Here is a 44,676-nt window from a genome sequence, read left to right on the forward strand (position 1 = left end):
GCGCTCCGGCTCGACGCCGTCGGCCACGTGGTCGGCACGTCGGCCGGCGCCGCCGTCGCCGCCGCCGTGCTGCACTCCGGCGCCGCCGCCGAGTTCGACCGCACGGTCCGCAAGTCCCGCCGCAACGCCGAACTCGCCCCGGCCGTCTCCCTCGCCGAGATCCTGCCGGACGTCCTCGCCGTCCACGGCGCCGACGAGTCCCTGGCCGTCAAGACCGAGCGGCTCGCCGCGCTGTCCCGCGAGCGCTCCGGCACCGACCCGGCCCGCCGCCGCGCGGCCATCGCCGGCCGCCTCCAGCGGGACGCCTGGCCCGAGGCCCGGCTCTCGGTCACCGCCGTGCGCGCCGACGGCGAGCCCGCCGTCTTCACCGCGGACTCGGGCGTCGGCCTGGTGGACGCGCTCACCGCCAGCTGCGCCGTGCCGGGCCTGTGGCCGGTGGCCACGATCGACGGCGCGGACTACGTCGACGGCGGCACCTACTCCCTCACCAACGCCGAACTCGCCGCCCACGCCGACCGCGTGCTCGTCCTGCGCCCGCAGCCCGAGCTGCCCGGCTACGTGACGCCGGAGCGCCGGAAGGTGCTGGACCGGGCCGTCGTCCTGGAGCCGTCCGAGCGCGCGCGGGCCGGCTTCGGCGCCGACCCGTTCGACCCCGACGTGCGCGGCGTGGCCGCCGTGCTCGGGTACGAGGACGGTCTCGCGGCGGTGGCGGCGGTGTCGGCCCTGACCTCCCCGGCCGGGGAATGAGCACGGTGAACAGCGCCGGCAGACTGGCGCCGGCGGCGGTCCCCGCACCCAGCGGGCCGCCGCCGGCGGCGGCCGGGCGGCGCACCCCCCGCCTCGACTCGCTGACCGGACTGCGCTTCTTCGCCGCGCTGTCGGTCTTCGTGTGCCACTCCTCGTACCTGGCGCTGCCGACCTTCGCCGACCACCACACCAACGTCGTCTTCCACGAGGTCTCCAACCAGTTCGGCGGCCTCGGCGTGGCGTTCTTCTTCGTCCTGAGCGGTTTCGTGCTCACCTGGTCGTCCCGCACGGGCGACCGCCTCGGGGCCTTCTACCGCCGCCGGTTCGTCAAGATCCTGCCGCTGTACTACGCGGCCGGCGCGGCGGCGGTGGCGGTGTTCTGGGGCACCGGCACGCAACTCTCCGACGTGCTGCGCTACGCGACGCTCACCCAGGTGTGGGTGCCGAACCCGAAGCACAACTTCACCGTCCTGCCCCCGGGCTGGTCGCTCGCGGTGGAGGCGGTGTTCTACCTGGTGTTCCCGTTCGTGATCGCCCGGTTCCGCACCGTCCGCTCCGGCACCTCCTGGGCCGGGCTGGCCGTGTGCGTGGCCGGCGCCGTCCTGATGCCGGTCCTCGCGTACACGCTGCCGTCGGGGAACATCAAGCTGATCAGCGAGCCGAGCGTGACGGGCTTCCAGCTGTGGTTCGCCTACGTGTTCCCGCTGGGGCGTCTCTTCGACTTCTTCGCGGGCATGTTCGCCGCCCAGCTGGTGGCCTCCGGCCGCTTCCCGCGGATCAGCCTGCCGTGGGTGCTGGTGTCGTTCGTCCCGGCCTACGCCGTCGCCACCTACAGCCCGGTGCTGTTCGGCTGGCGGGCGCCGCTGATCGTCCCGTGCGTGCTGCTCATCGTGGCGGCCGCCCAGCGGGACGTCGCCGGCCGCCCGGGCGTCCTGGCCTCCCGGCCCCTGCTGGCGCTCGGCAACGCGTCGTTCGCGTTCTACCTGTGCCACTACCTGGTGCTCTACACGCTGAACATCAAGGTGCTGCACGGGCCGTTCGGCCCGGGGGCGATGGTCGCCGTCTACCTGGCGTCGGCGCTGGCCGTCTCCCTCGTGATCGCCGGACTGCTGTACCGGTACGTGGAGATGCCGCTCGTGCGGCGGTTCGGCAAGCGGAAGGGAGCGAGGTGACGGACCTCCAGTCGCCGGTGTCGAGCGCGCTGCTCGGCACCGGCCGCACCGAGTACCTGAGCGCCGGGACGGGCGCCGGGCTCGCCCTCGCCCACGGGGCGGGCGGCGACGTCGAGTTGAACTTCGGGCCGCTGATCCGGCGCCTCGCCGGGCGCCGGCACCTCGTCGGCACCCGTTACCCGGGCACCGGCGCGTCGGACCCGTCCGGCGACCTCGACGTGTTCGCGCTGGCGGACTCCCTGGTCGCCGCCCTGGTCCGCGAGGGCCACGAGCGGTTCCCGGTGGTCGGCTCGTCCTTCGGCAGCGCCGTCGCCCTCGCCACCGCGCTGCGCCACCCGGAGAGGGTCACCGGCCTGGTGCTCACGGTCGGCTTCAGCGAGCCGGACGCGCAGCTGCGCACGGTCGCCGCGGTGTGGGAGGCCCTGGCCGCGGCCGGGGACCCGTCCGTGCTGGGCGCCTACCTGATCGGCCTGCTGACGCACCCCCGGCTCCTCGCGGAGCTCGGCGCGGAGGAGCACGGCGCACAGGCCGCCGCCGTCGGGGCGGGGCTGCCCGCGGGCGGGCTGCTCCAGATCACCGCCGCCACCCGGGTCGACCTGACCGGCCGCCTGGGCGAGATCGCCGTGCCCACGCTCGTCGTCGTCGCGGGCGCCGACCGCGTCGTCCTCCCGGCCACCAGCCGGCTGCTGGGGGAGCGGATCCCGGGGGCGACGGTCGTCGAGTACCCGGGCGCGGGCCACGCCTTCACCGAGGACGAGGGCCGGCTGTGGGCGCGGGACGTCGAGCGCTTCCTCGACGAACACGCCGTCTGACCGGCCCGGTCGCCTCGCACCCCCGTTTGCTGTTGGTTGTTCCGGTGCCGCTTCGGTGCTCGCCGAAGCGGCACCGGGAGCCTTTCAGCCGGCTCGCCCGCCGTGCAGGTCAGGGTTCGTTCCGCGGCCCGCGGCCGAGCGTGACCGGCCCGGTCACGGGCCCCTACCGTCTACGCGGCACGAGTCCGGTTTCGAAGGCGATGATCGCCAGGTGGACGCGGTCCCGGGCCACGAGCTTGGCGAACAGACGCGCGACATGGGTCTTCGCGGTCGCCGCGCTGATCACCAGCCGCTCGGCTATCTCGGTGTTCGACAGTCCCTGTCCGACCAGTGCCAGCACCTCGCGCTCCCGGTCGGTGATCCCCGCGATGGGACTCGGGTCCGGGGCGGGCCCGGCGTCCGGTTCGGGGGCCGCGGGGCCGGACGTTGCGGCGAAGTCCGCGATCAGCCGTCGGGTCACGCTCGGCGCGATCAGCGCGTCGCCCGCGGCCACCACGCGGATCGCTTCCAGGATCGCGTCCAGGGCCATGCTCTTGAGCAGGAATCCACTGGCCCCGGCGCGCAGTGCGCCGTAGACGTACTCGTCGTCGTCGAAGGTCGTCAGCACCAGGACCTTGGGCGGGTCCGGCTCGGCGGTCGCCTGCCGGGTCGCCTCGATCCCGTCCATGCCCGGCATCCGGATGTCCATCACCACGACGTCCGGCCGCAGTTCACGCACCAGGCGCACCGCCTCACGGCCGTCGCCGGCCTCGCCGACCACCTCCAGGTCGTCGGTGTCGCCGATCAGGATCCCGAGCCCGACCAGCATCAGCGGCTGGTCGTCGACCAGCAGCACCCGCACGCTCATACCGGGAGCCTCGCCGTCACCCGGAACCCGCCCTCCGGACGCCGGCCGGCGCTGAACTGGCCGGACAGCAACGTCACCCGCTCGCGCATGCCGAGCAGGCCGAAGCCGCTCTCTCCGGCCGCGGAGAGCCTCGGCCGGCCGGGCCCGCCGCGAGCGTCGTCCCCGTCGTCCACCACCTCGATCGTCACCCCTTCCGGCTCGTAACCGACCGCGACCCGGCACGTCCGCGCCCTGGAATGCCGCACCACGTTCGTCACCGACTCCTGGATGATCCGGAACGCCGACAGTTCGATCTCCGGCGGCAGTGGACGCCGCTCGCCCCGCCAGGTCACCTGAACCCGCACCCCGGCGCCGGCCGTGCGTTCGGCGAGCTGCGGGACGTCGGCCAGGCTGCCGGCCGGCGCCAGCGGAGCGGACTGCGGCATGGCGTCGTCGGGCTCGGCGCGGCGGAGCGCCCCGAGCATGCGCTGCAGCTCCAGCAGCGTCTCCCGGCCGGTGGTCTCGATGCCGGCCAGCGCCTGCCGCGTCTGCTCGGGCTTGGTCTCCACGACCCGCGCCGCCGCTCCCGACAGCACCGTGATGATCCCGATGCTGTGCGCGACGCTGTCGTGCAGCTCGCGGGCGATCCGCAGCCGCTCGGCCATGACGACGCGGGCCGCGGTCTGCTCCTGCAGGGCTTCGAGGTACTCACGGCGTTTGCGGTACACCCCGCCGAAGACCCACGCGACCGCGAACCACAACGCGAACCCCCCGGCCCACTGGGACGCGTCGCCGACGGACTGCTCGCGGCCGTGGAGGTCGTTGAAGAACGCGGCCGCGACGCTCGCGACGGAGCCGACGGCGGCAGCCTTCGGTCGCCGGACGGCGAGGTACCCGCCCAGGCCGACGAGCATGACGAACACGATCGAGGGCCGCGCGCCGAAGGCGTCGCCGAGGACCGCTTCGCCCAGGACCGCCGTGAAGACCGCCGCCGGCAGATGGCGCACGAGCAGGACCGGCAGGGCGAGCAGGAGCCAGAGACCGATCTTCTGGAAGCCCCCGAGGTCGGGGAACCGGAACAGGCCGTGCTCAGGGGCCGGCATCGTCAAGGGGAGCATCAGCGCATACAAGCCGGCGGTGGCCAGCACCACGGCCTGTGACATCAGCCAGGTCACGCGCTTCGATGTCGAGAGACGCTGGAGAAGCTCTTCCATACGGAGATCGTATTCAGCCGCGCCGGCCCTGCGCGTCGCCCCGGGGATGTACGCCGGATACGCCCCCGGGCCGATGGCCTGGGAGGAGCTGACATCCGCCGGCCGATGGGCTGCGCTGCTGCTCGACGGCCTCCGGAGCGCCGGCCTGGTTCGCCTCCGGGATCGGGCGACGGAGCGTCACGGCGAGCAGGACGGCCGTGGCGAGGGCCGTCGAGACGGCGGGCAGCCAGGCCGGGGAGCCGTCGAGCAGGGCCGCGCCGAGTGCCGAGCCGCTCGCGATGCCGATCTGGAAGCCGGTGACGTAGATCGAGGACGCGCGGTCGGCGTCGTCGCCCGCCAGGCGCATGATCCCGGTCTGGAACACCGGCCCGGCGGCGGCGAACGCCCCGCCCCACAGGGCGACGGCCACCGTGGCCACCGCGGCGGCGACGGCCCCCGGCAGCGGGGCGGAGCCGAGCAGGAGCAGGCCGACGCCCGCGGTGAAGGCCGTCATCGTCGCGGTGGCCGTCCGGCGCGGGGCGGTGTCGTTGTGGCGGCCGACGAGGAACGTGCCCGCGGCGCCGGCCAGTCCGAAGACCGTCAGCAGGGTGACCACGGACCCGGCCGAGCCGGTGATGCCGGCGACGAGCACGGAGAAGTAGGTGTAGCTGAGGAAGTGCGCGGTGACCAGCACGAGCGCCACCCCGCACAGCGTCAGCACCGCGCGCCGGTCCATGCGGACGCCCTCGCCCGTCCGTGCGGGCGCCTCGGCGGGCCCGACCTCCGGCCGCCGGCGCAGGGCCCACGCCAGGGCGCCCGTCACGGCCGCGGTGGCGAGCGCGAGCAGCAGTGCCGTGGCGCGCCAGCCGATCAGCTGCCCGATCAGGGTGGTCCCGGGGCTGCCCACGATCGACGCCAGGGTGGCGCCGCCGAAGACGGCCGCGGTCGCCGTGCCGACCCGCTCGCGCGGCACCAGTCCGGCCGCCTCCGGGGCGATCAGCGACCACAGCACTCCGTGCGTGAGCGCGGCGGCGACCCTGCTGGCCACCATCGTCGGGTAGTCGTGCGCGAGCGCGGCCATGAGCTCGGCGGCGAGCAGGACGAGCAGGCAGACGAGCAGGGCCGTGCGGCGGGAGACCCGCGCGGCGAGCGCGACGGTCGGAATGGTGACCACGGCCGCGACGACGGCGTAGCCGCTGAGCAGCAGCCCGATCCGCCCGGCCGGGACGCCGAGGTCGTCCGCCATGTCCTGGAGCAGGCCGACGGGGAAGACCTCGAAGGTGACGTAGACGAAGGCGGCGGCGGCCAGGGTGGCCAGCCGCGCCGCCGTGCGCGCGTCGATCCGGGCGGGGCGGTCCGCGCCGGGACGGTCCGCGCCGGGGTCCGTTCCGTTCATCAACTCACCAGCGCCGCTGCGGTTTCGGCCATGCCGCCCGGCTGCTCCGCCCCGATGCGCACCAGGACCTTGGGCCGTCGGCGGTCCGGGGACGCGAGGTGGGCGAACGCGGCGTCCAGGGACTCCACGGATTCCAGCGGGAACACCCGGTCGACGAGCGGGTCCAGGTCGACGGCGCCCGACTCGACGAGCTCCACCAGCCGGTCCCAGTAGCCGACCCCGGACAGCGCGGCGTGCAGCGTGACGTCCTTGATCACCAGTGCGGCGGCGTCGAAGCCGTCGACGGGGTGGTGGGGCGTGCCGAGCTGGGCGATCCGGCCGCCCGGGGCGACCAGGCCGACGGCCGCCCGGACGGCGGCGCCGCTGCCGGAGGCCTCCACCACGGCGTCGTACGCCCCCTGGTCCCGCTCGCCCGGCGCCGCCAGGGCGGGCAGGCCGAGGGCGGCCGCGAGCTCGCGGGCCGCGGGGTGCGGGTCGAGGACGACGGTGTCCGCACCGAGCGCCCGCGTCACCTGGGCCGCGGCGAGTCCGAGGGTGCCGCCGCCGAGCACGGCGACCCGGTCGTGCGGGCCCACCGCGATCCGGTCCACCGCGTGCACGGCCGCCGCGGTGGGCTCCAGCAGTGCGGCGGCGGTGTCGGACAGGGCGTCGGGGATCCGGGTCAGGGTGTCCACCGGGGCGGTCAGCAGCTCGGTCCCGGCGCCGGGTCGGGGCCCCAGCACCCCGATCTCGCTGCGGTCGGGGCAGTAGCGGATCCGGCCCGCCCGGCAGGCCGGGCAGCGCCCGCAGACCCGGAAGTTGTGCCCGGAGACCCGGCGTCCGGCCCAGCCGGCGTCGACGCCGGGGCCGGTCCCGCACACCGTGCCGACCCACTCGTGGCCCGGGACGAACGGGTAGCTCTTGAGGCCGTCCCGCAGGTAGTTGCTGGTGCCGTCGAAGAAGCCGAGGTCGGTGCCGCAGAACCCGAGCAGGCCGACCCGGACGAGCACCTCGCCGGGGCCCGGTACGGGCGGGTCGACCTCGGCGATCGTCACCGTGCGCGGTGCGGTCAGCAGGATGGCTTTCACGGGGCGTTCTCCCTGGGAGCGGTGTGACGGGCGTGCCGGGTGTGACGGGATGCCTCGCGGCACGCGGTGACGTCGGCGCGCAGGCGGCCGGGGGCCCGGCGGTAGTCGTTCTCGACGAGCACCGTGCGGGCGCCGGCGTGCCGCAGCAGGTCCGGCAGCTCGGTGCGGATGCCGCGCCAGGTCGTGGGGCGCGAGGGGTCCTTGACGTGCAGGTCGGGCAGGAGCAGTCCGGCCGTCGCGACGGCGCGGGCGAAGCCGGCGGGCGGGGTGCCGGCGTCGAGCAGGTTGCCGGTGTCCAGGACGAGGCGCAGGGCCGGGTGGCCCACCGCGCGGGCGAGGGCGAGGCTGTCCTCGGCGTCGAGCGGTGACTCGTAGGCGAGCGTCAGCCCGGCCGCGTCGGCTTCGTCGCCCAGGGTTCGCAGCAACTCGGCGGTCCCGGCGCGTAGGTGGGGAGTGACGGGCAGGCTGCGCCGGAAGCCCGGGACGTGCAGGACCCGGGCGCCCAGGCGCAGGGCGCACTCCAGGGCCCGGCGCAGCAGGGCGAGGGCGGCGGGGTTGGCCGTGCCGTCGGGGAGGGCCAGGCCGAGGTCGTTGGCGTGGTTCACCGCCAGGACGGGGACCGGCAGCATCCCGGCGATCCCCCGGGCGGCGGCGAGTTCGGCGGGGTCGTCGAGGAACGGGCCCCGGTGGGCCCCGCCGAAGTCCAGGTGGAGCGCGTCCGCCCCGGCCGCGAGCGCGGCCCGGGCGGCGGCCGTCCGGTCGTCCGCGATCCGCCACTGCGGTGCGGCCACCGCGTGGGCGGCACCCGGGTGGGCGGTCACCGGCCACCTCCGACCCCGTACTGCCGGTCCCGCGGCGGTGCCACCCGGATCGCCGCCTTGAGGACCCGGCGGCCGTCCGCGACGCGCCGCCGCGTGGTCAGGACCGTGTTGACGAGCTCGGCGGCCCCGTCGAGCCCGACCTCGTGGGTGAGGACGTCCCGGCCCAGCGCCTCGCGCGGGGCGGTGAGGTGGGCGACGGCCTCGCGCAGGTGGTCGCCGGACACGCCCCGGTGGCCGTGCAGGAGCAGCGGACCGGCGGGCCGGGCGAGGCTGGTGGCCCGCGGCGGCCACGGCGCGCCGCCGCAGTGCTCGGCGCGCACCGCCGTGACGTCGACCGGGCCGGCGGTCAACTCGACCGGGCCGGCGGGCAGTCCGGCGTGCACGTCCACGACCAGTGTGCCCGGCACGAGGCGGTCCAGCGCCCGCAGGGCGTCCGGGGTGCCGGTGCGCGGGGTGGCGATCACCGCGGCGACCGGTCCGGGCAGGGCGGCCAGCAGACCCGGCAGCGCGGGGTCGTCCGGGTGGACGGCGCCGTCGCCGTGGCCGGCCAACAGGACGCGCAGGCCCGGCAGTTCGCGCGGCCACAGCTCGGTGGCGAGGCGGCCCACGATGCCGTCCCCCCAGACGACCAGCGAGGCCGGGCGCACCAGGTGGAGCGTGGTGCGCAGCCCGTACAGGACGGAGGCGAGCGGCTCGGCCAGCGAGGCGACCCGAGGGCGCACGGCGCTGTCCGGCACCGGGACGACGAGGCCCGCGCGCACCGCCGACGCCGGGATCCGGGCGAGCTCCGCCCACAGGCCGGGCAGGTTGTGCCCGAGCAGGAACGACGGGTCGTCCGGGTGTGTGGGGTTCACGGTGACGGGCGTGCCCGGGGCGAGCCCGGTGTCGCCCGGCTCGACGACGTACGCCACCCCCTCGTGCCCGAGCACCGGGGTGGGGTCGTCGCGCAGGCCGCGCAGGATCTGCCAGTCGGTGCCGCAGATGCCGGCCACGGCGGGGGCGAGCAGCGCGTCGCCTGGCCGCAGCGCGGGGGTGGGCACCTCGGCGACGTCGACGAGGGTGCGGCCGTGGCGGTCCGGGGCACGGCGCACCAGCGCGCGATGCGTGGCCGGGGTCGGGGCGCCGGTCGTGTTCGTGGCGTTGGACGTGCTCGCGGCGCCGGCCGGGCGCACCGGGCTCACGGTGCTCGCCGCGCTCACCGGGCGATCCTCGGCGGCCAGTGGCCGATGCGCTCGGCGCCGCGCAGCGCGTCCACGTCGCCGGGCCCGCACAGCACCAGGCGGTCGTCGAGCCAGGCCCGGCCGTAGCCGCGGGCGGCGTACGAGGTGGAGGCGGCCAGGCGGCGGCGCAGCTCGGTGGCGTAGTGCGCGCCGAGGCCCTCGACGACGCCGCCGCCGAGCCCGAGCAGGTCCAGGTGCGGGTCGAGGCACCACAGGGTGCGGATCAGCTGGGCGACCGGTTCGACGCACAGGCCGAGCAGCCGCCGGGCGGCCGGGTCGCCGGCGTCGAGCGCGCCGGGCAGCCAGTCGGCCACCCGTGCGGCCTCCGGCAGGCCCAGGCGTTCGGCGACCCGGACGAAGCCGGGGCCGGCGGCGAGCGAGGCGAGGTGGTCGGGGCCGCCGCACTCGCACGGCAGCCCGGCCAGGTCCGGCGGGCAGGCGACGGTCAGGTGCCCGACCTCGCCCTGCAGGCCCCACGCGTCGACGGGGATCACCGTCCGCTCCAGGTCGGCGGTGCGCAGCGCGATGCCGCTGCTGACGGTCAGGTAGGCGACGCGCCGGGTGCCGGGGCGGGCGTGGTTGACGGCGAAGTCGGCGAGGGCGGCGGTGACGTCGTTGACGAGGGTCCAGGTGACGTCCGGCCGGTGCTCGCGCAGGGCGGCCATGAGGTCGTACGGCTCGTCCGCCGCGCCCCACAGCGGGGCCGAGCCGTGGACGACGCCGGTGAGGTGGTCGATGGCCGCGCCGAAGGAGACGGCGGCCCTGGCGCCGGGCGGGGCGGCCCCGCCGAGCAGCTCGACCATGTCCCGCCGCAGGTCCGCGACGGCCCGTTCCGGGTGCCGCAGCCGGCTGGGCGCGGGCACCCGCTCGACCGGGCTCCCGGGGCCCCCGGCGCGCCAGCGCACCCAGGTGCCGCCGACGTCGGCGGCGAGGGTGGTCGCGGCCGGGGCCGTTGTCCCGGTCACGGCCGCACCAGCCGGCCGTCGGCGACGGGTTCCGGCACGGTGAGCGTCACGCCGGGGCGGGACGGGTCGGCCGGGGCCACCGCGAAGCCCCGGAAGTCGGGGTGCCGCTCCGCCTCGTGGTCGTGGTCGGCGCAGCCGCCGATGACCACCGTGCGCGCGCCGGAGGCCAGTCCGGCGCGGATGCCGGCGGGGGAGTCCTCGAAGACGACGGTCTCCTGCGGTTCCACGCCCAGCCGCCGGGCGGCGAGCAGGTAGCCCTGTGGGTCGGGCTTGCCGCGGGTGACGTCGTCGGCGCTGACCAGCAGCTCCGGTACGGGCAGTCCGGCCGCGCCGAGCCGCACTTCGGCCAGTCGGCGGCTCGCGGAGGTGACGACCGCCCAGGAGCCGGGCGGCAGCGCGGCGAGGAGCGCGGCGGCGCCGGGCACCGCCGCGATGCCGGCGGTCTCCGACTCCTCGTGCGCGACCAGCCGCCGCGTCTCGGACGCCGCGAGCGGCGCGTCGGCGACGAAGCGGTGCACGGTCTCGCGGGTGGGGCGGCCGTGGGCGTAGGCGAGGACCTCGGCGAGGTCCAGCCCGTGCCGCCCGCTGAAGTCCGCCCAGGTGGACTCGACCAGGGCGGTCGAGTCCACCAGGGTTCCGTCCATGTCGAACAGCAGTGTGTGTGCCTGGAGCTGTGGCACGGGTCCTCCTCGACGTCGTGCTCGGGGAAAGGGAGTCGGGCGCGCTCAGACGCCGGACGGGGGCGATGACACCGCGCCGGACGGGGACGGCGGGCGGGACGGTGACGGCGCGCCGGACTGGGCCGGCGGGCGGGACTGGGACTGCGGGGTCCCTGCGCGGACCGGCGTCCAGCTCCGGTCCTCGTGCACGACCAGCGCCTCGCCCGCGTGCGGCACCCCGCGCGTGCGGGCGAGTTCGGCCGCGAGCGGCCCGAAGTGCGCGGGCGTCATGTAGGCCCCGTAGTCGAAGCCCGCCGGCCGGCGGGCGCGGATGCCGGGGGTGTCCACCATCCCGGCGGGCAGCGCCTGGACGAACGTCACCTCGGCGGGGTCGGTCTCCTGGGCGACGGAGCGGACCAGCGAGTCGGCGGCGGCCTTGGTCGCGGCGTAGCCGGACCGGTTCGGGCCCGCGTTGTAGACCACCTCGGAGGAGATGTGCAGGAACAGGCCGGGGCCGGCCGCGCGCAGGGCGGGCAGCGTCTCCTTCAGGGTCCACGCCAGCCCGTGCACGTTGACCGCGAACTGGTCCAGCCAGTCGGCCTCGTGGACGTCCGTGAAGGGCTCGCGGCGGTCGGTGAAGTACACGGCCGAGTAGCAGACCAGGTCGACCCGGGCCGGGATGCCGGAGCGCAGGGCGGCCCGCGCCGCGTCGCCGTCGCGCAGGTCCAGCGGGTGCCAGGCGAGCAGGTCGGCGCCGGGGCCGGCGGGCCGGGAGCGGCTGAGGACGTGGGTCTCGACGCCCTCGGCGGCCCACGCGTCGGCGACGCCCCGGCCGATGCCGGTGGACCCGCCGATCACGACGGCGGTGACGGGCCGGGCCCCGCCGTGCGGGGCGCTCACGCCCACCTCGCTGCGCTCGCTCACGCGCTCACCCGCGCGTAGCCGGCCGGGGTGTGCCCGGCCACCGCGGCCTTGCGCCGCAACAGCGCGGTGGCGGCCCGGAGTTCGGCCGGGGTGACGTCGTTGACGAAGTGGTGCCGGCCGATCCCGACGGGCAGTGGCAGCCGCTGGTGGCCGTCGCGGTGGCGGACGGTGTCGAGCAGGGCGGCTTCCAGGAGCGCCGGGTCGGCCAGGACGTCGTTCCACACGGGCAGTCCGAGCGCGGTGGCCACGCGGTAGATCCGGTCGGCCTGCTCCTCGGAGAGGTCGCCGCGCAGGGTGGCCAGCGCGGTGGTGAGGGCCATGTCGATCATGACGGCCTCGCCGTGCAGCAGTTCCGGCAGCGCGTGCATCTCGACGGTCGGGCTGAAGGTGTGCCCGTAGTCCACGCACCGCTCCAGGTGGGACTCCCACAGGTTGGGCTGGAGCTCTTCGAGCATCAGGTGGATGGCCTCGGCGACGATCGCGTCCGACGCGGCGGCCAGCTCCCCGGTGGAGCCCTGGAGCCGGTCCGCGTGGACGGCGGCGCCCCAGGACTCCAGCAACGCGAACAGTTCCTCGGAGCGGATGAGGGCCATCTTCATGATCTCGGCGAGGCCGTTGCTGATGTGCCGCGGCGCGAGGCTGCGCAGGAAGGTGCGGTCCAGGAAGGTGGCCGTCGCCGGGGCGTAGGTGCCCAGGCGGTTCTTGCCGAGGCCGTAGTTGACGCCGGTCTTGACGCCGACCCCGGCGTCGACCAGGCCGATCAGCGTGGTGGGGATGCGGATGTACGGGGTTCCGCGCCGGTAGAGGCTGGCGGCGAAGCCGACGATGTCGGTGAGTACGCCGCCGCCGATGGCGAGGACCGGCTCGCGGCGGCGGTCGATGCCGAAGTCGTTCATGGCGTCGACCACGCGCAGGACGGACTCCCACTCCTTCACGGGTTCGTCCGCCCGCAGCGGCAGCATCGTGACCGCGACGCGGTGGTAGGTGAAGTAGTCGCGGATCCGGCCGCCGTAGAGCTTGTCGACGTTCTCGTCGATGACGACGAGGCGGCGGTCGCCGGCGCGCATGGGCGCGTCCGGGCAGCCGTCGAGGAGGGCCGTGTTGTCGAGCGCGAACAGGTGGTCGGAGCTGACGACGTGGTAGCGCACCTGGCGGACGGCCTCCACCGTCCACGCCGGGCCGCCGGCCCGGCCGTCGTCGACGCTGTGCCGCAGGCCCTGGGTGAAAGTCGTACCGCTGCGCATGTCTCCTCCGGATTCGGAAGGGTTCGGGCGGTCCTGCGTCCCCGGCCTCCCGGGGCTCCTGCGCCCTGGACTGCCAGGGCTCCCGCACCCCGGGTGGCCGGGGCGACGCAGGACCTTTTCACAGGACGATTGTCTCTGTGGCGATAGCAAACGCCAGTATATTAGCACTTGCTACCACTATATTGGCAGGTGTGTTGATGAGGTGGCGCTGGTGTTAGACTTCGAGAACCTCGGCGACTTCACAGGCGAAGCGCTAGCGTCTACCCTGCCGTCACCGAACGTCGCGCCGAGTCGTCCCGACCCGAGGCGCCGGAGCCCAGGGAGACGGACATGGCCACGTTGGCGGAACGCCTCAACGCGTGGTTCGCGGATGCAGCCACCACGGACACCGTGGGACGCCGCCGGGAACCCTCCACGTCCGAGGTCGCCCAGGCGATCTCCGAGGACCCGTCCCACGACGTCACCATCTCCAGGAGCTACCTGGCCGCCCTGCGCAACGGCTCGCAGACCAACCCCACGATCAGCGTGCTCGCCGCGATCGTGCAGTACTTCCGCGCCCGCCCGATGACCCTCCCGGTCTCGGTGGGGGCGCTCATCAACGAGGAGACGGCCGCCGACGCGGCCGACGACCCGGCCTGGGCCTCCGTCCTCGCCGACCGGCAGGTGCGCTCGATCGCGATGCGGGCCGGCGGGATGACCCCGGAGGTCCGCGAGCAACTACTGTCGATCATGGACGCGCTGGACGCCCCGAGGCCTCCGGCGCCGAGTCCCGGGGAGGACACCGCACGATGAAGGCCGTGGGGATCACGCGCACCGGAGGCCCGGAGGTACTCGGCCTCCTCGACCTGCCCGAACCGGACGGGGACGGACTCGTCATCCGGGTGGCGGCCGCCGCCGTCAACCCCGTGGACCTGGCCACCCGTTCGGGCCTGATCCCCACCGCCCTCCCGGCCGTCCTCGGCTGGGACCTCGCCGGCACCGTCGCCCACGCACCCGCCGGCTGCGGCTACACCGCCGGCGACCGCGTCATGGCGATGACCGCCCAACTGGGCACCGGTGTCGGCAGCATGGCGGAGTACGTCCGCTTCGACCCCGAGTACGTCGTCCGCGTCCCCGACGCCCTGGACCTCGTCGACGCGGCCGCCCTGCCGCTGGCCGGCGTCACCGCCGTCCAGGCGCTGCGCCGCACCCCCGTCCGGGCCGGCCGCCGGGTGCTGCTCGTCGGCGCCCAGGGCAGCCTCGGCGGACAGCTCGCCGTCCGGCTGCTCGACGAGCCGGACACCACCACCGACCTCCTCGTCCGCCCCGGCGACGCCGAGGCCTGCCGGGCGCTGCGCCTCGGCCGCCCGGGCGGGGGAGCGGTGCTGACCGACCCGGCGCGCGTCGAGGCGAAGGCCTACGACGTCGTCGTGGACGCCGGCGGCGCCCCGGACCTGATCGAGGCGGTGTGCCCGGGCGGCACGTTCCTGACCCTCGTCCCGTTCGCCGCGCCCGACCCGGCCCGCCGCCCGGACGTGGAGTTCGTCCTCCACGGTGTGGAGCTGGACCGCGCGGACCTGGCCGAGGTGGCCGCCCACGCCGCCCACGCCGCCCGCGACGCCGGTGTGCGGCCGCGGACGACCGTCCTCCCGTTCGCCGACGCGCACGAGGCGCACCGGCGGCTGGAGGCCGGCGGATTCCGGGGCAAGTTCGTCCTGATGCCGTAGGGCCTGCCGCGGCGTAGCCGCCCGGGCGGCTACGCCGCGCCCGTGCGCTGGGCCCGCAGCGCCCGCAGCTCGCGGGAGATCTCGATCAGCCCGACGAGGTCGCTCTCGTAGTCGTCGGAGGCCTCGCGGGGCCCCGGGATGAACAGCGCGTTCGTCTTCGGCGCCGCCTCGCCCAGCGACTGCGCCCCGTACAGGAGCAGCGCGCGGTCGACGATGCGGGCCGCCGCGCGCGGATCCTTCGGCAGACCGTCCCCGCCGGGCGCCAACTCGTCGGCGGCGAGCCGGAGGTAGGGGCCGAGCCGGGTCAGCCCGTCCCGGCACTCGACGTACCGCCGGTACGTCGCCGAGGCGTAGTCCGCGACGGGCCCCAGCTGCCGCCCGACGAAACTCCGCTGGTCGAGGATCAGTTCGGGGTAGAAGACCGCCACCCGCTGCCACAGCGCCTCCAGGCCGTGGTACTGCGCGCGGTGGTCGCGCCGGTCCCGCCGGAGCTGGAACAGGCCCACGAAGAACGGCAGGCTCAGCCCCGCGCACACCACGATCGTGGCGGCGATGCCGAAGCCGAAGTCCTCGTCGTACGTCACCGGCGTCCCGGGCGCGCGCAGCCCCGGCAGGTTGACCCACAGCACGCGGAAGACGCAGCTCAGGTCCAGCCCGATCAGGCCGGCGGCGATGACCGCCAGGGACCATCTGCGCAGCGGGTGCCCGGCGCGCGAGTGCCGCAGGGCGAGCAGGGCGCACGCGGCGTACCCGGAGAACAGGAAGACGTTGCCCAGGTCGTAGAACACCCGCACCCGCCAGTCGAGCAGGAAGTGGCTGGTCAGGGTGTGGTTGCGGAGCGGCGGCGGCAGCAGGACGGTCATCGCGACCATGCCCGCCAGACAGGCCGCGCACAGCAGCACCTCCCACGAGCGCCCGGCCGTACGGCGGTTGATCGGGCGCTCCCGCAGGAACGAGACCATGAGGCAGAGCCCGACCAGGACCAGCGCGTTGTAGCTGCACTTGGCGACCCCGGCGGTGGTGCGCCGGTCGAGGAGGGCGACCAGGCGGGGCTGCGCCAGCAGGTTGCCCAGCCCCATGAACAGCAGCGACAGGCTCAGGTGCAGCCGCATGGGATCGCGGAAGCGGCGGCGGACGAGCGCGGGGAGCGTCCAGGCGGTACCGGCGAGCAGCGTGACGATGGCGACGCAGTCGAACGCCCTCACGTCAGCCCGTCGGTCAGGACCAGGCTGTTGTACACCGAGGGCTGCCAGGGCTCGTCGATGCCGTAGCGCTGCGCCCGCCGCCCGAGCGTGATCGCGTGCCGCATGATCGTGGAGGCGATGACCTCGGCGTCCCGCTCGTCCCGGTCGGAGTAACACCCGTGCGGCCCGGCCTCGGTGGGCCGTCCGCCCGCGAGGTCGTACGCGACGATGTGGCCGACCTCGTGCAGGATGATGTGGGCCTGGTGGGCCTTGGTGGTGTGGGACTGGTAGACGATGGCGTCCTCGTGCGGGCGCGATATCAGCATGCCGAACGGCCCGTCGACCGGCAGCTCCCACGGCATCAGCCGGATCGGCGTGCCGCGGTCCTCGCCGAGCCGCTCGCACAGCTCCGCCGGGTCGAGCGGCACGGGCAGCTCCAGCCGCCGCATCAACCGACGGCTGTGGGCCTGCAAGTGGGCGTCCCGGCTCCGGCCCTGGCGCGAGTCCCTTAACCGCCGATAGGAGTCCCGTACACGCCTGCTGAGCATTGCTTTCCCCCGCGTTGATCTCTTTAGGCCTTACCCAAACCTACGTCAGCAAGTGGGCTCCACCCAGATTTCCCAATCGAACGTAACGAAAACGTAACGCCATGTAATGGACAGGGCAACCGGGTTCGGGGCCGACGCCGGGCGCGCCGGGCCGGACGTGTACGGGCCGGGCGCGCTGGGCCGGGTGTGCCGCGCCGGGCATGCCACAGTGCCCCCGGTCCCGCGGGGGCGGCGGGGATCGGGGGCACCGAGGGTGCCGTCCGTCGTGGTGTCGGGGTGCCACCGCGACGGACGGCGTCGTGGGGCCGGGCGGTCGCCCGGCGGGTGGGGCGGGGTCAGGCGGGCTGCGGGGCGGCCGCGGCGCGCTTGGCCTTCTTCTCGGCCGCGGTGAGCAGCAGGGTCGGCGTGGTCGCGGCGACCGCGACGCCGAGCACCCACCAGAAGGAGGTGCCGAACGCGGAGGCCTGGTCGGCCTGGTCGGCCGCGCCGGACAGGTGGTTCTGCAGGATCACCGCGAAGATCGCGGTGCCGACCGAACCGCCGACCCGCTGCAGCACGCTGAGCTGGACGGTGGCGTCGCCGATCTTCATCGGCGAGACGGCCCGGTAGGCGGCCGTCATCGCGGGCATCGCGCACAGGCCGATGCCGAATCCGCGCACCACCATCGCGGTGCCGAGGTACCAGTAGTTGGTGTCGGAGCCGATGGCGACGAAGGGGAGGGTGGCGACGATGCTGACCATGCCGCCGATGAAGGAGGTCGGCCCGCTGCCCAGCTTGTCGATCAGCCGCGCGCCGAGCACCATCGCGATGGCGGCGCCGCTGCCCTGCGGGATGAGCAGCAGGCCGGTGTGGACGGCGTCCTCGTGCCGGACGATCTGGAAGTACAGCGGCATCAGGATGATGGCGCCGAACACCGCCGCACCGATGGTGAAGGTGGTGAGCGAGGCGGAGCTGTACGCGGCGTTCTTGTAGAGCCGCAGGTCGACGAGCGGGTTCTCGACGGACAGGGTGCGCAGGACGAAGGCGAGCACCAGGGCCGCGCCGACCACCAGGGAGATCAGCACCTTGGCGGATCCGAGGGACCCGGTGGTGCCGGCCTCGGCGAGGCCGTAGGTGAGGCCGATGCTGCCCAGCACGATCAGGGCCAGGCCGAGGAAGTCGAGCTTGCCGGCCTCGCTCTTGGTGTCGCTGGGCAGGAGGCGGATGGCCAGGTAGGTGGCCAGGATGCCGATCGGCAGGTTGATGAAGAAGATCCACTGCCAGCTGTAGTGCTCCAGGATCAGGCCGCCGACGGTGGGGCCGACCACGGGCATCAGGATGGTGGGGATGCCGATGGTGCTCATCACCTTGGCCATCAGCGCCGGGCCGGACTTGCGCATGAGGATCATCTGGCCGATCGGCATGGTCAGACCGCCGGCCGCGCCCTGGATCGCCCGGAAGGCGATCAGCTGCCCGGTGTTGGAGGCCAGGCCGCAGGCGATCGAGGCCAGGGTGAAGACGACGATCGACGCCGTGTAGAGCCGCTTGGCACCGAACCGGGTGGCCGCCCAGTTGCTGGCCGGGATCACGGCGGCCAGGGCCAGGAGGTAGGCGGTGACGACCCACTGGATGTCGGCCAGCGAGGAGTCCAGTTTGAGCGAGAGCGTGCGCAGGGCGACGTTGACGATGGTCGAGTCAAGGAACGTCATGACCGAGCCGAGGATCACCGCGGTGATCACCTTCTTGAGCTCGGGGGAGAACGTCGTGGCCTGTGGCGGTGCGGGAGGTGCGGTGTTGGCGTCGGTCGCCATGCGGGGTCACTTCCTCGGCGGGGTGCACGGGTAATATGTGGAGCACTGCTCCAGAAGCATATGGAGCAGTGCTCCGATTTTCAAGGCAGAACTTTCACAGCAGAAGTTCCAAGGCAGAAGGAGTGCCATGACCGAGAAGACTCCGGGCGGGGAACTGCGCGCCGACGCCCGGCGCAACCGAGAAGGCCTGCTGGCGGTCGCCCGGCAGGTCTTCTCCGAACAGGGCACGGACGCCTCGCTGCGGGACGTGGCCCGCCGTGCGGGGGTCGGGATCGGCACCCTCTACCGGCACTTCCCCACCAGGGAGGCGCTGCTGGAGGCGATCCTGCACAGCGGGTTCGAAGGGCTGCGCACCTCGGCCGACGAACTCGTCGAGGCCGAGCCGCCGGGCGTGGCGCTGACGCGCTGGCTGGAGGAGTTCGCCCTGCGGTCGGGCGCGTACCGGGGCCTGCCGGCCTCCGTGATGTCCGCGCTGCACGACGAGGGGTCGGAACTGCACGCCTCCTGCAGCGCGATGTACCAGGCCGCCGCCCGGCTGCTCGCCGGCGCCCAGGCGGCCGGAGCGGTCCGCACGGACGTCGAGCCGGAGGACCTGTTCGCGGCGGCCGCCGCCGTCGGCTGGGCCGCCGAGCACACCGACCCCAAGCGCGCCTCCCGCATCCTGGCGCTCCTCAACGCCGGGCTGCTCAGTGACGGGCGTCCCACGCTCTGATCCCTCGCGTAGGTGGTTTCGCGGATGTGCGGCGGTGCGACAACTGGAAGGCTTGCTGCCGTGACCGGTTGGGTCCACCGTGCTGCGACGCCCGGTCACGTGCTGGCGACGGCCGCGCTGCCCGTCCGGGTGCCGCGTGCCGTCCGTCTGACAGGGGGAGATTGTTGAGGTATGAAATTCTGGGGCCACTGCGCGTCCTCGACGGCGAGGACGTGCTGATGGTCACCGCACCGAAGGTCGAGGTCCTGCTGGCGACCCTGCTGATCCGCGCGGGTCAGGTGGTCTCGCTCGATCAGCTGGTGACCGAGGTCTGGAACCACAATCCGCCGCGCCGGGCCACCGACGCCCTCTACGTGTACATCTCGCAGCTACGCAAGCTGCTCGGCCGCAACGGGCGCAAGCCGATCCAGACCCGGGCGCCGGGCTACCGCCTGGTCACCGAGGAGGGCGAGCTCGACCTGCACGTCTTCCAGCGGCTGGTGAACGAGGGCCGCGCCGCCCACCGCGACGGCCGGCACGCCGCGGCCGCCGACGCCTTCGGCGCCGCCCTGGCGCTGTGGCAGGGGCCGGCCCTCGACGAACTGAGGGACGGTCCGGTCATCACGGGCTTCGTCACCTGGCTGGAGGAGACCCGGCTGGAGTGCACCGAGAAGATGATCGAGAGCAACCTGGTGCTCGGCCGCCACCGCGAGGTGGTCGGCATGCTCTACGGGTTGATCGCCGACCACCCGCTGCACGAGGCCTTCTACCGGCAGCTGATGACCGCGCTCTACCGCTCGGAGCGCCGGGGCGACGCGCTGCGGGTCTACCGGACCGCCCGCGGGGCCCTCCAGGACCAGCTGGGCCTCGAACCCGGCCGGGCCCTGCGCGAGCTCCAGCAGAGCATCCTGCTCGCCGACGACGTCTTCGACGCGCGTCCGGCCGTCTGATCCGATGACCAGGAGGACCTTTTCCCGATGATGGACGATCGATGGCTCCGGCGCTTCCACCCGGCGGAGGGCGCCCCGGTCCGGGTGCTGTGCCTGCCACACGCGGGCGGCTCGGCGAGCTTCTTCTTCCCGCTGTCGGCGGCGCTGGGCGCCGGAGTGGAGACCCTGGCGGTGCAGTACCCGGGCCGTCAGGACCGCAGGGGCGAGGCCCCGGTGGAGAGCATCACCGGGCTCGCCCGGCTGGTGGCGGCGGCACTGGACCCGGCGGACCGTCGGCCGCTGGTGCTGTTCGGCCACAGCATGGGCGCCCTGGTCGCGTACGAGCTGGCCCGGCTGCTCCAGGGGCAGCCGGGCCGGGCGGTGGGCGCGCTCGTCGCCTCCGGGCGCCGCGCGCCCTCGTGTGCCCGGCCCGAGACGGTCCACCTCCGCGATGACGCCGGGGTGCTCGCCGAGCTCAAGTCGCTGAGCGGGACGGACTCCAGGCTCCTGGGGGACGACGAGCTGCTGGCGATGATCCTGCCGGCCATCCGGGCCGACTACACGGCGCTCGGCGGGTACCGCCACGCCGACGGGCCCGGGCTGTCCTGCCCGGTGACCGCCCTGGTGGGCGACGCCGACCCGGTGACGGAGGTGGCCGAGGCCCGCGCCTGGGCCGGGCACACCTCCGGCGCCTTCGACCTCCGGGTGTTCCCGGGCGGCCACTTCTTCCTGGCCGACCACCAGCGCGAGGTCACCGAGGTGATCGCGCTGGCGGCGAAGGCCCTGATCTGATCCGCGGACGCGGTCAGTCACGGCGGAGGAATCCGCCGTAGCCGCCCCGGAAGAAGACCAGGGGCTCGCCGTCGGGCCGGGCCCAGAGGGAGTCGACGCGGGCGACCACGATGTCGTGGTCGCCCGCGCGGTGTTCGTCCTCGATCGTGCACTCCAGCCAGCCGAGCACGCCGTCGAGGACCGGCAGGCCGTTGGGGGAGCCGCTCCACGCGACGCCCCGGAAGCGTTCGGCGGCGGCGCCCGCCAGTCGGCGCGACAGCGGTTCCTGGTGCTCCGCCAGGAAGTTGACGCAGAGCCGGCCGCTCGCCCGCAGAGCGGGCCAGGTCGTGCTCCGGTGCGCGACGCAGAACGAGACCAGCGGCGGCGTCAGCGAGACCGAGGCGAAGGAGTTGACCGCCATGCCCACCGGGGCGTCCCCGGCCAGTGCGGTCAGCGCGGCCACCCCGGTGGCGAACCGGCCCAGCACGCTGCGGAACAGCGCCGGGGCCGGTTCGGCGAGCATGGGGGACTCCGGCATGCTCACGCCTCCGCCGCGGTGGCCCCGGCGGCCGTGCGGTCGGCCGTCTCGCGGCCGAACTCCTGGAGCCCGGCCCGGATCTCGGTCAGGATGTCGGCCGCCTGCGCGCCGTCGATCACCCGGTGGTCGAAGGACAGGCTGAGCCGCATCACCGGGGCGATCGCCAGCCGGCCGTCCCGGACCACCGGGCGGTCGGCGAGCCGGCCGACCCCGAGCGTGATGGTGGTCCCGCCCACGGAGTGGAACCCGTCCACCGGCCGGTGGCCCAGGGAGGTGACCGCGAAGGTGCCGGTGAGCTCCGGGCGGCGCTCCAGCGAGCGGGCGGCGAGCCGGTAGGCCAGGCGGCCGACCGCGACCGGCAGCCGCTGCAGTCCCCGCACCTTGGCGAACTCCGCCATCGCGTCGGCGTCGCCGTCGCGGTAGTGCTCGACCTGCCGCTGGATCTCCTCCAGGCTCCGGCGCTCCAGTTCGGGCAGCACGGCGGACAGGACCACCCGCTGCCCGCCCAGCGACTTGTCCAGGGCCAGCTTGCCGCTGACCGACGGGTAGCGGGCCACCCGGGGGTTCAGCCCGCCGCGGACGGCCGCGTTGGCCTGCGGGTGGCGGGCCAGGGTCCGGGCGGCGGTCCACAGGACGTAGCTCACCAGCGAGTAGTTCCGGTCCTCCGCGCGGGCCAGGTCGCGGTGCGCCAGCACCGACGTCATGTCGACCTCGGTGTCGAGGAAGACCGGGGCGAAGCCGCGCAGCCCGCCGAGGAAGTGCAGGGTGTGCCGGCGCTCCCGGGGGAAGGGCGTGCCGCTCACTCGCCCACCGCCACGGCGTACACGTCGCGCAGGCTGGCCGCCTCCAGCACGTCCGGGAACGAGATCCGGCGGCCGGTCTCGCGCTCCAGGACGGTGAGCAGCGCCAGCAGGTGGACCGAGTCCCAGCCGGGGACCTGGTCGAAGCCCGCCCCGATCTGTTCGGCGGTCACGTGCAGGCCCAGTTCGTCGCGCAGCAGGTCGGCGAATTCGTCGATGGACTTCACTTCAGGATCCCTTCCTGGGGCTCGATGAGGGAGACGTGCTCGGGTGCGGCGGGGATCTCCCGCAGGTCGTGCCGGAACGCGGTCGCCGGACCGTCCTGCCCGGCGGTCTCGAAGCCGTGCCGGGGGTAGAAGTCGCGGACCTTGCCGTTCTTGGGGCTCTCCCGGTACTCGCCGACCACCTCCTCGGCGCCGCTCGCCCTGGCCGCCCGCAGGACCGCGCTCAGACAGGCCTGCTCGATCCCGCGGGAGAAGACCCGGCAGCTGAGCAGGAAGTTGTCGATCAGCAGGGCCGTGCCCTCGCGGCGGGTGAAGACGGCGCCCACCAGGCCGTTGTCGCCGAACCGGTCGGCGGCGCGGATCGCCAGCACGTGGGCGTCCGGGTCGGCCCGCAGCGCGGTCACGTCGGCCGGCTGGAGGCGGCGGGTGGTGAGGTTGAACTGGTTGGTCCGCAGGGTGATCTGGGACAGCCGGGCGACCTCGGCGTCGGTCGCCGGGGCCAGGTGGACGGTCACCCGCAGCTCACGGAGGAAGCCCTCCAGCGACTCGAAGCTGTCCAGGAAGTCCTGGCGGTCCAGCTCCTGGCGGTAGAGGGCGGGCCGGGCCCGGTCCTCGCCGGTCAGCCGGGTCACGTCGAACCAGCCGTCGGCCAGCAGCCGTTCGACGTGCAGGGCGGGCTCGCCGTCGACCTCCACCACCGCGACCTCGGGCAGTTCGCGCCGCACGAGCTCGCGCTCGTACGGGCTGTCGTCGACGAAGACGAGGCTGTCCAGGCCGATGTTCAGCGCGCGCGCGAGTTCGCGCAGGTTCTCGTGCTTGGGGCGCCAGTTGGCCACGACCCGGACGAAGTCCTCCTCGCGCAGGACCATCCCCGGGTGCTCGCGCAGCGCCTCGGCCACCGGCCCGGGGTCGTTCTTGCTGACGGCCGCCAGCAGCACGCCCTGGGAGGCGAGTTGCTTGACCGACCGCTGGAACGCTTGGAAGGCCTCGCCCCGGTAGCCGTCGCCGACCTCGATGCCCTCCGGCCCGTCGTCCCCGAGGATGCCGCCCCACACGGTGCCGTCCAGGTCGAGGACCAGGCATTTCCTGGTCCGGCCGGTCAGGTGCCGGGCGAGGTGGCCGACCTCGCGGGCGTAGCGGGCGAGCAGTTCGGGCGACAGGTTCGTCCTGGTGTAGGCCCGCAGCCGGGTGTCCTCGGCCGGCAGGCCCTCCGCGAGCAGCGGGTCCAGGTCCAGGACGACCACGGAGGCGTGGGTCTCGGCGAGTTCCAGCAGGCGGGCGTTGGCCTGGCGCCAGAGCCGGCCGAGGCGGGCCCGGGACAGGTGGTCGAGCAGCCGGGCCGGCAGGGTGGCGGGCAGCGGCAGGGTGTTCAGCACCAGGGTGCCGGTGCCGGTGCCCGCGTAGTGGCCGGCCAGGCCGGCGATCAGCCGGACCTTCTCCTCCAGGACCCGTTCGAGGTCGGTGACGTCCCACGGGGTGGGCAGCTCGTCGACGACCACGGCCGCGTCCAGCAGGCAGAGCACCAGCCGGGGGTCGGAGCGGTACAGCTCGCTGCCGGGGTCGGAGAGGTCGAAGACGTAGCTGTCGAAGTCCGAGACCTGTGCGCGCAGGACGAGGCCGGCGCGGGCGAGTTCGGCGGTCAGCGCCGGCACCAGCCCGGTGGGCGTGCCGTGGCCGGTGACGGCCACCGTGACGGCGGTGAGGCCGGGGTGGCGCTCCAGCAGTTCGGCGGGGTCCAGCCGGGCGAGCAGCCGCCCGGCGCGCGGCAGTTCGGCCGGCGGCAGCTGCGAGACCAGCTGCTGGGCCAGCCCGTAGCGGGCGGCCAGTTCGCCGTCCCGGTGCAGGGCCAGCAGACCTGCCGCCGGACCGCCGGGTACAGGACTCTCAGGGATGGGCATCGCGACAGGTCCTCCTGCGTGGCGATCCGACGACGGGTGCTGGTGCGGTGAACCGCGCAGTCATCGTCGTCGGGCCGGCTAAAGGCGGTCTATGGCCCGCCTTCGCGGCCGATCGGGCGGTGGGCCGCCCGTCGTCCCCGCTCCGGTCCTGCTTCGGGGCCCGTCCGGGTGCGGAAGGGCCCCGGCCGCCGGGGCGGTGTCAGCTCGCTCGTCCGGCGGTCTCGGCGAGGGTCATCAGCCGGGCCAGCGCGGCGCGGTTGCCGACGGCCAACTTCCGGAAGATGCGGCTCAGATGGACGTCGACGGTGCGCGGGCTGAGGTTCAGCTCCCGGGCGATCTCGCGGGTCTTCTTGCCGACGCCGACCAGGGCGGCGACCTCGTACTCGCGGCCGGTGAGGACGGTCAGCGGGTCGTCGGCGTCGGCGGCGGCCGGTGCCGGGGCCTGCTCGCGCAGCTGCGCGGCGACGTACACCCGGGAGGCGCCGCAGCGCCGGGCGAGGTCCTTGGCCATGACGAGCATGGCGGCCGCGTCCTGGTGGGCCCCGGTCGCCGCGGCGGGCGCGGAGCCGAGCAGCAGCGTCCAGGCCTGGACGGCGGTCATGCCGACGCCGCCGAACAGCAGGGCCGCGCTGCGGTACAGCTCGGCCGCCGCGGCCGGGTCGCGCTCGGCCAGTACGTGGGCGCGGGCCGCGGTCGCGTAGCCGTGCTGCATGGGCTGGTCCGGCAGCGCCGCGGCGGCCGCGGTGGCCCGCTCGGCCCAGGTCGTGGCGGCGGGGTCGGCCGTCGCCACCGCGGCGGCGGTCAGCATCTCGTAGCACAGCGGGCGCAGGATGGACGGCAGCGCGGGCAGCCGGGGGCCCTTGCCCAGGTTGGTGATCAGCAGGGTGCACCGCTGGAAGTCGCCGTTGACGGCGACGGCCCGGGCCAGGCAGAGCGTGGCGCTGACGGCCCAGGCGTCCCCCGGCTGCAGCGCCACCACGGCCTGTTCGGCGAGCCAGACGGCCCGGTCGTTGCGCTCGGTGCTGCCCCAGCTGGCGGTCGCGGACCTGAGGGCGAGGATCATGCCCCGGACCTCGGCGAAGTCCAGCTGCTCGGCCAGTTGCAGGGCCTCGCGGGCGGTCGGGTCGGCCTCGACGGCGGGCCCGAGGTACAGGCCCAGGTAGCAGAGCGCGTTGAGCAGCGGGGTCAGGGTGCGGGTCCGGCCGGACCTGATGGTGACGGTCACGCCCCGGCACAGGTGGCGCAGGGCGTCGTGGAAGCGGCCGAGCAGGATCTCGGCCCACCCGAGGAGCGCCAGGTACTCGGGGTTGGAGAGCAGTTCGAGGTCGGAGAGGGTGTCGACGGAGGCGGCGCCGGCGGAGATCGCCGCGCGACCGAGCTCCCCGTCCGGTGTGAGGGCCGCGCAGAGTCCGCGCAGCGCCAGCAGGCCCACGCGCAGGAGTTCGTCGGGGTGGCGGCGCTCGATGCGCAGCGCGAGTTCGATCTCCTCGGCGGCGGGCATGCCGCCTTCCAGCGCCTCCAGGGCGGCCCGGGCCGCGATCAGCTGGGCGAGCTCGGCGGGCCCCTGGTCGGCGCGGGCCGGGTCGGGCCCGGAGAGCTCGGCGATGCTCGTGCTGAGCAGCGCCGACGCCTCGGTGGGACGGCCCAGGTAGCTCTCGGCCTGGGCGCAGAGCCGCACCGCCAGGGCGCGCAGCCGGGTGTCGGACGTGGCCCGGATGATCGCGCCCAGCAGGTCGCGGGCGCGCGCCAGGTCCCCGTCGGGCCGTCCCGCGTGCCCCAGGCGCTCGATGGAGACGAGGTGGGCCGAGTGGGACAGCCGGCACAGCGCGGTGGAGAGCCAGTGGCCGGCGCGGGCCGGCTCGGACCACAGGTGCTCCTCCGCGGCCTGCACCAGGGTGCGGATGTCCTTGGCGTCGGAGGAGGCGATGGCGACCTCGATGTGCCGGGCGCGTTCGGTCGGGCTCGCCCCGCCGGCGGTGAGCACGGTGAGCGCCCGCCGGTGGGCGCCGAAGGACCAGCAGGCGTCCAGGGACTGATAGATCGTCCGCTGGAGGACGGGGTGGCGGAAGCGGTAGGTGTGCGGACCGCTGCGGCGCAGGAGGTCGCGGCCGACCAGCCGGGCGGTGACGGCGCAGGCGGAGGTCTGGCTGAGTTCGGCGACCTCGGCCAGGGCGGCGACGGTGACCTCGCCGCCGAGGACGGCCGCGGCGTTGAGGACGGACGCCTCCTCGGCGTCCAGCCCGGCGATCTCGCCGAGCAGCAGGTCGGCGAGGGCTTCGGGGACCGGTGCGGTGGCGTCGGCGTGGGCGGCCGTCCCCGCGGCCGCCCCGAGGGCCTGGAGGTAGAGCGGGTTGCCCTCGGCCTCCCGGTGCAGGTCCGGCAGCGACGGGTGGTCCGCGGGCAGGCCGAGCAGCTGCGCGGACTGGGCGAGCGTGAGCGGGCCGATCCTGATCCGTTGGAGGGTGCCGATCCGCAGGCCGTAGGCCAGTATGCCGCGCAGGTCCGGCGGGGCCTGGCCGGGGCGGTGGGCGAGGACCAGCAGCAGCGGCCGGTCGAGCTGCCAGTGGATCAGTTCGCCGATCGCCGCCATGGTCTTGCGGTCGGCCCAGTGCACGTCGTCGAGGATCAGGAGCAGCCCGTCCCCGACGTGGGTCAGGGCCCGTTCGAGGGCGGGCAGGGGCAGTCCGCGGTCACCCTCGGTGCTGCGCCCGCCCAGTCTTCTTATGCCGAGGCGGGCGGCCCGTCTGGTCAGTTCGCCCAGGAGGGTGCTCTTGCCGCTCCCCGGTCCGCCGATCAGCTCGATCGCACCGCCCCGGCCTTCGCGGAGGGCGTCGAGGGCGGTGAACAGCAGCTCCCGCTCGGGGCGGGAGACGGGGTGCTGCAGGTACCGCTCGTGAACGTCGACCATGGTGGATCGTCCTCCTGGCTCGGGCCTACGGGGCGCCTCCGGCACTTGTATGACTATCACTCAAGGATCCGGTGACTTCTGGCTTGTCCGGCAAACCGTCGCAGGCAGTTAACACGGCGCGGGGTCGCGGAATTTCCGCGACCCAGCCTTGAACATGTGCAGACAATTTTCGGCGCAGCCGGGCTTTAGAGGCGATTTAGTGCCGGTCAGCACTGTTGGGTCGGACAACCACCCCGCAACTCCGGCGAAAGCAGGAAATCCACATGCGCCGAATCCCCCGGAAGCTCGCGACCCTCTCCTCGGTGACCGCGCTCGTACTCGGTACCGGCCTGGTCGCCTCGTCAGGCACTGCGGCAGCGGACCGCGGACCGGACCAGTCCGCGGGATCCGTTCCCACCGCCACGTGCAAGCACATCGGGAACCTCACCAACGTCCTGCTCTGGCAGAAGGTGGTCATCCCGCCGGGCACCGGACCGCAGGTCGGGACCGACACCATCTACCACGACGAACTCCTCGACGAGCAGGGCAACCACGTCGGCAACTCCGACGGCCGGATCACCCTGGTCAGCAAGCGGGACGACGGCCACATCCTCGGGTACGAGGACCAGACGCTGACGATCGACGGCGCCGTCTTCCGCACCACCGGGCTGCTCGATGTCACCGACCTCCTGGTCAACAAGACCTGGGCGCACCTGCCCGCGACCTGGGTGTCGGGCAACGACAAGCACTGGATCGGCGACTGGCAGTACCGGGTCGAGGCTGCGACGAAGGCACCGTACCTGTGGCAGGCCTCGGCCCAGCTCGATCTGTGCAACATCAACACCAAGAGCCCCAAGTAACTCCACAACTCCACTGCAGGGCGACGACGCTGGGACGGCGGGCACAATGAGGTTTGGACGGTCGGGTGCGACGGGCGCGGTACCGGGACCCGGAACGACGGCGGCCCTGGCGGCCTGCGCGCTGCTGGCCGCGGCGTGCGGCGGCCCGGGCGGCGGCGCGGGCGCGAGCGCGACCCCGGTCACCGGGGGGACGCTGACCATCGGCACCGCACGTGCGCTCAACTGCCTGGACCCGCAGGTCAGTGCGACCAGCGCGGCCGGCATGATCGACCGGGCGCTCTTCGACTCGCTGGTCAGCGCCGCCCCCGACGGCACCTACCAGCCGTGGCTGGCCCAGCGCTGGACGGTCTCCCCGGACGGACGGACCTACACGTTCGTGCTGCGCTCCGGGGTGACCTTCCAGGACGGCACCCCGCTGACGGCCGCCGCCGTCAAGGCCACCCTGGACCACGCGGTCGACCCGGCGACGAAGTCCGAGTACGCGGCCGGCCTGCTCGGCCCCTACGCCGGGGCCGACGCCGTCGACGACAGCACGGTCCAGGTGCGGCTGAACAAGCCGTACGGCGCGCTGCTCCAGGCACTCAGCACCCCCTACCTCGGCATCCAGTCGCAGAAGTCGCTCACCCAGAACACCAAGGCGCTGTGCGACCAGCCCGTCGGGTCCGGGCCCTTCTCGCTCGCCAACTGGACCAAGACCACCAGCGTCGAGCTCAAGCGCAACGACGCCTACGCGTGGGGCCCCGGCACCGCGACCCACACCGGCCCCGCCCGGGTCGACGGCGTCACCTTCAAGTTCCTCACCGAGGACGCCGTCCGGGTCGGCGCGCTCACCAGCGGACAGGTCGACGCGATCACCGACGTGCCCACGGCCAACGTCAAGACCCTCCAGGCGGTCGGCTCCGTCCAGGTGCAGCACAAGGACGTGCCCGGCGTCGTCGACTCGCTCTTCCTCAACGCCAACCGGGCCCCGCTGAACGACGAGAAGGTCCGCTCGGCGCTGCTCAAGAGCATCGACGTGGAACAGCTCGTCAAGACCGCCGGCACCGGCCAGTTCCAGCGCGCCTGGAGCCTGCTGTCGCCCGCCACCGCCGACTACGACCCCACCACGTCCGGCACCTGGGGCTACGACAAGCAGGCCGCCGGACGCCTGCTGGACGAGGCCGGCTGGACCGAGCGCGACGCGGCCGGCTACCGCACCCGCGGCGGCACCCGGCTGACCCTGCACTTCCCGGTCGCCAAGCGCCTGGTCAGCTCCCGGGACGACATCCTGTTCCAGGGCGTCCAGGCCGAGGCCAAGGAGGTCGGCATCGACGTCCAGTACACCACCGAGGACGTCGGCGCCTACGTCAACGACGTGCTCGGCAGCAACCTCGACCTGCTCGCCGACAGCTACCGCCGCGACAGCCCCGACATCCTGCGCTACCTGCTCGCCTCGGACCAGACCCCGGACCACGGCGGCGGCAACACCCTCCACCTGGCCGACCCGCAGCTCGACGGCTGGCTGAACGGCGCGGCCGCCGCCACCGACGCCGGCGAACGCAAGCACGACTACCAGCAGGCGCAGCAGTACCTCGTCCAGCACGCCCTCGTCATCCCGCTGTACGTCCCGGCGGAACTCCTCGCCACCACCTCCCGCGTGCACGAGCTGAACCTCGACCGCTCCGCCACCCCGAGCCTCTACGACGCCTGGCTGGCGGCGAAATGAGCCTCACCCGGTGGCTGGTGCGGCGCCTGCTGCTGGGCGTGCTGGTGGTGCTCGGCGCCGCCAGCGCGGCCTTCCTCGCGCTGCACCTGATCCCGGGCGACCCCGCCCGGGTGGCCCTGGGCGGCGCCGTCCCGCCCAGCGACGACGCGGTCGAGCGGACCCGGCACGAACTCGGCCTGGACCGCCCGCTGGTGACCCAGTACGCGCTCTTCCTCGGCCGGCTGGCCCGCGGCAGCCTCGGCGACTCCTACCAGCTGCACCAGCCGGTCGGCCGCCTGATCGGCGACCAGCTGCCGTCCACCGTCGAGCTGGCGCTGGCCGGATTCACCGTCGCCTTCCTCGCCGCCGCCCTGCTCGGGATCGCCACCGCCGGGCGCCGCCCGGTCTGGCGGCGGATCTCCGCCACGGTCGAACTCCTGCTCACCTCGCTGCCGAGCTTCTGGATCGGCATCCTGCTGCTCACCGCCTTCTCCTTCCAACTGCACCTCTTCCCCGCGGCCGGGGACGGCAGCCCGGCGGCCCTGGTCCTGCCGGCCCTCACGCTGGCCCTCGGCATGGTGGGAGTGCTCGCCCAGGTCATCCGCGACGGGCTGACCCGGGCCCTGGAACAGCCCTTCGCGCTGAGCGCCCGCGCCCGCGGCACCGGTGAGACCGCCCTGCGCGTGCGTCACGCGTTCCGGCACGCGCTGGTCTCGGTGACCACCCTGGCCGGCTGGGTGATCGGCGCGCTGCTCGGCGGCGCCGTGGTGATCGAGACGGTGTTCAGCCGGCCCGGCCTCGGCCGCACCCTCGCCACCGCCGTCGAGAGCCGCGACTTCCCCGTGGTGACCGGCGTGGTGATCGTCTCCGGCGCCCTGTTCACCCTGGTCAACCTGCTGGTGGACGGCCTCTACCAGCTCATCGACCCCCGGCTGCGCGAGGCCAGGCCGTGACCCGCCGCACCGCCCGCCCGCTCGGGCCCGCGGCGTGGGCGGTCCTGCCGCTCCTCGCTCTGATCGCCCTCGCCGCCCTGTGGCCCGGACTCCTCGAACACCAGGCACCCGACGCGGTGAACCCGGTGGACGCCCTCCAGGGCCCCGGCGGCGCGCACTGGTTCGGCACCGACCAGCTCGGCCGCGACATCTACAGCCGGGTCGTGGCCGGCGCCCGCCCCTCCCTGCTCACCGGACTCGGCGTCACCGCCCTCGCCCTGGCCGGAGGCTCGGCACTCGCCCTGCTCGGCCTGGTCGGCGGACGCGTCGTCGACGGCATCGTCATGCGGATCACCGACGTGCTCTTCGCCTTCCCCGGCATCCTGCTCGCGCTGCTCGTCGTCACCGTGCTCGGCCGCGGCACCGCCCACGCCACCCTCGCGATCGGCTGCGCCTTCGTCCCCGGCTTCACCCGACTCGTCCGCAGCCAGGCCCTCGTGGTGCGCGAGGCGGACTACGTGCGGGCGGCCGTCGTCTGCGGCCAACGGCACCTCGCCGTGCACCTGCGCCACGTCCTGCCCAACGCCCTGCCGCCGCTGCTGGTACTGGCCACCGTCAACATCGGCACCGCCATCCTCTCCGGCGCCTCGCTGAGCTTCCTCGGACTCGGGCCCCAGCCGTCGGACCCCGAATGGGGCGCGATGCTCGCGCAGAGCAAGGACTTCCTCGGCACCACCTGGCCGCTCGCCGTCTTCCCCGGAGCCGCGCTGACCCTGACCGTGCTCGCCGTCAACGTGGTCGGCCGGGACCTGCAACGCCGATTCGAGGGGAGACTGCCCGGTGGCAGCCGCTGAGCCGAACCGTCCGCTGCTCACCGTCCGAGGACTCACCGTCGACTTCGGCGGCCCCCGGGACCGGACCGCCGCCGTGCGGGGCGTCGACCTCACCCTGCACCCGGGCGAATGCCTCGCCGTCGTCGGCGAGTCCGGCTCCGGCAAGAGCGTCACCGCCCGCACCCTGGTCGGCCTCGCCGGACCGGGCGCCCGGATCCGCGCCGACCGGCTCGAACTCGACGGGCAGGACCTCACCGCACTGACCGAACGCGAGTGGCGGCGCATCCGCGGCCGCCGGATCGGCCTGGTCCTCCAGGACGCCCTGGCCGCCCTCGACCCGCTGCGCCCGGTCGGCCGGGAGGTCGCCGAAGCGCTCGGCAACCACCGGCTGCTGCCGCCCGCCGAGCGGCCGGCCCGCAGCGTCGAACTGCTGGCCAGGGTCCACGTGCCCGAACCCGGACTGCGCGCCCGCCAGTACCCCCACCAGCTCTCCGGCGGGCTGCGCCAACGTGCGCTGATCGCTTCCGCGCTGGCCGCCGAACCCGCCGTCCTGATCGCCGACGAACCGACCACGGCCCTCGACGTCGGCGTGGCGGCCCAGATCCTCGACCTGCTCGCCGAGACCAAGGCCACCGGCACCGCCGTCCTGCTGATCAGCCACGACCTGGCGGTGGTGGCCCGGCTGGCCGACCGCATCGCCGTCATGCGCCGGGGCGTCGTCGTCGAACAGGGCCCCGCCGACCAGGTGCTCCGCGCCCCGGCCCACCCCTACACCCGTGAGCTGCTCGCCGCGGTGCCCACCGCGCAGTCCAAGGGGCGCAGGCTCGCCCCCGGCCCGCCTGCCGCCACCCCGCCGCCCGCCGCCGAGCCCCGCCCGGACGGCGCACCCGTCGTCGAGGCCGTCTCGCTGGCCAAGGCCTTCCGCGGCCCGGACGGCACCCGGCGCACCGCCGTCGACGACGTGTCGTTCACCGTCCGGGCCGGCCGCACCCTGGGCATCGTCGGCGAGTCCGGCTCCGGCAAGTCCACCACCGCGCTCATGCTGCTCGGGCTGCTGGAACCCGACCACGGAGAAGTCCGGCTGCTCGGCCGGCCCTGGTCCAACCGCCCCGAGTCCGAACGGCGCCCGCTGCGCCGACGGGTCCAACTCGTCCAGCAGGACCCGCTGAGCTCCTTCGACCCGCGGTACACCGTCGAACGCATCGTCGGCGAAGGCCTCGGCGCCCCCGGACGCCGGGCCGCCCGTGCGCACCGGGAACGGATCACCGCCCTGCTCCGGCAGGTCGGACTCGGCCCCGAACACCTCGGCCGGCACCCGCACGAGCTCTCCGGCGGCCAGCGCCAGCGCATCGCCATCGCCCGCGCCCTGGCCCCCGGGCCCGACGTCATCGTCTGCGACGAACCGGTCTCCGCCCTCGACGTCTCCATCCAGGCCCAGGTGCTCGACCTGTTCGCCGACATCCAGGCCGCCACCGGCGTCGCCCTGGTCTTCGTCTCCCACGACCTCGGCGTCATCCACCACGTCAGCGACGACGTCGTGGTCATGCGCGGGGGCCGGGTGGTCGAGGCCGGACCGGTGACCGACGTGTTCACCAACCCCCGGCACACCTACACCGCGGAGCTGCTGCGGGCCCTGCCCGCCATCGCCCCGGCCACTCCGTGACCGCGCCGCGGACCCCACCGCGGACCGCACCGACCCACCTCGCCGACCCACCCCACGACCGACACCCAGGAGAACCCGCCCCATGGCCGACCAGCCCGCCCGCACCGACGTCAAGGACACCGCCACCGATCCCTACCAGGGCTACGAGGAGCTGCGCCGACAGTGCCCGGTGGCGCACGTCAAACAGCCCAACGGCCTGGAGATGTACCTCGTCACCCGCTACGAGGACGCCCACGAGGCGCTCGCCGACCCCCGCCTCGCCAAGGACGCCAAGCACGGCGTGGCCGCGATGGTCGCCAGCGGCGCCCCGCTGCCCAAGCCCGGCGCGCCCAACCTCGCCAACCACATGCTGGCCAGCGACCCGCCCGAGCACACCCGCCTGCGCCGCCTGGTCTCCCGCGAGTTCACCGCCCGACGGGTGGAGCAGATGCGCGGCCGGGTCCAGGAGATCACCGACGGCCTGCTCGACGCCCTGGTCGCCAAGGTCGCCGCCGGCACCGAAGTCGTCGACCTGCTCACCGACTTCGCCTTCCCGCTGCCGATGACCGTCATCTCCGAGCTGCTCGGCGTGCCCGCCGTCGACCGCGACCGCTTCCGGGCCTGGTCGCGGACCATCCTGCTGCCCCTCGGCACCCCCGGCCAGACCGAGGGCCTCGCCGAACTCACCGGCTACCTCACCGACCTGATCCAGGCCAAGCGCGAGAACCCGAGCGACGACCTCTTCAGCGACCTGGTGCGGGCCAACGAGGAGGACCGGCTCTCCGACGCCGAACTGGTCGGCACCGCCATCCTCATGGTGATCGCCGGGCACGACACCACCGTCAACCTGATCGCCAACGGCACCCTGGCCCTGCTGCGCCACCCGGACCAGCTCGCGCTGCTGCGCGAGAAGCCCGAGCTGCTGCCCGGCGCCGTCGAGGAATTCCTGCGCTACGACGCCCCGCTGGAGCGGGCCACCCCGCGCTGGGCGCTGGAGGACATGGAGATCGGCGGCGTCACGGTGCCCAAGGGCGGCTTCGTCAGCATCGTGCTCGGTTCCGCGAACCGGGACGGGGACGCCTTCGAGGACGCCGACACGCTGGACATCACCCGCGCCGGCGACTCCCGCCACCTGGCCTTCGGACACGGCATCCACTTCTGCCTGGGCGCCCCGCTCGCCCGCATGGAGGGCCAACTGGCCATCGGCGGCCTGCTCGACCGCACCGCGAGCCTCGAACTCGCCGTCGACGAGAGCGAGCTGACCTGGCGCCAGAGCATCGTGATGCGCGGCCTGGAGTCCCTCCCGGTGCGCGTCACCCTCGCCTGAGCCGGGCCGGGGCCGGCCAGGACCGGCCGGCCCCGCCCCGGAACGACGAAGCGGCCCCGCGGTTCGAACCGCGGGGCCGCTCTCGTGTGCCGTGGATCAGAACGCCGGGCCCTTCGGCAGCTCGGCGTCGCCGAACAGCCCGCGCAGCCGGTTCATCGAGTCGGTCCGCTCCTTGATGTCCGCCACCATCGTGACCGCCATCAGCTCGTCGGCCCCGGACTCCTCCAGGACGGTCGACAGGCGCTCCCGGACCCGGTCCGGACCGCCCACCGCCTGCCCGCCGAGGAACTGGTTCAGGAACGCCTGCTGGTCCGGCGTCCACGCGTGGGCGGCGGCCTCCTCGGGCGTCGGGAACGGCTCGGGCTTCGCCGTGGCCGACCGCAGCAGCGCCAGCCCGGCCGGCGCGGCCAGCCAGCGGGCCCGCTCGTCGGTTTCCGCGCACACCACCGAGACGGCGACGATCGAGTACGGCCGGGACAGGAACTCCGAAGGCCGGAACAGCTCCTTGTACAGCCGCAGCGCCGAAGCCGACCCGCGCGGGTTGAAGTGGTGCGCGAACGCGAACGGCAGGCCGAGCTCGGCCGCCAGCCGGGCGCCGTTGTCACTGGAACCCAGCAGCCACAGCGACGGCTGCTCGGTGTAGACCGGCACCGCCGACACCCCGTGGAGCGGGTGGTCCGCCGGGAAGTCGTTGCGCAGGAAGCCGATCAGATCGGCCAGTTGGCCGTTGAAGTCGTGCGCCGCGGGGTTGCGCGCGTCGAACCGCAGGGCGCGCGCGATCCGGGCGTCGGTCGGCGTGGAGCGGCCCACCCCGAGGTCCACCCGGCCCGGGTACAGCGCGTTGAGCGTGCCGAACTGCTCGGCCACCACCAGCGGCGCGTGGTTCGGCAGCATCATGCCGCCCGAGCCCACGCGTATCGAGCTCGTCGCCGCACCCAGCGCGGCGATGATCACCGGCGGGGCGGAGCTGGCGATGTTCGGGGTGTTGTGGTGCTCGGCCACCCAGTACCGGGTGAAGCCGAGCGACTCCACGTGGGCGGCGAGGTCGCAGGTGGCCTTGAGGATGGCGGCCGGCTCGGAGCCCACCTCGACCGGAAGGATGTCCAGGGCGGACAGCGGAAGCTGCGGAAGGTTCATGTGCTCATTCCTGTGGTGTGCTGTTACGGAAGGTGCGGGCCGGGACCCGGTGGAATCACTTCACCGGGTCGCCGAGCCAGGTCCTCAGTGCCGCCCCGAGCCCGCTGCTCCCCGCCGGGTCGCCGGACTCGGCGACCCAGGCCACGTGGCCGTCGGGGCGCAGCAGCACCGCCACGACCGGAAGGGCCTCGGTCGGCTCGGCCACGACGACGTCCAGCGCGCCGGACCACCCCGAGAGGTCGCCCGGCGACAGGGAGCCACCGGAGAGGTCGAGCAGCACAGCGCGCCCGCCGCGGAGCAGCCGCGGCACGCTGGACTCCCCGCCGTCGGTGACCAGCGGGACATGGGGCAGCCGTCGGCCCAGCAACCCGTCCGCCGCCCCCGGCGCGAGGTTGCCGCCCGGCATCGGATACGCGATGCCGAGGCCCATCACCATCTCAAGAAGGTACCGGTTCACGGCGTCGATGCGGATCAAATCTCCGAAGAGATCCCGCAAAGGTCCGGCGGAACCGAGGGAACCGGCCAGGACCTCCTGTGCCTGAATGTTCATCAGGACCCGCTCGCCCACCGGATGCCGCTCGTCGTGGTAGGTGTCGAGCAGTCCTTCCGGCGCCCGGCCGGCCAGCTCCGCCGCCAGCTTCCAGCCGAGGTTCAGCACGTCCTGGAAGCCGGTGCTCAACCGCTGCCCGTTGAACGGGAAGAAGACGTGCGCGGCGTCACCCGCGAGGAACACCCGTCCGGACCGGTAGCGCTCCGCGTGGCCGGTCGGGTTGCCCGTGCGGGTCAGCCAGAGCGGCCGGGCGGACTTGAACTCGGTGCCGGTCAGCCGCAGCACGCGCTCGTTGAGTTCCGCCATCGTCACCGGCGCCTGCGGGTCCGCGGGCGCGACGCCGAACTCGGCCGTGTTGATCCGCCAGATGTCGGGCCCCACCGGCGTGCCCGCGTACGTGCCCCCCAGCGGGGAGTAGTGGGCCCCGAACTGCTCGGGGAGCAGATCGGCGAAGTCGGCCTCGATGTCCCCGATGATGCCGTAGAACGCCGACTCCCGCCCCGGGAAGCCGATCCCGGCCAGCTCGCGGACGGTGCTCTGCGCGCCGTCGCAGCCGACCACGAACGATCCGTTCAGCGTGGACTCGCCCTCCGCCGAGCGGACGGTCACCGCCACGCCGTCCGCGTCCTGGGTCAGCGCGACCACCTCGACGCCCCGCCGCACCTCGGCGCCCACCCGGACCGCCTCCTGCTCCAGGTGCTGCTCGATCCGCCACTGCGGCAGGATCATCGACTGCTCGTGCCGGCCCTCCAGGCCGGAGGTCTCCAGCCAGAGCTGGGAGAAGTGCGCCGCCGGCAGCGGCAGCGCCAGGGCCCGCAGCCCGTCCAGCAGGCCGCGCTGGTCGAGCAGTTCCACCACGGCGCCGTTGATCGCCATGCCGGGCGACCGCAGGTCGGTCTCGGTCCGTCGCTCCAGCACCACGGTGGCGACACCGGCCAGTCCCAACTCGTGGGCGAGCAGGAGGCCGACGGGGCCGGCACCGGCGATGATCACGGGAGAACTCAACGGGATTCCTTTCCAAGGGTCGTGCAGGTCGTGCACGTCGGGTACAGCGGGTGTGTGGTGCCCGTCACGGGCAGGGGGGTCACCGGTCGAGCTCGGCGCAGAGCCTGCGCACGAGCGCGAGCGGGGACGGGTGCTCGTAGATCACCGCGGGCGGCACCGACAGACCGGCGGCGGCCTCCAGCCTCGTGCTCAGCTCCAGCGCGGTGAACGACGAGAAGCCGAGCTCCAGGAAGCTCAGGTCCGGATCGACCTCGTCGGCCGACCCGTGGCCCAGCACGTCGGCCGCCTGCGCGAGCACGAACGCGAGCAGGAGGTCCTGCCGCTCCTCGCCGGCCGCCTCGGCCAGGCGCAGCCGCAGGCCGTTCCGGCCGTCCGCGGACCCGTCGGGCCCGTCGGACCCGGCAGTCCCGCCTCCGGCCCCGGGTGACTCGCGCAGGTCGTCCAGCAGCCGGTGCCGCGACCGGGCGGCCGGGCCGGGCAGCGGGCCGTCCCAGGAGGCGTCCATCAGCAGCACGGTCCCCGGACCGTCCTCCGCGGCCTCCGCCAGCACCGCCATGGCGGCGCCGGGCGACAGCGGACGCAGCCCGGCCCCGGTCAGCGGATCGGCCGCCGACACCGGACCCCAGGCCACGGCCAGGGCCGGCTGCCCGGCCGACCGGCGCAGCCGCACCAGCGACTCCTGGAACGCGTCCACCGCCGCCCGGTTGGCGAGCCCGGCGCCGCCGAGCGTGCCGGCCGCGGACCCGAACAGCACGAACGCGTCCAGCTCGTGACCGGCGGTCAGCTCGTGGAGGTTGGTCGCGGCGCAGACCGAACGACCGATCTCCTCCGGATCGGCCGACGCCGAGGGCGCCACCTCGGGGGCGTGCACCACCGCCGTCAGCGCCGGTCCGTCGTCCGCCGCCGCCAGCACGGCGGCCAGCGCCTCCCGGTCCGCCGGATCGCACTCGACCACCAGCACCGGAACGCCCAGCACGCTCGCCGCGCCGGCACCGGCCGGCGCACCACCGGGTGGCGTCGTCAGCACCAGCCGCTCGGCACCGGCACGGGCCAGCCAGCGGGCCGCCTCCGCGCCCAGTCCCGACGTGCCCCCGGTGACCAGCACCGTGCCACGCGGCCGCCACGGCCGGGCGGCCTCGGACCCACCGCCCTTGACGCGGGCCAGCCGACGGCCCAGGACCCCGGACGCGCGGACCGCAGCCTCGTCCGCCCCGCCGGCCAGCACTCCGGCCAGCCGCGCGCGCAGCGCCGCGTCCGGCGCACCGGACGGCAGGTCGACCAGACCGCCCCACCGGCCCCGCAACTCCCCGGCCAGCACCTGGCCCAGACCCCAGACCTGCGCCTGACGGGGGTCCGAGGGCCCGTCCGTCGGACCGGTCGAGACCGCGCCCCGCGTCACGAACCAGACCGGCGCCCCGATCCCGGCGCTCTCCAGCGCGAGCGGCAACTGCGCCGACACCACCAGACCGGCCGTCGCGGACGGCTGCTTGGGATGCGGCTCGTCGGCCAGCGCGGTCAGCGCGAGCACACCCGCGACCGGCCCGCCGCCCGTGGCGTCCGCCAACAGCAGCCCGAGGTCCTCCGCCGCGCTCGCACCCGCGTCCACCGGGACCGGCACCGCCACGGCCCCGGCCTCGGTCAGCGCGCGCAGGACGGCCGACACCGGCTCCTGCCCCTCGGACGAGGCCGGGACGACGACCAGCCAGGTGCCCGCGAGCCCTGCCTCGGGCTCCGGGACGGGACGCCACGCGGCCCGGTAGCGGAGGTGGCGCTGCTGTCGCCAGGCCGACAGCGCGGGCAGGAGGACGCTCAGCTGGGCCTCGTCCATGTCCAGTACGGCGGTGAGCGAGGCCAGGTCGTTGCTCCCCACGGCTTCCCAGAAGCGGTCCTCGGCCGTGTCCGGGGACGCGGGCGGGGTGGTGCGGTTGAGCCAGTAGGTCTGGTGTTGGAAGGGGTAGGTGGGGAGGGGTGTGGGGTTTGTCTGGTGTCGTGTGGGGGTGGGGGTGGGGGTGGTGTGTCCGTGGGTGTGGAGGTGGGCGTGGGCGGTGGTGAGGGTGTGGTTTTCGGGTCGGTTGGGTCGGAGTGTGGGGGTGGCGGTGGGTCCGGTGAGGGTGGTGAGGGTGGTGGTGGGGCCGAGTTCGAGGTGGGTGGTGGTGTTGTGGGTGTGGAGGGTGGTGAGGCCGTGGTGGAAGCGGACGGTGCCGCGGACGTGCTGGACCCAGTAGGCGGGGTCGCGGAGTTCGTCGGTGGCGAGTTCGCCGGTGATGTTGGAGACGACGGGGATTGTCGCCGGGTGGTAGGTGAGGCCGCTCGCGATGGTGAGGAAGTCGTCGAGCATGCCGTCCATGTGGGGGGAGTGGAAGGCGTGGCTGACCGTGAGAGCACGGGTGCGGTATCCCGTGAGGTCGATGGTGTCGGTGTCGCCGGAGACGACGAGTGATTGGGGGCCGTTGATGGCGGCGATGGAGACGCGGTCGTTGAGGAGGGGGAGGATCTGTTCCTCGGTGGCCTGGACGGCGACCATGCCGCCTTCGCGGGGGAGGTCGGCCATGAGGCGGGCGCGTGCGGTGACGAGGGTGGTGGCGTCTTCGAGGTTCAGGATGCCGGCGAGGTGCGCGGCGGTGACCTCGCCGATGGAGTGCCCGAGAAGGTAGTCGGGGGTGATGCCCTGGTGTTCCAGGAGCCGGTAGAGGGCGGTCTGGAGGGCGAAGAGGGCGGGCTGGGTGTGGCGGGTGTCGTTGATGAGTTCGGCCTGGGGGGTGCCGGGTTCGGCGAACATGATGTCCCGAAGTCCCGGTTCCAGCAGCGCGAGGACGCGGTCGAGTGCCTCGGCGAAGACGGGTTGGGTTTCGTAGAGTTCGCGGCCTGCGCCGGCGCGCTGGGAGCCCTGGCCGGAGAGGAGGAAGGCGAGCTTGCCGGAACCGGCCGCCGTCCCCCGTAGGACGTTGGTCGCGCTTTCGCCGTCGATCACCACGTTCAGCGCGCGAAGGAAGTCCTCGCGGCGACTGCCGATCAGGACGGCGCGCTGGTCGAACTGAGTACGGCCGGCCAGGGCGGCCCCGACCTCACGGGGTGTCAGGTCGGGGTGTTTGGAGAGGTGCGCGTGCAGCCTGGCGGCCTGGGCCCGGACGCCAGCCTCTGTCCGGGCCGAGATGGGCCAGGCCAGCACGCCGTCGGCAGGTTCGCCGTCGGCGTCGGGCTCGGTCTCGGCGACAGGCGTGGGGGCGTGTTCGAGGATGACGTGGGCGTTGGTGCCGCTGATGCCGAAGGAGGAGACGCCGGCCCGGCGCGGGCGACCGGTCTCGGGCCAGTCCTGGTGGTCCGTCAGGAGCTCGACGGCACCTTCGCTCCAGTCGACGTGCGGGGAGGGCTGGTCGATGTGGAGCGTCTTGGGCAGCACGCCGTGGCGCATCGCCTCGACCATCTTGATGACGCCGGCCACACCGGCTGCCGCCTGGGTGTGCCCGATGTTCGACTTGAGGGCGCCGAGGTACAACGGCCGCTCCGCCGGGCGGTCCTGGCCGTAGGTGGCCAGCAGGGCCTGGGCCTCGATGGGGTCGCCGAGGGTGGTGCCGGTGCCGTGGGCCTCGACCGCGTCGACGTCACCCGCCATGAGACGGGCGTTGGCGAGCGCGGCGCGGATGACGCGTTGCTGGGACGGGCCGTTGGGCGCGGTGAGACCGTTGCTGGCACCGTCCTGGTTGACGGCGGTGCCGCGCAGGACGGCGAGCACGGGGTGGCCGTTGCGCTGGGCGTCGGAGAGGCGCTCCAGGAGCAGGAGGCCGGCGCCCTCGCCCCAGCCGGTGCCGTCGGCCGCCGCGGCGAACGGCTTGCACCGTCCGTCCGGCGCCAGACCGCGCTGCCGGCTGAACTCCACGAAGAGGGTCGGCGTTGCCATCACCGTCACGCCACCGGCCAGCGCGAGCGAGCAGTCGCCGTTGCGCAGGGCCTGGGCGGCCAGGTGCATGGCCACCAGCGAAGAGGAGCACGCCGTGTCGACGGTGACCGCCGGGCCCTCCAGACCGAAGGAGTACGACACCCGGCCGGAGGCCACGCTCGGGGCGCTGCCGTTGCCGAGGAAGCCCTCGAACTCGGCCGGCGGGTCGGGCATGAGCCGGGCCGCGTAGTCGGAGTACATGACGCCGGTGAAGACGCCGGTGCGGCTCCCGCGCAGTGAGGTCGGGTCGATCCCGGCCCGTTCGAAGGCCTCCCAGGCGATCTCCAGCAGGATCCGCTGCTGCGGGTCGATGGCCAGCGCCTCGCGCGGGCTGATCCCGAAGAACCCGGCGTCGAATCCCGACGCGTCGTGGAGGAACCCGCCGTCCCGCGCGTAGGAGGTGCCGGTCTTGTCCGGGTCGGGGTCGTACAGCCCGTCCAAGTCCCAGCCGCGGTCGGTCGGCAGGCCGCCGATCACGTCGGCACCGTCGGCGACGAGCTGCCAGAGGTCCTCCGGTGTCCGCACGCCGCCCGGGTAGCGGCAGCTCATCGCCACGATCGCGATCGGCTCGTGGGCCTTCGCCTCCGCCTCGTCCAGCCGCTGACGGGTCCGCTGGAGATCGGCCGTCACCCGCTTGAGGTAGTCGATCAGCTTCTGCTCGTCACTCATGGCTCGTCAGCTCCATGGGAAGCACACCCCCTTCTCGGCCCGCCATCAGGAGACGCCGAGGTCGTTGTCGATGAAGTCGAAGAGATCGGCCGCCGTCGCGTCGGCGAGCCTGTTCTCGCTGTCGTCCGCCCGATCGGCGTCGCGCCGGACGGCGCGCAGCAGCTCCTGGAGGCGGGCGGCGATCCGCTCGCGGCCCTCGTCCTCGGCCGGCACCGTGGCCAGGTCGGCCTCCAGCCGGTCCAGTTCGGCCAGCACGGCGACCGACGCCGGCACCGGCTCCGGGCTGAGCCGGGTCCAGAGCTCGTCCGCCAGGACGGCCGGCGTGGGGTAGTCGAAGACCAGGGTGGCCGGCAGCCGCAGGCCGGTCGCGGCGGTGAGCCGGTTGCGGAGCTGGACGGCGGTGAGCGAGTCGAAGCCGAGCTCCTTGAACGCCCGTGCGGTGTCGACGTCGTCGGGGCCGGCGTGCCCGAGGACGGCGGCGACCTGCCGGCGCACCAGGTCGAGCAGGAGCGCGTCCTGTTCGGCCTTCGCCAGCCGGGACAGCCGCTGCACCAGCTCCGCCGCCGAGTCGGGGCCGGCGGCGGCCCGGCGGGCGGGCGTCCGGACCAGGCCGCGCAGCAGCGGTGGCAGCAGGCCGTTGCCGGCCAGGGCGCCGAGGGCCGCGGTGTCGATCCGGGCCGCCGCGATCAGGGGCTGCCCGGCGCGGAGGGCGCCGTCCAGGAGCTCCAGCCCTTGTTCGTCGGTGAGCGGCACCATCCCGCCGCGGGCCATCCGGTCCAGTTCGGCCTGGCCGAGGTGGCCGGTCATCGAGCTGGCCTGCGCCCAGTGCCCCCAGGCGATGGAGGTGGCGGGGAGTCCGTCGGCGCGCCGGTGCTGGGCGAGGGCGTCGAGGTAGGTGTTGGCGGCGGCGTAGTTGGCCTGTCCGGCGTTGCCGAGCAGCGCGGAGGCGGAGGAGTAGAGGACGAAGGCCTGGAGGTCGAGGTGGCGGGTCAGCTCGTGGAGGTGGTGGGCGGTGTCGGCTTTGGGGCGTAGGACGGTGTCGAGGCGGTCGGGGGTGAGGGCGGTGATGGTGCCGTCGTCGAGGACGCCGGCGGTGTGGATGACGGCGGTGAGGGGGTGTTCTGTGGGGATGGTGGCGAGGAGTTCGGTGAGGGCGTCGCGGTCTGCGGTGTCGCAGGCGGCGATGGTCACCTTGGCGCCCTGCTCGGTGAGTTCGGCGGCCAGTTCGGTGGCGCCAGTGGCGTTGGGGCCGCTGCGGCTGGTGAGCAGCAGGTGGCGTGCGCCGTACTGGGTGAGGAGGTGGCGGGCGGTGAGGGCGCCGAGGGTGCCGGTGCCGCCGGTGATGAGGACGGTGCCTTCGGGGTCGAGGGTGACGGCGCCGGGTTCGGTGGTGACCCGGGTGAGCCTGGGAACGAGGAACGTGCCGTCACGCAGCGCCAGTTGGGGCTCGTCGGGGATGTGCGCGGGCAGTTCGCCGCCGTCGGTGTCGAGGAGGGCGAAGCGGTCCGGGTGCTCCGACTGCGCCGAGCGCACCAGACCCCAGACGGGCGCGGAGACCAGCTCCGGAGCGCTGTCCGGAGCGGTGGAGACCGCGCCGTCGGTCACGACGACCAGGCGGCTCCCGGCGAACCGCTCCTCCGCGAGCCACTGTTGGGCGACGGCCAGCACCCGGTGGGCCATCGTGTGCACGGTGTCGTCCTCGGCCGGGGCGGCGTCGAGGAGGACGGTCCCGGGCAGTGCGGCCCCCTGGTCGAGGGAGGCCGCCAGGGCGGTCAGATCGGGGTGGAGGACGGCGCCGGTCCGCGACCCGAGCCGGGAGCCCTCCGGGCCGACCGCCACCAGCGCCTCGACCTGTCCGCTCGCCGCCGCCACCGGTGTCCAGTCCAGCTGGAACAGCGAGCGGTTGTGCGGCGCCGGGACCGTCGACGTGTCGATCGGCCGCGACACCAGCGCGCGGATCGTCGCCACCGGACGGCCGTCCTGATCCGTGACGGCCAGCGTCGACGCGTTGGCGCCGTCCTCGGCCGGGGCGGGCGAGATCCGCACCCGGAGCCGCCTGCCGCCGGGGCCGTGCGACCGCACGCCCGACCAGGCGAACGGGAGCTGCGGTGCTCCGGACCCGCCCTCCGCCCGCCCGGTGGCGGCGAGGAGCAGGGTGTGCAGGCCGGCGTCGAGCAGTGCGGGGTGGACGGCGTGGCCGGCGGGGTCGGTCTCCTCGGGGAGGGCGACCTCGGCGAACAGCTGGTCACCGGACCGCCAGGCGGCCTGCAGGCCCTGGAAGACCGGGCCGTAGTCGTAGCCGCGGTCGACCAGCGCCTCGTACAGTCCGGCCACCGGCAGAGGCTCGGCCGCCAGGGGCGGCCAGGCGCCGTCGAGCGAGACCGGTTCGGCGGTGTCGTCGGCGGGGGCGAGTGTGCCGGTGGCGTGCAGGGTCCAGGGCTGGTCCTGGTCGCCGTGGGTGGGGCGGGAGTGGATGGTGAGGGTGCGGCGGTCGTCCTGGTCCGGCGCGGTGACGGCGAGCTGGAGTGCGACCGGGTGGTTGTCGGGAAGCACCAGCGGGGTCTGGAGCGTGAGCTCCTCGACGTCCTGGCCGTGGTCGGCGGCCGCGTGCAGGGCCATGTCCACGAAGGCTGTGCCGGGGACCAGCACCGTGCCGTTGACGGCGTGCTGCGCGGTCCACGGGTGCTGCCTGGTGCCGGTCCGGCCGGTGTAGAGGGTGGTGCCGGTGGTGGCGAGGCTGGTGCTGACGGTCAGGACGGGGTGGGTGGTCGGGGTGTGTCCGGCGATGTCGAGGTTTCCGCCGGGTGTGGGGTTGAGCCAGTAGGGGTGGTGTTGGAAGGGGTAGGTGGGGAGGGGGGTGTGGTGGGTGGTGGGGTAGAGGGTGTGCCAGTCGGGGGTTTTGCCGTGGGTGTGGAGGGTGGTGAGGGCGGTGCGGAATTGGGTGGTGGTGCCGTGGTTGCGGCGGAGGGTGTGGGTGGTGGTGGCGTTGGTGTTGGTGGTGTCGAGGGTGTCCTGGATGGGGGTGGTGAGGACGGGGTGGGGGCTGGTTTCGATGAAGTGGGTGTGGCCGGTGGTGGCGAGGGTGTGG

General features: G+C 74.2%; 36 protein-coding genes (1 of these 36 cut by a window edge). 14 read left to right on the forward strand and 22 right to left on the reverse strand.

The window, feature by feature from the left end; all coding sequences use genetic code 11:
* The 3 genes in view from ACFXDE_RS21675 to ACFXDE_RS21685 are tightly spaced (each overlapping or abutting the next) and all read left to right on the forward strand, a layout consistent with a single transcriptional unit that may run on beyond the window.
* Positions 1–747: the 3' portion of a patatin-like phospholipase family protein gene (locus tag ACFXDE_RS21675; protein WP_380496487.1), read on the forward strand. 96 nt of this gene lie to the left of the window's left edge; only the last 747 of its 843 coding nucleotides appear in the window; the start codon falls outside the window, past its left edge; the stop codon is at positions 745–747.
* Positions 744–1,919, forward strand: a complete 1,176-nt coding sequence (locus ACFXDE_RS21680; RefSeq protein WP_380496488.1) for an acyltransferase family protein — start codon at positions 744–746, stop codon at positions 1,917–1,919. Before ACFXDE_RS21675 ends, ACFXDE_RS21680 begins: the two co-directional genes overlap by 4 nt.
* Positions 1,916–2,731 carry an alpha/beta fold hydrolase gene (locus ACFXDE_RS21685; protein ID WP_380496489.1) on the forward strand — a complete coding sequence of 272 codons (816 nt, stop codon included), beginning with the start codon at positions 1,916–1,918 and terminating at the stop codon, positions 2,729–2,731. Before ACFXDE_RS21680 ends, ACFXDE_RS21685 begins: the two co-directional genes overlap by 4 nt.
* A 163-nt stretch (positions 2,732–2,894) precedes the next feature.
* Here ACFXDE_RS21685 and ACFXDE_RS21690 read toward each other — a convergent pair whose 3' ends face one another.
* Genes ACFXDE_RS21690 through ACFXDE_RS21735 form a run of 10 tightly spaced genes read right to left on the reverse strand, consistent with a single transcriptional unit; the run spans position 2,895 to position 13,046 of the window.
* Positions 2,895–3,578, reverse strand: a complete 684-nt coding sequence (locus tag ACFXDE_RS21690) for a response regulator (protein ID WP_380496490.1) — start codon at positions 3,576–3,578, stop codon at positions 2,895–2,897.
* Positions 3,575–4,771 carry a sensor histidine kinase gene (locus tag ACFXDE_RS21695; RefSeq protein ID WP_380496491.1) on the reverse strand — a complete coding sequence of 399 codons (1,197 nt, stop codon included), beginning with the start codon at positions 4,769–4,771 and terminating at the stop codon, positions 3,575–3,577. The genes ACFXDE_RS21690 and ACFXDE_RS21695 overlap by 4 nt, the downstream gene beginning before the upstream one ends.
* 13 nt (positions 4,772–4,784) lie before the next feature.
* Entirely contained in the window at positions 4,785–6,146 is a 1,362-nt protein-coding gene (locus ACFXDE_RS21700) for an MFS transporter (RefSeq protein ID WP_380496492.1), read from the reverse strand.
* Entirely contained in the window at positions 6,146–7,213 is a 1,068-nt protein-coding gene (locus ACFXDE_RS21705; RefSeq protein WP_380496494.1) for a zinc-binding dehydrogenase, read from the reverse strand. The genes ACFXDE_RS21700 and ACFXDE_RS21705 overlap by 1 nt, the downstream gene beginning before the upstream one ends.
* Positions 7,210–8,034 (reverse strand): sugar phosphate isomerase/epimerase family protein, encoded by an 825-nt coding sequence (locus ACFXDE_RS21710; RefSeq protein WP_380496495.1) that lies wholly within the window; start codon positions 8,032–8,034, stop codon positions 7,210–7,212. The genes ACFXDE_RS21705 and ACFXDE_RS21710 overlap by 4 nt, the downstream gene beginning before the upstream one ends.
* Positions 8,031–9,233: an alcohol dehydrogenase catalytic domain-containing protein gene (locus ACFXDE_RS21715; RefSeq protein ID WP_380496496.1), complete on the reverse strand. Its 1,203-nt coding sequence runs from the start codon at positions 9,231–9,233 to the stop codon at positions 8,031–8,033. The genes ACFXDE_RS21710 and ACFXDE_RS21715 overlap by 4 nt, the downstream gene beginning before the upstream one ends.
* Positions 9,230–10,219, reverse strand: a complete 990-nt coding sequence (locus ACFXDE_RS21720; RefSeq protein ID WP_380496498.1) for an ROK family protein — start codon at positions 10,217–10,219, stop codon at positions 9,230–9,232. Before ACFXDE_RS21720 ends, ACFXDE_RS21715 begins: the two co-directional genes overlap by 4 nt.
* On the reverse strand, positions 10,216–10,899 hold the full coding sequence (locus ACFXDE_RS21725) for an HAD-IA family hydrolase (RefSeq protein ID WP_380496499.1): 684 nt from the start codon (positions 10,897–10,899) through the stop codon (positions 10,216–10,218). Before ACFXDE_RS21725 ends, ACFXDE_RS21720 begins: the two co-directional genes overlap by 4 nt.
* A 45-nt stretch (positions 10,900–10,944) precedes the next feature.
* Positions 10,945–11,802, reverse strand: coding sequence for an SDR family NAD(P)-dependent oxidoreductase (locus tag ACFXDE_RS21730; RefSeq protein WP_380496500.1), 858 nt, complete (start codon positions 11,800–11,802; stop codon positions 10,945–10,947).
* The gene (locus ACFXDE_RS21735) at positions 11,799–13,046 is read right to left on the reverse strand and encodes a sedoheptulose 7-phosphate cyclase (RefSeq protein WP_380496501.1); all 1,248 of its coding nucleotides are present in this window, start codon (positions 13,044–13,046) and stop codon (positions 11,799–11,801) included. Before ACFXDE_RS21735 ends, ACFXDE_RS21730 begins: the two co-directional genes overlap by 4 nt.
* A gap of 330 nt (positions 13,047–13,376) precedes the next feature.
* Between ACFXDE_RS21735 and ACFXDE_RS21740 the strand changes: the two genes are divergently transcribed.
* Both ACFXDE_RS21740 and ACFXDE_RS21745 read left to right on the forward strand, forming a co-directional pair.
* Complete coding sequence (locus ACFXDE_RS21740; RefSeq protein ID WP_380496502.1) at positions 13,377–13,838, forward strand: hypothetical protein; 462 nt, start codon at positions 13,377–13,379, stop codon at positions 13,836–13,838.
* 5 nt (positions 13,839–13,843) lie between these two features.
* The gene (locus ACFXDE_RS21745; protein WP_380496503.1) at positions 13,844–14,752 is read left to right on the forward strand and encodes an alcohol dehydrogenase catalytic domain-containing protein; all 909 of its coding nucleotides are present in this window, start codon (positions 13,844–13,846) and stop codon (positions 14,750–14,752) included.
* A gap of 29 nt (positions 14,753–14,781) precedes the next feature.
* Here ACFXDE_RS21745 and ACFXDE_RS21750 read toward each other — a convergent pair whose 3' ends face one another.
* The 3 genes from ACFXDE_RS21750 to ACFXDE_RS21760 form a co-directional block, all read right to left on the reverse strand.
* The gene (locus ACFXDE_RS21750; RefSeq protein ID WP_380442273.1) at positions 14,782–15,957 is read right to left on the reverse strand and encodes an MAB_1171c family putative transporter; all 1,176 of its coding nucleotides are present in this window, start codon (positions 15,955–15,957) and stop codon (positions 14,782–14,784) included.
* The gene (locus ACFXDE_RS21755; RefSeq protein ID WP_380496504.1) at positions 15,954–16,409 is read right to left on the reverse strand and encodes a hypothetical protein; all 456 of its coding nucleotides are present in this window, start codon (positions 16,407–16,409) and stop codon (positions 15,954–15,956) included. Before ACFXDE_RS21755 ends, ACFXDE_RS21750 begins: the two co-directional genes overlap by 4 nt.
* A gap of 410 nt (positions 16,410–16,819) precedes the next feature.
* Positions 16,820–18,274: a DHA2 family efflux MFS transporter permease subunit gene (locus ACFXDE_RS21760; RefSeq protein ID WP_380496505.1), complete on the reverse strand. Its 1,455-nt coding sequence runs from the start codon at positions 18,272–18,274 to the stop codon at positions 16,820–16,822.
* 127 nt (positions 18,275–18,401) lie between these two features.
* Here ACFXDE_RS21760 and ACFXDE_RS21765 point away from each other — a divergent pair, with 127 nt between their 5' ends.
* From ACFXDE_RS21765 to ACFXDE_RS21775, 3 genes are all read left to right on the forward strand, one after another.
* Positions 18,402–18,986, forward strand: coding sequence for a TetR/AcrR family transcriptional regulator (locus ACFXDE_RS21765; protein ID WP_380496506.1), 585 nt, complete (start codon positions 18,402–18,404; stop codon positions 18,984–18,986).
* A gap of 164 nt (positions 18,987–19,150) precedes the next feature.
* Positions 19,151–19,915, forward strand: a complete 765-nt coding sequence (locus tag ACFXDE_RS21770) for a BTAD domain-containing putative transcriptional regulator (RefSeq protein ID WP_380496507.1) — start codon at positions 19,151–19,153, stop codon at positions 19,913–19,915.
* 27 nt (positions 19,916–19,942) lie between these two features.
* A complete protein-coding gene (locus ACFXDE_RS21775) occupies positions 19,943–20,686 on the forward strand; it encodes a thioesterase II family protein (protein WP_380496508.1) in 744 nt (247 codons plus the stop codon).
* A gap of 13 nt (positions 20,687–20,699) precedes the next feature.
* Here ACFXDE_RS21775 and ACFXDE_RS21780 read toward each other — a convergent pair whose 3' ends face one another.
* The 5 genes from ACFXDE_RS21780 to ACFXDE_RS21800 form a co-directional block, all read right to left on the reverse strand.
* Positions 20,700–21,203, reverse strand: a complete 504-nt coding sequence (locus ACFXDE_RS21780; protein ID WP_380496510.1) for a flavin reductase family protein — start codon at positions 21,201–21,203, stop codon at positions 20,700–20,702.
* A gap of 2 nt (positions 21,204–21,205) precedes the next feature.
* Positions 21,206–22,006 carry a 2-oxo acid dehydrogenase subunit E2 gene (locus tag ACFXDE_RS21785; protein WP_380496511.1) on the reverse strand — a complete coding sequence of 267 codons (801 nt, stop codon included), beginning with the start codon at positions 22,004–22,006 and terminating at the stop codon, positions 21,206–21,208.
* Entirely contained in the window at positions 22,003–22,230 is a 228-nt protein-coding gene (locus tag ACFXDE_RS21790; RefSeq protein WP_380496512.1) for an acyl carrier protein, read from the reverse strand. The genes ACFXDE_RS21785 and ACFXDE_RS21790 overlap by 4 nt, the downstream gene beginning before the upstream one ends.
* Positions 22,227–24,125, reverse strand: a complete 1,899-nt coding sequence (locus ACFXDE_RS21795) for an HAD-IIIC family phosphatase (RefSeq protein WP_380496513.1) — start codon at positions 24,123–24,125, stop codon at positions 22,227–22,229. The genes ACFXDE_RS21790 and ACFXDE_RS21795 overlap by 4 nt, the downstream gene beginning before the upstream one ends.
* A gap of 199 nt (positions 24,126–24,324) precedes the next feature.
* Positions 24,325–27,033 carry a LuxR C-terminal-related transcriptional regulator gene (locus ACFXDE_RS21800; RefSeq protein WP_380496514.1) on the reverse strand — a complete coding sequence of 903 codons (2,709 nt, stop codon included), beginning with the start codon at positions 27,031–27,033 and terminating at the stop codon, positions 24,325–24,327.
* Between the two features lie 263 nt (positions 27,034–27,296).
* On the opposite strand from ACFXDE_RS21800, the gene ACFXDE_RS21805 reads away from it, so the two are divergent.
* From ACFXDE_RS21805 to ACFXDE_RS21830, 6 genes are all read left to right on the forward strand, one after another.
* Positions 27,297–27,872 carry a hypothetical protein gene (locus ACFXDE_RS21805; RefSeq protein ID WP_380496515.1) on the forward strand — a complete coding sequence of 192 codons (576 nt, stop codon included), beginning with the start codon at positions 27,297–27,299 and terminating at the stop codon, positions 27,870–27,872.
* A 46-nt stretch (positions 27,873–27,918) separates the two neighbouring features.
* Complete coding sequence (locus ACFXDE_RS21810; RefSeq protein ID WP_380496516.1) at positions 27,919–29,577, forward strand: ABC transporter substrate-binding protein; 1,659 nt, start codon at positions 27,919–27,921, stop codon at positions 29,575–29,577.
* Positions 29,574–30,509 (forward strand): ABC transporter permease, encoded by a 936-nt coding sequence (locus ACFXDE_RS21815; RefSeq protein ID WP_380496517.1) that lies wholly within the window; start codon positions 29,574–29,576, stop codon positions 30,507–30,509. Before ACFXDE_RS21810 ends, ACFXDE_RS21815 begins: the two co-directional genes overlap by 4 nt.
* Positions 30,506–31,342: an ABC transporter permease gene (locus tag ACFXDE_RS21820; protein ID WP_380496518.1), complete on the forward strand. Its 837-nt coding sequence runs from the start codon at positions 30,506–30,508 to the stop codon at positions 31,340–31,342. Before ACFXDE_RS21815 ends, ACFXDE_RS21820 begins: the two co-directional genes overlap by 4 nt.
* The gene (locus ACFXDE_RS21825; RefSeq protein ID WP_380496519.1) at positions 31,329–32,984 is read left to right on the forward strand and encodes a dipeptide ABC transporter ATP-binding protein; all 1,656 of its coding nucleotides are present in this window, start codon (positions 31,329–31,331) and stop codon (positions 32,982–32,984) included. Before ACFXDE_RS21820 ends, ACFXDE_RS21825 begins: the two co-directional genes overlap by 14 nt.
* Positions 32,985–33,066: 82 nt before the next feature.
* Positions 33,067–34,290, forward strand: coding sequence for a cytochrome P450 (locus ACFXDE_RS21830; protein ID WP_380496520.1), 1,224 nt, complete (start codon positions 33,067–33,069; stop codon positions 34,288–34,290).
* 96 nt (positions 34,291–34,386) lie between these two features.
* Here the strand turns inward: ACFXDE_RS21830 and ACFXDE_RS21835 are convergent, their stop codons facing one another.
* The 4 genes from ACFXDE_RS21835 to ACFXDE_RS21850 form a co-directional block, all read right to left on the reverse strand.
* Positions 34,387–35,427 (reverse strand): LLM class flavin-dependent oxidoreductase, encoded by a 1,041-nt coding sequence (locus ACFXDE_RS21835; RefSeq protein WP_380496521.1) that lies wholly within the window; start codon positions 35,425–35,427, stop codon positions 34,387–34,389.
* A gap of 55 nt (positions 35,428–35,482) precedes the next feature.
* A complete protein-coding gene (locus ACFXDE_RS21840; RefSeq protein ID WP_380496522.1) occupies positions 35,483–36,982 on the reverse strand; it encodes an FAD-dependent monooxygenase in 1,500 nt (499 codons plus the stop codon).
* 79 nt (positions 36,983–37,061) lie between these two features.
* Positions 37,062–41,588: a type I polyketide synthase gene (locus ACFXDE_RS21845; RefSeq protein ID WP_380496523.1), complete on the reverse strand. Its 4,527-nt coding sequence runs from the start codon at positions 41,586–41,588 to the stop codon at positions 37,062–37,064.
* Between the two features lie 45 nt (positions 41,589–41,633).
* Positions 41,634–44,676, reverse strand: a 3,043-nt coding sequence (locus ACFXDE_RS21850) for a type I polyketide synthase (protein ID WP_380496524.1), incomplete at its 5' end; no start/stop codon positions are given.

The sequence above is a fragment of the Kitasatospora sp. NPDC059408 genome (assembly GCF_042751525.1).
Taxonomy (GTDB): Bacteria; Actinomycetota; Actinomycetes; order Streptomycetales; family Streptomycetaceae; genus Kitasatospora.

Bases quoted from the DNA above. Each gene is read 5' to 3' on its own strand.
- ACFXDE_RS21680 (WP_380496488.1), top strand. From the start codon at position 744: ATGAGCACGGTGAACAGCGCCGGCAGACTGGCGCCGGCGGCGGTCCCC.
- ACFXDE_RS21795 (WP_380496513.1), bottom strand. From the start codon at position 24,125: ATGCCCATCCCTGAGAGTCCTGTACCCGGCGGTCCGGCGGCAGGTCTG.
- ACFXDE_RS21815 (WP_380496517.1), top strand. From the start codon at position 29,574: ATGAGCCTCACCCGGTGGCTGGTGCGGCGCCTGCTGCTGGGCGTGCTG.
- ACFXDE_RS21780 (WP_380496510.1), bottom strand. From the start codon at position 21,203: ATGCCGGAGTCCCCCATGCTCGCCGAACCGGCCCCGGCGCTGTTCCGC.
- ACFXDE_RS21765 (WP_380496506.1), top strand. From the start codon at position 18,402: ATGACCGAGAAGACTCCGGGCGGGGAACTGCGCGCCGACGCCCGGCGC.
- ACFXDE_RS21800 (WP_380496514.1), bottom strand. From the start codon at position 27,033: ATGGTCGACGTTCACGAGCGGTACCTGCAGCACCCCGTCTCCCGCCCC.
- ACFXDE_RS21690 (WP_380496490.1), bottom strand. From the start codon at position 3,578: ATGAGCGTGCGGGTGCTGCTGGTCGACGACCAGCCGCTGATGCTGGTC.
- ACFXDE_RS21700 (WP_380496492.1), bottom strand. From the start codon at position 6,146: ATGAACGGAACGGACCCCGGCGCGGACCGTCCCGGCGCGGACCGCCCC.
- ACFXDE_RS21845 (WP_380496523.1), bottom strand. From the start codon at position 41,588: ATGAGTGACGAGCAGAAGCTGATCGACTACCTCAAGCGGGTGACGGCC.
- ACFXDE_RS21695 (WP_380496491.1), bottom strand. From the start codon at position 4,771: ATGGAAGAGCTTCTCCAGCGTCTCTCGACATCGAAGCGCGTGACCTGG.
- ACFXDE_RS21810 (WP_380496516.1), top strand. From the start codon at position 27,919: ATGAGGTTTGGACGGTCGGGTGCGACGGGCGCGGTACCGGGACCCGGA.
- ACFXDE_RS21740 (WP_380496502.1), top strand. From the start codon at position 13,377: ATGGCCACGTTGGCGGAACGCCTCAACGCGTGGTTCGCGGATGCAGCC.
- ACFXDE_RS21760 (WP_380496505.1), bottom strand. From the start codon at position 18,274: ATGGCGACCGACGCCAACACCGCACCTCCCGCACCGCCACAGGCCACG.
- ACFXDE_RS21805 (WP_380496515.1), top strand. From the start codon at position 27,297: ATGCGCCGAATCCCCCGGAAGCTCGCGACCCTCTCCTCGGTGACCGCG.
- ACFXDE_RS21775 (WP_380496508.1), top strand. From the start codon at position 19,943: ATGATGGACGATCGATGGCTCCGGCGCTTCCACCCGGCGGAGGGCGCC.
- ACFXDE_RS21830 (WP_380496520.1), top strand. From the start codon at position 33,067: ATGGCCGACCAGCCCGCCCGCACCGACGTCAAGGACACCGCCACCGAT.
- ACFXDE_RS21735 (WP_380496501.1), bottom strand. From the start codon at position 13,046: ATGCGCAGCGGTACGACTTTCACCCAGGGCCTGCGGCACAGCGTCGAC.
- ACFXDE_RS21835 (WP_380496521.1), bottom strand. From the start codon at position 35,427: ATGAACCTTCCGCAGCTTCCGCTGTCCGCCCTGGACATCCTTCCGGTC.